The sequence below is a fragment of the Gardnerella vaginalis genome (genome assembly GCF_001546485.1).
Classification (GTDB): domain Bacteria; phylum Actinomycetota; class Actinomycetes; order Actinomycetales; family Bifidobacteriaceae; genus Bifidobacterium; species Bifidobacterium vaginale_D.
Map to the genome: position 1 here is coordinate 51,764 of NZ_KQ956850.1, position 57,609 is coordinate 109,372.

The window sequence follows — 57,609 nt, forward strand, 5'->3', positions numbered from 1 at the left end:
GCCACCTGCCTGGAGGATTACCCTCATGAGTGTAGTAGCCAGAAGCGCCACCACTTTTTTGCAGTCGCATCGTGTCATTGACTGCATCCTCGAGATATTGAGCAAATCCTGCATGAATAAATTTCATTGTCATGCTCATAATGGGTAACCCCTTACTTACCTTACAAAGTTAATGAGAATATTCACGCGCGCAACAAGGTTTAGCAGTCCCAAGGTGAATTTGCACTACTGGTTGCTCGGATGAGCTTGTCAGGGATTTGTTTTATTTCCCAGACGCTTATATAAGGGTTAAACACACTTTGTCGCTGCTCCCATTGAAGACCCATATCACGCCGCGTGATATCGCGTAAAATTTGGGAATGGTACATGTTAATAAACTCTTTAGCAGCGAGCACGGATTGCTGATTTAATACGACCACTATCCCATTAGTGTGGAAAGATAGAGGACTGATGACAGCGTGTGTATGGTAGTTGGCTTCGCCATTACGGTTGGTGTAATGATCGTAGGCTGCTATGGCAAAACCAGTAAGCTTCACATTAGCTATACCATTAAAACCCATTAGACCGTAGCATCCATTTTCTTCAAACTGGTGTATTGCTTCTTCTAATGCTTTATTCCAGAGAACATCGAGATCGTTGCGCATAGATTCATCAGCAAGAAGCCACAGTAGACTAAAACTTTTAGGCGCAACAAACATGGCGTCCATACCTAGAAAATTCATACTAGTGTAGGGTATGAGCCTTTGACCTGTGACGGGATTTTCCATTTTCTCGATGAGAGAGTAGAGCTCATTCTTGCCAACGATATCTCCACTCGTGTGGTTCACGAGTTGTAGTCCGCTACCAAGCCACCTGCCTGGAGGATTACCCTCATGAGTGGAGCAGCCAGATACTCTGCTATATGCTTGTGCACGCATGCTGTCATTCACCATGTGTTCAAGATATTGAGCATATCCTGCGTGGATAAATTTCACTGTCATACTCATAATGGGTAACCCTCCTGCGTCGGTGAGATGTGATTTCTAATTGGAATATCCGGGAATGAAATCAGTTTCAGGTTGCGTAGGATTCTCTTTTGCTGGAGACACGCTGGATATAGTCATTGTGGAGCTTTGAGAATCAATTCTCTCGTGCGTGGTAGGAGTGGTTTCTACCTCATCCTGTAGAATCGTAGTATCCTTCATGCTTGTACGAATCTTCTGGGTTAGGTTATAGAGGCTATCAATATTATTCGCTTTAGCTTCCATAGTACTTACCCCTGATGCGATAAGCTCATCGTACGCGTCTTGGTAATCACGCATAGATTTTTCGATTCGAGTAGCAATCTGGGTAAGCTTCTTTTTGTGCGTGTTAAATGCTGAGCGTTGAGCTTCCAGAGTTTTAATCTTGCTTTCCAACTCCTGCTTATAGCGGGCAATCTCTTCATCAAAATTGAGAACCATAATCTGTTACTCCTTAATCAAAATTTTATTATTGTATTGTCTACCATGGCAAATAATCAGCATCATTATCGAACTGAACAGGCTGTGTATTCTGTTCGTATTCTTGCTGCTCTTGAAGAAGTGTTGCCGTTTCATTCTGAATTTCTAGCGATGGCTTGTCAATAAAAGAGATGGGAACTGGTTTTAATAATTTGTCCCAATCCACATCTGATTCTTTGAGCGTATTCATCCAGTATGATGCCATGGTGCTGTTCTCATTGATAGTCAGGTAGCCTGTAGAAATCATACGTGGCAGTGTGATTTCAAGGAGAGAGATGAACTCTCTATCGGCGAGGGCTTGTGCTTCTAACTGCTCAACATGTTCACGTAAAGCTTTGAAATCTTTTTCTCTTTCATAATCTTTGAGAGTGAGTTGAGCATACGCATAATCGCGCGCCTGATCGCGAAGACGCTGAGTGCGTTCTTTGCATGCCATTACACGGCAGTAGCCACTACAAAACTTCTTATGCTTTGCGCGCTTATCAGTGATAGTGAATGATTTGTTACAGCGTTCACACTGACGAGTAATAGGTTCCATTTTCTCTCCTAAAGTGCTCATTAGTCCTCCTTTCTCTACCTGTACCTACTTAATAATGAGAAAGTAAAAAAGTTTTCTTTGATATAAAGAAAATCTCAAAGGCGTTATATAACGCCTTAAAACTCTTAAAGCCTTGAAATTATTGGCGTGAGCCAATAAAAACACCCGAAGGGTGCATTGGTTCCTTAAAATTAAAAAACTTTTATTTTTATGTTTCTGAAGAAAAATCTGTGGATAGTTTTAAGAAAAAATGGGTTAAAGTGTGGAGTGATTTTATGAAAAATTCTTAGAAGAATTTTTCATAAAAGAGAAGAAAAATTTTTGAAGAACCCTAGAACCTTTTTATGAAAACAGTGCCACGGAAAATCACGCGCACAAGAAACCACAGAGCCAAGCAAAACACGAGCAAAAATTTTATAGGGATAAAAGAAAATTGCCTCGACTTGTTTACTAAGTCGAGGCAAAATAAGATTTTTGTTTTTACAGTTCGTCGAGTTCATTCATGTGCTGTGCCATGTAGTCAGCGAGCCAGTTCATGCCGTAGGCTTCTTCAAAGGATTCGAGCAAGAGTGATAAGTCTGTATGGAATCCGTAACTGTGGAGAGTATCTTGTGCTTGTTTTACTGATGTGAGTTTGAGCCTGCGAATAATTTCAGCGCTATCGTGTTTGTCTCTTTCTCTGCCACTTTCTAGTTTCATACCAAGGATATAATCAAGCGGCGGCATGAGCACGGTAAGATGAGAGAATTGAAAAACAGGAGTGCAAATTTTGCGCGGTGGGATGCGGTTCATGTTCGCAACAGAATTATTAAGCCATAATTCATCTGGCTCGTTCGCGTTATATTTCTCACCGACCTGTTGAATTATGTTTCTGATTTTTTCATTTTCTGTATAGAAGGCATCAACGTCTTGCGTGCCTCGAAGATTGTAATACTCAAGAACGAAACCACCAGCACAAATAATTTCGAGTGTGATATTTTCGTTCGCAAGATTGTCATTGAGTTCAGCGAACAGTGGTGTCTTGTCCATAACGTCCTTCTTTGAAAAGTTGCAGAATATTTTTTGGTTGTGCTTTACGATTCGCTTGGAGCACGTGCTCTCTTGTGTGTGTGCCGTCAGTGAGTGCGTCTTGCAATGTTATTTTTTGGAAGGGAGTCAGCACGGTGCTGTTGAGTAACCGTGTGACATCATCACTGGTGAGTTTCGTGCCATTGTCTTGAATAACTTTGTACAGGTAGCGGAACCATAAATCCCCATCTCGTTCGCTATTCTTACTTGCTTGAATCATATACTCGTACCACGTGTGCATGTGTCGTCTCCTTCTGTGTATTACCTGATTCTTATTCTAATCGGACAACACACAAACTTTTAGTATGCTAGGCATAGGCATAAGCCGCTTGCCTTATCGAAGGTGAATGCTCTGCCACCGTCTTCAACTTCGGAACAATTCTGGGCAAGAAGTTCAATATCGATACTGTGATAGAGAAGCGAATAAGGAAGCTCACTATGCTGGGCAAGTTTGGGAGTTATCCACGTCTCGCTAAAGTCTTCAAACCATTCTTCGACATCGCACACGGTAAAGCAGTCAATTTCGTCAATGGTGTGGTGCGCGTCGAACCAATCTTTGAATTGTGGATATTCTTCGAGTACGTTTTCGATGTCGCTCCCGTCATACCATGTGCACATTTCATCTCTCCTTTTCCTCGGGGTGTCTGTGACATTTTTTTGTTCAAGTTCCTTGAACACTGAAGACATATCGCCGTGAAGTGACGTAGCGCATAAGCTGCGCGTGGACCTTTAGGGACATCGCGGGCGTTGCGTGGAGGAACGTGGCGATAGGATCGTAAGTGTCAAGGAAATTGACAAACCTTAAAGAAAATTTTTTGTACACCGCAGGTGTTCCATACGAAAAAGAATGGTTGTACACGCTTTAGCGTGTGCAACACAATATTCCTGTCTATTGAGTCGTCAAGTACATACGAAATAGGGGTGAAGAATATGAATCCTTCACCCCATGTGCTTTTATAGGTTTTAGTCTGTGGTGGTGTAATAGTAGTCAAGCTGGTCGCTTGTGAAGTTATCTTCGCACCATGCTGCCAGGGTCGTATACAGGTCGTTGTATACACGTGCTTTATCCTCGTTGTAGAAATGGTATTGCCAGATTTTATTGTTCAACACCATGACAAGCTCGGTCATCATTTTGTAATTGCTGTGCCACTCATTAAAAGCGCGCTGGTAAGTATCTTCGATAGCGTCGAGACCAAATGCTTCTGCTATGGTGAAGTCTTCCCAGAAAGTAGTGATTGGCGTGTACCCGTAGTCTTTGAGTGGATTGTAGATTTGTGGCATAGTGATTGTGGTGCTCATTGTGTTTTCCTTTCAAAAAGTGGGGAGAAGAGGCTTTTCTCTTCCCCGTTGTGTTTGTTTTGATGATTGCGTTTCACGTCCTGCCGGTGGATGCGTTTCACACCCTCGGGGTGCTTGACCCAGCTCGCGCGGCCGAAACAATTTATTGTTGAGAGACGCTCGGATGGGTTGACATGCGTCCGCTGGTAGGGCGAGCATTCATCGGTAAAACAAACACGGGTAGAGAAAACACGTGCTCCAGCTATGAAAAGGAAAAGAGTGAGCAGTCGCTCTTACTGAATGCGCATAATCTCCTCACTCTTATAAGTACACGGGCAGAGTAGCTGATGGTTTTGCGAAGGATAATAGTGCAGAGGATTGTGTGGTAGAAAAAGATTGTGTTCCATGCGTGCAGGGGTGGGTGCGGCTCATACACGTGTGATGGAGAGTGAATGTGTAGAAACTATTCTTCTGGCACCACTCTTACCAGTAGCGCGTAGACGTGTATGCGTGTGCTCAACCTATCGGTTGTGGGGTGTGCTTGTATATCCATCTGTATGAGCGTATTAATAGTGCATGGTTCCAGGTCTTTGGCTTATCGTCATGGGCATTCTTGTGAGAAGAAAACCGACACGAAAGCGTAGGCTGGCTTATACAAGAGAAATGAAAAGGTGGTGGAGCACCCACCTTTTTCGTGAGTGTTCCACCACGAGGGCTTTAGTGACCCATGTTGATAGACCAGTAGCGTTTCTCGTCTTCACGAGCATGCGTGCCTTGAGGGTCGTCAGGATTGAAGTACGCGTTGCTGAAGGTATTGATGCGCACACCGTACCGGCCTGGAATGTTCGTGTAATAGCCTGGCTGGGTGCGCTTACCCTTGAGCAGCGTATGGTGGCGCAAGTCGAAGAGAGTGACTGTTTTAGAGGTGACGTGAATGACTTCGTAATAATCCCAGTTGGTTTGGTCATACCCCCATGTTGCGACGAGGATGTCACCTTCCATAGCGCCGTGCACGTTAATGGAGTTGCGGGTTACTGGTGCTTCGAGTGTGGTAGTCATAATAATCCTTTCCGTTAAAAGTGAAACAGTGGTTGTTTCGCTTGGGTTTTCTTTTGTTGATGATTGCGGTTCACGCTACGACTGGCGGCATATGTCACACCCCTTGTGGGTGCGTGACCTGGCACGCGTGGCTGCAACGTAAGTGAAAGACACGACGGACAGGTTGACATATGTCGCTAGGCGCAGCGAGCATTCATCGGTAAACAAAAGAAGGCCTAAGCGGTAAACAGCCACTCACATTTTTTAAGGAAGGAAGTATTGTCTTACCACACGAGGCGCCTCGTATGCGTAATCCTTAGCTAAGTGCATAGATGCAAGGAAAAGGCCATGTCAGCGTGTGGGGTGTGAGAGAAACTATCAAGATGAGAAAGTAAGAAGGGCTACCCTAATGGGTAACCCTTCTAGTGGTATAGCGGTGCGTTTAGATGTGGTAGTCGCCGGTTACTGTAGTCATGATGTACAGGTCACGATAGTGAGGGTCGAGATAGTCAAGGCTACTTTCAAGTACTGTCCATGCGCGAATAATTGTCTGGTGTTGGCAATTGCGTACTCGACTGCTGTCTTTCCATAATCTATTTGTTTCTGTGTATGCTGTAGCAAGGAGGATCCAGCATGAGATGATACTTGCGAGTATGATTGCCCACTGTGGCATGCCGTGGCCTATTTGTGAGCATAAGGCAGGGGCAGCGGGTGCTAAGACGAGCCATAGAAGGTCACGCTGCCCGTTGTCTAGTGTAAACTCCATGATAATTCTCCTTTTAAGATTCTCTTGTTTTGATGAAGCTTAATTGTGGTGTCCACCCGTTACTGTCATTCATATCGATGGTGTGGGTGATACGGATGACGAGACGGACTTTACGTTCTTGTTCACTCATTCTTGTTCTTTCTTTTCGTTGCTCGTTTTGATTTTTTGATACATGCCACCTGAAAAGTTGCCGATAAGAAATGCAAAGGCTGCGAGAGTAATCGTTCGTATAGTCTGGTTGTCTGATAGTGTTTCTACGAGTACGCAGACGGTCACACTGGTAAAAATTAGTGCGAGTGTGAGTTTTTGCCATCGTGTTTTTGGCGTATGTGTCTTGTTCGCGCTCTCTTGCATGAGATGTGCCATGTAGGTTACAAGACCGCTGTATGCAATAAGTGCATTTATTAGGATGAATGCTGCGAGTATACGAATGAGCATAAAAGACCTTTCTTTGTTGTAGTTTTGGTTATTCTTGGAATAAGGCGGGCTCTAGTTGGGAGACATAGTCTTTATCGAGTGTCCAGTTGTGGATGAAGCGTAGGTCGCACGAGTTTTCGTATGTGTTTTCAAGCTCGCTTATGGGGTGGATGGTGTATCCGGTTTTTTGCGCGTCTTGCTCATCTTGTGTGTTTTCGCAGATGTAGATTTTGTGGCATCCGTCGTATGCGAAGCTTGTGCCGGTGACTGGCTTGCTGTTAATTTTCATTCTTGTTTTCCTTTCTACTTGTATATGATTTTTCTTATGGTTTGGTTTTATATAAAAACCCTGGTGTGATTATTTTTCGTTCGTGTTGTTGAACACTGGAAGGGACAAAAACGGAATGCGCTGGAGCCAACCCCTTGCGGGCCCTAGCTTCGCGCGTGTCCGTAACGCGAGTGGAGGACGCGGGGAAGTTGGCGGAAGTGACCCGTTTTTTAGAGTGGGAAGTGTCAAGAACACGTCATAAAAAGCAAAAAATGAGAGTACACCGCAGGTGTTCCATGCGATGATAATGGGTCTGCCGCCATGATAGTGGTGGCAGATTCTTTGTTCTGCTGGTGGCGGCTGGTTCACACATCTTTGTGTGAACTTATGGAAGCATAGTAGCCACCCTTCTCGCGTGGTAATAGCGCGGCTTGCTCCTGGGGGTAATGCCCTAAAATTTATGGAATTTTGTTCAGGGCATGCCCTAGGGGTAAGACGCGCCCCGCGCGGGAGGGTGGCTGCGATAAGCCACCAGGGGCTGGCAGAAAAAGTTGCGCTTCTTTTTCTGCCAGCAAACCCTCTGCTTACTTCTGGCACCAGTGGGGTGTGATGTGGTGAAGGAGCGCTGTAGTAGTGATGCGTGCAAGCCCGTACTTCTCGTCTATCGTGAGTGCTTTCTGGGCTGTGATACGAGCGTTTGTCGTGTCATTTTTCAGCCAATACAAGTATGACAGTGTGCCATAGACTGTGACAGTTTCCCTCTGACTTAATCCTTTAAGTTCCAGCATGGTGGTCAGCAGTGCTATTGCACGATGGATGCGCCGTGTGTCGAGGGTGAAATTGTCATCTCTAAAAACCAGGTCGAGGCTTGAACGCACATAGTGGACAGTTTTCTCAGCGAATGGGTGCTCAACGTTATCGAGGAAGTCTTGCATGGTGCAGCCATGGAAACTATCAATAAGGAACATGTCACGCACGATGAGGAGACTGCTTAATGCTTGGATACCGTAGCGTAGTGTGTTCTCGTCCAATCCTTTCGTGGTAAAGCCTGCTAGGTAGTTGTGGAATGCTACGAGAGCTTCTACCTCTCCTATTAGGAGTGTGACCGTGTGGTCGCTGTTGATGGTAACCATTTTTTTTATCCTTTCCTTGTGTGTTGGTAGTTCCAGGGCAGGCACACCCGTAAACCCACAAGAACACTCCCAGTCCTTGTGCGACGCTCCAGGCTCGACTCCGGTCAGCCCGTGGAACATGTTGTGGAATGGGCTGGCAGGGGTGAGCTTGTTGGGTGGCGTGACAAGGCTGGCGTGTGGTCTTTGGACTGGGTGTGCTAGCCTCTGGGCTACCAACACGAGAAAGTGGGGGCGGCGACCGGTGGCAGCATTCTTGCTGCGCCACAACAGTACAGTCTCCACGAGTGAAACTCGTGGAGACAATAGCCGCCCAGACTTTTTAGTGGATCCGGGTATGGTGCTGATATTTCTTTTAATTCTCATGATGTTAGTCAAAAGAATTTACAGACGGGACATCAGTTATAAATATCCTAGATATAGATGTTGGTGCTATTTGCTCACGGCACAAATGAACACTCTATGACAGATAAAGTATGGTTCACTCGGTTAACTTAGATGTCTGAATTGAAAGCGTTCTAATTTAAAAATAAGCTGCGCTGTGAAACTTCTGTAGTGAACTTTCACAGCGCAGCTTGTAGTTGTGCTCGTATTTACAATATTTATTGCATCTTATTCTGCTTTAATTGAACGCAATCGCTTATCGAATATGCAGATAAGCACCAGTATAAAGTGGATAAGAGCAGCTATGACAATTATTCCTGACTCTGCATGTAGAGATGGAATGGTCATGTGGGAATAAGCGTAATCCCATAGCGGATAGCTTACTGCTCCTATAGCGGCAACAACTGAGATGAATACAGACATTACCTGTCCAACGAGATTATCATCTACTGCATGAATAAATACTGTTTGGAATGGTGGATTTACTACTCCTTGGAAGAAAGCAAAAAGGAAACCAAACACGACTGCTGCTATAGCGTTAGGCGCTAATGCCAGTCCTATTATAGAAAGAGTCACTAGTATATGTGAAAGAGTGAGTAGCATAGAGAAGGACATTTTGCTGGACACTTTTGGCGCGATGAGATAGCTGAGGGCATACCCAAGTGACATTGCGCTTAAATACCAGCCATATCCTTCTGCACTATGTAGAACCATTGAGAATAAGAGGACTCCAGCAAAGCTTATGCCAGTAGATGCGATAGCTTCGAGTATTGCAAATGGAGCTAAAGTCCTGTACGTTTGGTTTTTTACAAATGTTGCCATTCCCCTAGCCCAAGTTGCCAAAAAGCCTTGAGAATATTCTGGATTTTCATCTGCGACGTCTGAAGTATAAATTCCGGTTCTAACTGCATGCTTGTAAATAAAATAAATAAAAATTATTATTCCTGCTAATGCGATAGTTTCTGTAAATAGAATTGGAATGTATAAATATTTACTACTCGCAAAACCTGCAACTGCTGGTCCTACTAATGTACCCATGAGGCTTGTAAAGCGAAGAAGTGAAAGAACATTAATAAGATCATCATTTTTTGTTACACGATTAACAAAGGAAGTAATAGCAGGAAAATAGAAAGTATCACATGCTGTCGTAACCATTACAAGTATACAAACACACCAAAATAGGAGCAACTTGTTAGCAGATGGGGTTGAGAAGGATACCGATACAATTGCGATAATACATAATCCCGCAATCATTCTTGCTAAGCATGCAGCAACTGTTGTCCTGAAAATTCCTACATGCTCAGCTAGTGCTCCTGAGAAAAGGCCTGCTACTAATTCACTTATTGCAGTGAGGGTGAGGTAAAGCGATAAATAATGGCTTGACTGCTGAAAACCGATAAAAAGTGAGTTCAATAGCCATAATTGAATAGTAGTTGAGGCTAGTGTAGTTGCATAGTTAGAAAGAAAATCACTAGCTGCTAAACGCAGATATCCGCGGTAAGGTTTAAATAGATTCGTCAAGGTTTGCTCGTTTCGCGAAATTACATTGCCAAATTATTGCTTGAGAGATGCTATCGGCACTAGTAGTGAAGTATGTTGTAAAGTCGTCGTTATCCCAAATCTGTTGCTGTAGGTTCTTGTCATCACGCACTGTGCTAAAGAGTTGAATAATCTGCTCGACGCAAGATAATGTTTTCTTTATATAGAAGTATTGTTGTGCGAAATCGACTTCTACTTGCTCTCCAGGGATAGTCGTATGTATTTCTTGGAATGTCCGTAGCAAATCAATTGTTTTAATAAGCGATATTTTACATGTCTCGAAATATTCTTGTATTGAATGGATGGTGGATGTTTTCGCTGTGTTTGTACTGACGATAGTGGCTTCAAGTGCAGCATTTGCTTTGAAAAAATATTCTGTTGCTTCAAATAGAGAAGCGCAATATGCTGCACTTGATTTCACATACTCATCAAACATTTCTTCGTACGAAGTCATGTTCATTATTAACCTTTGGTGTGAATATGTGCGGATAAATTATGCCTAAATCATATGAGGATATGGTCGAGGTCGTGGGTTGATTCCGCCGCGCTTGCTATTCTTGTTCATCTTCTCCTTTCATAAGAACAATGCTGTATCTTATTTGCATCTTCATCTATGAAGATACAAATAATCCTAATACAGGATTCGCATTCTTTCCAAGTGTGTCTCTTATTGTGGAATAATTTTATATAAAAATTAGTAGTACATTATTAGACCTTAACTATTTACCAGTCTCAGCTCGTAGTACGTGTTTTCTGATATCCCTACTGTTTGGCAGAGTCCGGCTATTCGTATGTCAGGATTCTTTCTGTGGAATTGGTGGATAAGGTGTAACGCTTGGCTTCAATCAAAACCCTCAACTCTGCTCGCCATCTGGTCGAGGAATATGCTGACTTGCTTGTGTACTTGTTCTGGCATGCCGGACTGTGTGTAGTCGGTGTTTTCCCGCCTGTTGATGCAGCGTTCAATCCTTTTGCGCCCGATGAGGGTGGACGGCATTCCAGTCTGTGCAAAAATAACAGACAGTCTGACACCGTTATCGTATTGCTGGACAGCGTCTTTGTGGAATTGGCTTGTGTAGTAGATTCGTGTGGCTGTCGCGTGTTTGATAGCTGGAAGACTGTTGAGATAAGCACGTTGACTAGGGGTAAAGGCTGTGTCTTTTCTACTCATGAGTATGAACCGTTACGTGTGAAAGATTAATAAGAAATCAATAGAGGAAGAAGAAAATATAGAGTGAGGGGCCACACCATTGCACGGAGATAGTCCCGTGTGCATGTGCGACCCCTCGCCAGTTAATACTAAGCGTGTTTACGGGTTAATGCTTACGAGCATTTTCCTTGTTACGCTTAGTGATCATGATGCTTGCTCCTGCGCCCAGGGCTGCAAGAGCAGCGATAGCGATAGACACGACCGCGCTACCAGTCTGAGCCAATGGTGCAGCAGTAACACCGTTCCAATCATCAGAATCTTCGACTGGAGTGTCATAGCACACACCCGTATTACCACCATTACCATTATCTCCACCGTTTGGGTCGAATGGGTGATCGTTATGGGATGCGCATGGCACGATAGGTGTACCAGTCGTGTGACCACGGTCGGTATGATTCATCGTGTTCATACCAGTCAACGTGCCCTTGACTTCTACGTATTCGCCAGGCTTTAATACCAGGTTAGACCAGTTTGCTGGATACTCCAGATTAGTTACCGTACCGGAGCCTGCGATAGTCTTATCATCTAACGTGATCTTGGTCAGGTTGACTTTACCGGTGTTGATGATACGGAACACAATCTTGGTGCCGTTCTTGGTAGACTTCAAGGCTTCGCTTGGTGTGTTACGGTCTCCCGCTTCAAGACCAGATGCTGCGTCGTACTTGATGAGTTTAATAGCAGGGGTCTGGTCTGGGGTCTTGGTCCACACCATATTGGATTCGCGTTCAACATCATTCATGGTTTCCACGAACGTGTTTTCTACGCGATCGCTTACGCCCAAACGGGTCATTTGCACGTACGCTGTCCAGGACAAGTCACTATCCATAGCAGATGCAATATCAAGGAACTGTTGTGTTGCCTCTACAGTAAACGCACCATTAGCCTCGGTGAAAGTGAAATATCCGGCATCAACACCGCTACCGTCGATACGGCTACCCTTGGAGATCACAGTGCCGTCAGCGAGCTTAATGTCGTTGTTGACATAGACTGCCCACTGGCCGGTTAGCTTGTCAAACTTTTCATCATAATCATCCACGATGCGCCAATTCTTGATCTGCTTGTAGGCACGGTTACCAGCGATCTTGGAGCTATCGAGACGATACAAGAACTGATGATCCTTATAAATACTCTTACCATTCGCACTTTCGCCATTAACCTTAACAGTCACATCCTTCTTCGGGTTAATAACCTTTAACGGGTTAGTTACCGTGTTCGTTACATCCTTGCGATCGTTTGTAATCTGGGTGGCAGTGTTCTTCACTACATACCCGTCCTTGACCTGCTTGACTGTCATAGGAAGCACGATGGTGTAATCCTGACCAAGGAGAGACTGGTCGATTGCAGGGTTATTACTTCATACGAAGGTAATCATCATGATGATGAGGATGAGAGCGGTATGCAGTATGAGTTTTGGTTGTATCCAGATGGGTTCTATGTTATAGATAGCAGTTATTTGGAATATAGCTTTGAAACTATTGCTGATGATCCAAAAGGTTGTATACAAGAAAATTGCATTGAAAATATTGAAGCACAAATATACATTGTTTGTTGTTAAACGTTGTTGTTAACAATCGTATGTTGATAGAATTCTTTACGTGGAAGTAAATAATTGCATATTATTCAGCAATATTTGAATAAAATAAATAAGATGTGTCGTGTTTTCTTAATTTTTTAGTATGCTGGATGTATGCATTGTCCTTTTTGTAAAAATTCTGATACGAAAGTTATTGATACACGTATTAGCGAAGATGGCTATTCTATACGCCGTAGACGTGAGTGCCAGGTGTGTGGAAATCGCTTTACAACAGTAGAAACAACGCAGTTGCTCGTTATGAAACGTTCTGGTTCTATTGAACCTTTTGATCGAGCAAAAGTTGTTGCTGGTGTCGGTAAAGCATGTCAAGGTCGTCCTATCGATATTGAAGCGTTGAAAAATCTTGGTATGCAGGTTGAAGCGGATTTGCGTGCGCGTGGCTTAGCACAAGTAACATCTGAAGAAGTTGGTAAAGCCATTCTTAAACCACTACGCGAACTAGATGAAGTTGCATATCTTCGGTTTGCAAGCGTATATCAAAACTTTACTGGTCTTGAAGATTTTGAACATGCCATTGAGGATTTGAAACAAAGCAAACTAGAAGAATAAAAGAATAGAAAACACGTGTAAATAATACAAATTTTTGCGTTTCTATTCTTTTATTCTTCTATAACGCATACTTATGAACCGCAATGATGATATGAATTATTATTCAAAATTCTTATCATCGTGAGTGCGAATAATGTGTAATTGCTGCGTTGGTCTAGTCATGGCCACATAAAGATTGGCTGCAGCAGTGAGCCTAGAGGCTGCTTCTTGTTCGATTTGTGAAGGTTGAAGTACAATCACTGCGTCATACTCTAGACCTTTTACATCTTCTGCTGTGCAAACGCTGCATTGACAATCGTCGGCGCTTTGCTGACATAATCGATTCCACGTTTTTTCGGGTAATGCAAGTCGTAATGCTTGATTAACAATAAGCTGAGTATGTTGTACTGTGTCGCGAGGCGCAATGATTGCAATACGTCCACTTCCATCATCAGCAATAAATCGTTGGAATAGATTTGTGCAAGACTGCGCAAGAGCTGTATCAAGTTCTTTTTGAGATTCAACTGTTTGAGATACAAGTGAATCAGGAACTGATCGAACTGCGTTGACTGTAGATATATATAATCCAGAATCAGTCGCAGCTTTGCTTGCAAATTCAGAAACTTCGCGAGGATTGCGATAATTAATCGTTAATTCGTAAAGATCCCAATTGGACTCGCCAAACAGCGAATTCATATTTTTCTGCCAATGGTGAGTTCCACCCAAGGCAGAAGTTTGAGCAACATCGCCAACAATAGTAAAGGAGCGTGAAGGGCATCGACGAATGAGCATACGCCAATCCATGGCGGTAAGTTCTTGAGCCTCATCAACGACTACGTGTCCATATGTCCACTCGCGGTCAGATGCAGCTTTGCGGGCAAGTATACTAGCGTCATCGCCTTGCAAATTGTCGAGAAGCATATCGGCGGTTACTATGCCATTGCCAATTCCAGCTTGTGCTAAAGTGTCGGCCGCAAACTGTTGTTCCTCAAGTTTCTTAGCCTGCATCGCTGATTTCTGAGCCTCAATCTTAGGATCCGGGCCGAGTAATTCCATAGCTTCGTCGAGTAGCGGTATATCGGAACGAGTCAGTGGGCTACCTTTTGGTCTAGTAAGAGTGTCAATATCGTCATTGCTTAACCAAGGTGCGTATAGGCGTAGTTGATCCGGTTTAGCAAAAAGCTGATCAATGAGCCATTTGCCAGTCATAGGTAGCCAAGCAAGATTCAACGCAATTCGTAGCTTGTCGTCTAATCGAAGTTGAGAAGTTATGTCGTTCAATTCAGCCTGATCAGGAACATAATCAAGCTGCTCTAAATAGCGGTTTTTTAAGATGCTTAGCACAGTTTTAACAAATGTAGTACGTGCTTGATTATGCGGTTGATGAGTGTGTTGTGCATCTGATTGAGCGAGTTTTATATCTTGCGCGAGAAGAGGAATGCTGAATCCTCCAATACGTATCGTTGGAAGATTTTTAGGCACACGAATGCGAGCCGCAATAGCATTGGCAATAACTGTGCGCATGCGATACATGCCTTTTAGTTTCGCTGCATAAGGAGCATCTTCAGAAGTTGCGCACACTCCTGGAATTAAGTCTGCAATAGTACGACTTACTACGCCAGTTTCACCTAAGGAAGGGAGCACTTGATCAATATAACGCAAAAACGCTGAGCTTGGTCCAACAATAAGTACGCCAGAGCGTTCAAGCTTGCGTCGGTGCGTATATAGTAGGTAAGCTGCACGGTGTAATGCAACTGCTGTTTTGCCGGTACCAGGTCCTCCCTGTACTACAATTGTATGATCAAGTGGTGCACGAATAATGCGATCCTGCTCAGCTTGAATGGTGGCTACAATATCTGTCATCTTCCCGGTGCGACGAGAACCCAAAGAAGCAAGTAATGCGCCTTCTCCGGTAAGAGTTCCTTGCTGTGACGCTTTCCCTACTTCTTCAGAATGGATATCAAGAACTTCATCTTCAATACCGATAACATCACGGAAACGAAGAGTGATATGACGTCGCATAACAATATCTCCGTGATGTGAAGGTGTTGCCTCATAGAAAGGTCGTGCAGCTTCAGCTCGCCAATCAGTAAGAATAGAATCATGATTTTCACTTAACAAACCGATACGACCAATATAGCGACGTGTACCTTCGGTATTGTCAAGCCGACCAAAAACGAGACGATCTTCAACAGCTCGTAACTGCGTAAGACGATCTTCATACATGGTTGCAAAGGAATCGCGTTCTGTACGTTGCGTGGGAGAACCATGTGAACCAGCAGCGCGTACAGCGTCCAAACGTGTACGAATAGTGTTACGCAAGTCATCGAGCCGACTATAAGCACGGTTAACAGCCTGCTGTTCTTCGCTAAGTTGTGAGGAATAAGTAGACATATTCGTCCATTCTTCGTAAAGTATTGCAACCGAATTGTATCTAAAATTAGGCATTTAAGTATATCTCGAGGTTTATACACGTATCTTGATTTCGTGTTGCGTAAGAATTGATATTCCATAAATTGAGGATTCCATAAATTGAGCGAAATTTTAGTTTTATTTCCGAATTGACAAAATATAATCTAAACATATGTTTATAAGGGTTGATTTTGAATTATAAAGGGATAGAATTTTCAGATTGTTAAGCATAAAACGATGAGGTTTACTCCTATAAGTTTGTTGCAACTGGTTAAAAAATAAACAGAATATCTTACTTCATCACTGTTGATGGTAGTGAGTTTATGATATAGAAAGGCTGCTCACATGAAGAAGCTCATTCTTGATTTGGATACTGGTGTCGATGATACCTTGGCAATTTCTTATGCTCTTGGTAGTCCAGAAGTTGAGCTGATTGGTATTACTGGTACTTACGGCAATGTGCTTATGGAACAGGGTGTTCGTAATGCTCTTGCTATAACCGAATTATTCGGACATCCAGAAGTAAAAGTATATCGTGGTCTGTCGCATGCAAGCAAGAAGGATTCATTTGAAGTATTGCCAATTTCTGCATTCATTCATGGTGACAATGGTATTGGCGACGTTGTTATTCCGGATTCCAAGCGTGAAGCTGAATCCGAACCTGCAGTAGATTTCATTATTGATGCAGTAAAAACATATGGAAAAGATCTTATTTATGTTCCAACAGGACCTATGACCAATATTGCTGCAGCTTTGAAGAAAGCTCCGGAGATTAAAGATGAGATTGGTAAGATTGTTCTTATGGGTGGAGCTCTCACAGTTCATGGAAATGTAACGCCTTGGATGGAAGCGAATATCTCCCAAGATCCAGATGCTGCAGATGTCCTATTCCGTTCTGGTGCTCCGGTAACAATGGTTGGATTGGATGTGACTTTGCAAACCTTGCTTACCTATAAGGAAACACAAAAGTGGCGTGAACTTGGTACCAAAGCTGGTACCTTCTTAGCAGATATGACTGATTTCTACATTAAGGCTTACGAAACTACTGCTCCACACCTCGGTGGTTGTGGTTTGCATGATCCGTTAGCTGTTGCTGTTGCTGTGGATCCAACGCTGGTAACAACGTTGCCAATTAACATGCAGGTAGATGTAGAAGGTCCAACGCGTGGGCGCACTATTGGTGATGTCACTCGCTTGAACGATCCAGTTAAGACTATGCAAGTAGCTGTAGGTGTGGATGTGAAGCGTTTCTTGAATGAATTCATGTCTCGTATCTCTGGTTTGGCAAAAATCGCCGGCTGAATGCTGTAAACATTGTCGAATATAAGGAATTAACTGATTGGACTATTATGACTGAAAATGCAACTTCTATTGCGGTAGATCCGTATGAGGATCCAAAAACGCGTAACAAGGTAGCAATTTATTCTCTTATTTTGCTGCTGATTACATTTATTTTAGGAACATTGTGTTTGCAAGGTTTTAATCTTGTATTCAACCAGATTGGTAAAGCTGTTGGAGCTCCAGAACAGGCGTCTCTTATTACCAGCTTACCGATTATTGTTCTAGGTATAGTTTGCTTTATATATGGATCTTTAGGTGACTTTGTGTCACTTCGTAGACTCATAACAATCGGTCTTGTTACCTTGTTTGTTGGGTCTCTGTTTGGTTTTGTTGCAAACTTCTATTTCACTCCAAACTTGTGGACCGTCATTATTGCACGTATTCTACAAACCGCTGGTGAACAGGTTGCAGGATCTTCCTTCCTTGTTATTGCAACTAAGTATTTGCGTAATGATTTGAAGGTTATTTTCTTCGGTCTCTTTACGGCCGCCTACCAACTTTCTGCCTCTATTGGCGTGTTTGCTGCTGGTGCTCTTAGCTCTATTGCTTGGCAGTATTTGTTCTTGATTCCTGCAATTACGATTTTGTTCTTGCCTGTGCTTGTTAAGTGCTTGCCTACAAAGAATGGTATTGGTGGAAAGATTGATAAACTTGGCTTTACAGTATTTGGTATTGCTGTAACACTTCTTACACTGTTCTTCTCTTATAAGGCGTGGGGATTGTTACTCGGTTCTATAGTGCTTTTTGTTTTGTTTGCTTTCTACATTATGAAGGCAAAGAACCCGTTTGTAACTCCCGCATTCTTCAAGAATAAGCGTTGGCTTTCGGGCATTATTTTGATCTTCATCTTCTACTTCACCAACTATTGCATGCCTCCTATTTACAATGTGATTGGTGGCGCTCTGTATCATATGAATACTTCGCAAGTATCTTCCTACCTTGTGTGGGCTTTTGTGTGCGCTGCAGTATTCGGTGTGCTTTCTGGTACGATTATTAGTCATATTGGCCGCAAAGCTGGCATTATCACAGCATCATTATTGATGATTGTTGGTTGGGTTGGTGCTGCTTTGCTTATCAATACCGATTTCATGTCGCTTACTATTTGCGCTTGCATTTACTATGCGGGATGCGGTTTGATGTATTCTCCAATTGTCTCAACAGTTCTTTCTGCTCTTCCAGTTGAAGAATCTGGTCGCGGCTGTGGCATGAATGATTTGATTATGAATGTTACTGCTTCTATCGGTATTTCTATTTTCAGTGGTTTCTTTGGTGGAGATTTATTCAAGGGCTTCTCCCTCAGTGGTCTTCATGGACAGGCTTCTGGTTATTCCAATTTGCTCATGATGGGTGCTGGAGTGGCAGTTATTGGCTTAGTAGTTTACTTGGTTCGCAGCTGCTTTATCTCCGAAAAGAATGAAATTAGTGAAGAATAGTCTCAATAGGCTAATAAGTAAACAAAAATAAGTGTAGGCGGTCGTACAAAATGCGTGTGACTGCCTACACTTTTAGTTAATCATTTTATGCGTCTAGCTTTCGCATACGCTGTATACTAATTGGGTAAGCTGTTCCAAGTTCTTGTGCCCACAGTGACACATAAAACTCTTCGCACATCCAACGCAATCTTTCCGCAATATTTTCTGCTTCATCATGCGATGGTCCGGCAGGTAAAGATTTAGCTTTATCTTGTGCTTTTTCAACAATTTTGTGCGCTTCTTCAGCTTCCCAAGCCCAGCGAACATCGCGATTCTTATCTGATTTAGCTTTAGTGAGTCTAATCGCATCAGCTTGCAAGTATTTTTCAATTCTAGGAAGTGAATTTGCTGGAGCTTTTGCAATAAACCCTTCGTACACGAGGCTTGCAACATGTTCGCGAATAGATTGCAAAACAGATAATAATGGTAAATCAGCCTTACCGGAAACAGCTTTGGTAACCTCTGCCTGTCGTTTTAATATGGCAATTACATCGTGTGCAACTTCATATACAGTATCCTCATACATTTGAGAAACGTTAGCTACAGCTTCTTTTAATAAAATATCGTCCGTGATTTTTTCAGGATTTGGTATGAGTCGCTTAACTGCAGCCATTTGCAAGTCTTCAGCTAATTTTTGAGAACTTGAATAAGGTGCAGCGGTAAGCATAAGAGCTTCTGATCCAAGCCATCGAGAAGTAATGCGCTTATTATCCAACCGTAACATGTGTAGAGCACCTTCCCATACCATTTGAGAACGCGAAAGCATAGTTGCGCCAGATTTATGTAACAGATCAGCTCTTTGTACAATGTTTCCAGCTTGTGCTGCTTTATTTGCTTTACGATCAACTACTGCTCTTGCTGACTTCTGAGCTTCTTTGGCAAAATGTTGCTGTAATGTAATCAAAGACTTATTAGTACCAAGAATTGTAGGTTTTACTCGATAAGCAAAGTTTTTATGATTTGCAGGCTGATTGTGATTTCCTTTAGGTTTTCTTTCTTCAACGCTAAAAGTCACGCGTAAATATGATGAAAGTCTGTTCATCTGTTCATCGTTAAATACTTCAGGATGAATTTGTGCTCCAACAACAGCAATAGCAGCTTGAGTAAAAACTTCACGAAAATCTTGCCACGTAAGTTTGTTACTATCTTCGCTAGTTTCAACAATTCCAGGAAGCATATCATAATGTTCGTCAATCCAACCGCGAATTTTTTGAGCAGTGTCTGGTGCTGGCACGAATTGTACGCGCAAAGCTTTTGGTAAAGACTTAATCATGCCGATAATCAGTTCGTTAAGTAAGCCGGGAACATTCCATGTGAATTCTTCTGGAGTTAAACGAGAAAGTACATGAAGAGGAACATGCACTGTTACACCATCTAAAGGATTGTGAATATCGTACACATAACTTAAACGCAATCTTATAGGTTGACCATCGGTTCCGATTGTATTCCAATGGTCTGGATAATCGGCTAAATCGGTGCTTTGTGTAGTTTGTAAACGCTCAACTTCATCAGGATTAAAATCAAGTTTGTGGGGATTTTCTGCACGATTGTCTTTCCACCATTTTGCTAAAGTAACAATACTGGTAATTTCTTGAGGAAGTTGATTATCATAAAAAGTAAATAAATCTTCGTCGTTTACTGTTTCGCTTATTTGGCGCGTACGATTTGCTTGATTATCGGCGTCGTCAAGAATAGCACGATTTGCCAAAATAAAACCATCATGGGGGAATCGTTGCTGGATATCTCCTTCAACAAGACCCTGACGAATCATCAACATTCTAGCTTCATACGGATTGATGCGTGCCCATTGAACTGTACGATCTTGTACAATAGGTAATCCGTACAAAAGTACTTTTGACTTCGCTACAGCGGAGCCTTTAGAAGCACTCCAATGAGCGTCAGAATACGTTATTCTCGTAAGATTTTTAGCAAGAGGCTCAGCCCAAGCAGGATCAATCTGTGCACAATATCTTGCCCAAAGTCTAGAAGTCTCAACTAATTCAGTGCATATAATCCAGGAAGGTGTAGTTTTAGCTACAGAAGAAGCTGGGAATATTGCAAATCTTGTGCCGCGAGCGCCTTGATAATCGTTTTTAGCCATTTTTTGTGCACGCTTCATGGCTCGAATTTTTGCTGTTCCGCTTAATCCAGCAAAATCAGAAGCTTTCGGTTCACGCACAACTTGCATTCCCATCATCGAAAGTAAGCCTGCAAGCATTGAAGCGTGTATACCTTGTGAATCCCAAGAGCAACATAGACTATGAGCAGCCTGCTGATTATTAGGAAGTTGACGAATTTCCAGAGGAGGTCTTTTAACTGGAGCAGGTTCGCCAATTTTATAATGCAATTCTTGACACAAGTCTTGCAGTTGATGAACTAAATCTTTCCACTGTTTTAAACGCAAAAAATGGAAAAATTCTGCCTTGCAAATCTTACGAAGCGCATTATTACTCATATCTCCATCTGCTTGGAATAACCTATCCCAGATGTTTAAAGCAGTCAAAAAATCGCTTGTTTCATCAGCATAACGACGATGCAACCTATCTGCTTCTTCGCGCTGATCTTCAGGTCGTTCTCGAGGATCTTGCAAACTTAAGAATGCAACAACTACTAGTATCGCGGCAAGAGTATTTGGCGTAGTACGCTTAGCGGCTTCAATAATCATGCGACCTAAGCGAATGTCAATCGGTAACTTAGCAAGCTCGCGACCAATATGAGTTAAAGTAATTACACCAGATTTTCTGCTTATTGCGCCAAGCTCGGTAAGTTCGTTAAAACCGTCGCTTACGGCTTTGATGTCTGGTGGGTCAATAAAACCAAAATTAGTAATATCTTCGCCAGTTTTAGCAACACCAACCGAAAGCATATGCAGAACCACTGCACCAAGAGAAGTACGCAAAATTTCAGGATCTGTAAAACGTGGGCGAGTTTCATAATCTTCGCGCGAGTATAAGCGAATCGCAATGCCGTCTGCAATACGACCGCAGCGTCCGGAACGCTGATCAGCACTAGCTTGAGAAATTGGTTCTATAGGAAGTCTTTGCACTTTCGCAGATTTAGAATATCTGGAAATTCTCGCAAAACCAGGATCTACAACGTATCGAATACCAGGAACAGTAAGTGAAGTTTCTGCAACATTCGTAGCAATAACAATGCGCTGATGAGAGTGTGATTCAAAAACTCTATGCTGATCTTTTGCAGAAAGACGTGCAAAAAGAGGCACAATTTCAATCGCATCAGTTCGTTTCATATCGTTTGCGCGTGTGCCAAAATATGAACGTAAACCATCTTCAAACTCTCGAATATCGCGCTCGCCTGAAGCAAAAACCATAATGTCACGAGCACCATGTTCGTGACTTGAATGAATAACCAACTGTGCGCATGCTCGAGTTACAGCAGAAGTCATATCTTCGTCAGCAATATCTTCACGTTCTTGTTGGTTAGATTGGCTTTCTGCAACGGTATTTTCATCCATGGTTATGTCTGCAAAACCTGGTACATGTCTCATAAGAGAAGGTGCAGAGCCAAGTGGTTCGTAAAGTACTCGCACAGGGTAGGTTCGTCCAGAAACTTCAATAACAGGAACTTTTGTATGTAGCGCGTTTTCAAAATGGTCGCGGAATTTCGCAGAATCAATAGTTGCAGAAGTAATAATTAGCTTCAAATCGCGACGTTTCGGTAGCAAAGTTGTTAAATAGCCGAGAAGAAAATCAATATTAAGGCTGCGTTCGTGCGCCTCATCGATAATAATCGTGTCATATCGAGTAAGAAGTGGATCGCGCTGAATTTGCGCAAGTAAAATGCCATCAGTAACAATACGCAATTTTGTTTGAGATGAACTTTCATCAGTAAATCGCACCTGATATCCGATTTCTTCGCCCAGCTTTACTTCCATTTCGTTAGCAATACGCTCGGCTACAGTGCGAGCAGCCAAACGGCGAGGTTGAGTATGTACGATTTGCTTTCCTCTGCCACCTCTTCCAAGCTCAAGCGCCATTTTTGGGATTTGCGTAGTTTTACCAGAACCAGTTTGACCGGAAACAATCACAACTTGAGAAGACTTAATTGCTTCTATAATTTCGTCATGTGCTGCACAAATAGGAAGATCAGCAGGGTAATCGAATTTCATAGTATATTTATTTCTTTTCGTAGATATTTACTTTTTTAGTACTTCGATAACACGGTACCCTTTGGAACTAGCGTATTTTTCAACGCTAAAACTTTCATCCAGATTCTCCGCAAGCCAAGTAATTAATGAATCTGATCCAAGATTTTTTTGCACAACTAAATATGCTGCTCCTCCTACTTTTAAACGCGGTAGCCAAGTAAGCAACATATCGTGCAATATCTCTTTTCCAACGCGAATTGGAGGATTAGACCATATAATATCAAAATGATTAAATTCTTCAGCATATTTCTGCAAAGCATCTTCAACAAGAGTTGCATGAATATGTTTTAGTCCAGCGTTTTTTGCGTTTTGCGTAGTAAGTTCTAATGCACGCTCATTAACATCGACTGCGAAAATTCTTGCATTTGGAGACTCTAATCCAAGCGCCACACTAATAGGACCCCAGCCGCAACCAATATCAAGGAATTTTCCATTTTCTGGCAATTTTGGAGCATGTTTTAGTAATACTGAAGTGCCTAAATCAAGTCTCGAAGCACTAAAAACCCCGTTAGAAACTTGCATAGATACATCATTATTTCGCAAAGTAACGTGTAATATTCTGCGCTCGTCTTTTGATGATGGTGCTGCGGAAAAGTATTGCTCTCCGCTGATTTTTGTTTTACTAACTGTCTCTGATTGTTTCACTCGATGCTGATTGCTCATAATATTGCTCAAATTGTATTGTCTTGCAACAGCAGTACTGCTAGTGCTGCTATCTTGTTATATTTTGCGCTGCTTTATCGTATCTTTCGTATTACTTGAGTATTGTCTCCTCAAATCTCCATAATAAAACAAACGTTGTAAAACGCTAGCGAGGTTCTAGTCGCAACTCGCTACAATCGAATAGGGGCGGGTATAAGTGGTCGATAGTCGCAGCACTGCTGAAAGAGCTGATATGTTTAAAGAGCATGATTCCAGCTTTCCAGAACATAACTTTGATAAGAAAAATGCAAGTTCTCATAATTCTGGCCTGCTTTCATGGCATTCTGATGTACTTCTTGACACTACTTCAGCAAGTGAACAGCATGATGAAACTTGGCAAGAGCGTGAGTCTCGAAATGCTTTGAAACGTGTTGCCGGACTTGGTGAGTTGCAAGATGTTACAGAAGTTGAGTATAGAAAACTCCGTCTTGAGCGCGTTGTGCTCGTAGGTGTATGGTCTAGTGCAAAGGGAACTCTTGCTCAGGCAGAAGAGTCATTGCGTGAGCTTGCAGCTTTGGCACAAACTGCCGGTGCAGTAGTGTGCGATGGTATGCTTCAACAACGTTATAGGCCAGATGCTGCAACATATGTTGGTTCAGGTAAAGCGCGAGAACTTGCAGCTGTAGTAGCGCAACATGATGCTGATACGATTATCGTCGATGATGATTTGCCGCCAAGTCAGCGTCGTGCTTTAGAAGATGCAACTAAAGTTAAAGTTGTTGACAGAACTGCTGTGATTTTAGATATTTTCGCTCAACATGCTACGAGTCGCGAAGGTAAGGCTCAAGTTGAACTCGCACAGTTGCAGTATATGCTTCCTCGATTGAGAGGATGGGGCGCAGCTCTTTCGAGACAGGCCGGTGGTCGTGCTGCGGGAGATGCTGGTATTGGATCTCGAGGTCCTGGTGAAACTAAAATTGAAATGGATCGACGTGCAATTCGTAATCGTATTGCTAAATTACGTCATGATATTGCACATATGGCACCAGCGCGAGTTGTAAAGCGTGGCTCTCGACGTCGTCAAGATATACCGACAGTCGCAGTAGTAGGTTATACGAATGCGGGGAAATCCTCTATTATTAATCGGCTAACTGGTTCGCAAGAATTAGTAGAAAATGCTTTGTTTGCAACGCTCGATACCGCTGTGCGTCGCGCTCAAACTCAAGATGGTAGAACTTATACGTTAGTAGATACAGTAGGATTTGTACGCAGGCTTCCAACCCAGCTAGTAGAAGCTTTTAAATCTACGTTGGAAGAAGTTAGTCAAGCAGACGTCATCTTGCACGTAGTTGACGGTTCGCACCCAGATCCTATTGCGCAAATTGATGCTGTAAACGAAGTTCTCGCAAATATTGATGGGGTAGAAGATACTCCGCAGATTATGGTGTTAAATAAAGCAGATATGATGAGTGATGCTGCACGAGAGCGTTTTGCTTCGCTGTATCCAGACGCTGTTATTGTTTCTGCAGCAAGCGGCGAGCATCTTCACATATTGCGTAACCGTTTAGAGGCATTACTGCCATCGCCGCGTGTTCGTGTAGAAATTATCTTACCGTATACTGCGGGAGCGTTACTGTCACAAGTCCGTGAAAATGGTGTTGTAGAAAAAGCTGAATATGCTGACAATGGCGTAGAACTTGTGGCTTGGGTAGGTCCGTCATTGGCTGCAAAACTAATGCAAGTGGCTTTGGAATAATAAATTCCGGTGGTGCGATTAGAGTAAAGGTGTTCATACCAATAGGCTCTTAATGTGAGAGCAGTCCCAGATAATCACAATGGGCGTATGATTGTGCGCTCTACGGGACGTAACAGGTTGCCGAAAAGAGGTTTTTGCTCATGGTGAGTTCGCAGGTTAAGCCAACGAAGCTTGCAATTATCGGTGCTGGTGCAGTCGGTTCTACGCTTGCTTTTGCTGCTGCGCAGCGTGGTGTTGCGCGTGAGATTGTGCTTGAAGATATTGCTAAGGAACGTGTTGAAGCTGAAGTTTTGGATATGCAGCACGGTTCTAGTTTCTATCCTGCAGTTTCTATTGCAGGTTCTGACGATGTGGAGATCTGCCGCGACGCTGATATGGTTGTAATTACTGCTGGCGCTCGCCAGAAGCCAGGTCAAACTCGTTTGGAACTTGCTGGTGCCACTATCAATATTATGAAGTCCATCATTCCAAATGTGGTGAAAGTTGCCCCTAACGCCATTTACATGCTGATTACCAACCCTGTAGATGTGGTAACGCATGTTTCTATGAAACTTTCTGGTCTTCCAGCAAATCAAATCTTTGGTTCTGGCACCAACCTTGATTCTGCTCGTCTTCGTTTCCTGATTGCACAACATACTGGCGTTAATGTTAAGAATGTTCACGCTTATATTGCTGGCGAACATGGTGATTCTGAAGTTCCGCTGTGGGCTTCTGCAACCATCGGTGGTGTTCCAATGTGCGATTGGAATGCTCTTCCAGGTCATGAGCCACTTGATGCAGCTAAGCGTGAAGAGATTCATCAGGAAGTTGTGAATGCTGCTTACAAGATTATTAATGGTAAGGGTGCTACTAATTACGCTATTGCAATGTCTGGTGTAGATATTGTAGAAGCCGTTCTTCGTGACACTAACCGCATTTTGCCAGTATCTTCTTTGCTTGATGACTTCCACGGCATTTCTGATGTGTGCATGTCTGTACCAACCTTGCTTAACCGCAATGGTGTGAACTCTCGTCTTAACACTCCAGTTTCTGACCGCGAATTAGCTGCCTTGAAGCGTTCTGCAGAGACTTTGCGTGAAACTGCTGCTAAGTTTGGTTTCTAGTTTATAACATACTAGTTTCTTTTCTAAAAGTTTAAGCCACTTCTTTACTTAGTTGTGAGGGAGTGGCTTTTGCTATGACTCAACAACATGCCACATAATATTTTCTACGAGTTCGATATATCATTATTATTATGGCAGATTTTTCTCATATTCTTGCGACTCGTTCTGATTTTAACGATAGTGATCGCGAATGGCTTCATCATCTCGTAGCTGATTGGCAAGTAATAGCTGATTTAAGTTTTGCAGATTTATTGTTAATTATTCAAAACGGTGAGGGAGATTATGTTGTTGCTGAGCAGTGCAGACCTTCCACGGCTATTACATTGCGTACTGATGATTTGCTAGGGAAGAAATTGGATGATTCGCTTGTGCCAGAGCTTAACGATGCAATTAAGTCTGAAACAAGTTTCCATTCATCGACTTTGCGATCAGTTGGTCGAGCAACAGTGTGTTATGTTTATGCTCCAGTTAGACATCGCGGTAAGACGCTTGGATTGGTTATGCGTGAAACCAATTTAGCAACACGTGAATCGAATGGTCGATATGAGATGGAAAGCATTAATGCGGGAAAAACATTATTTGATATGATTCCTCGTGAACAATTCCCGTATCGTGAATCTGTGTTGAATCAACGACATAATGCGCGTGTTTCTGATGGTTTTATTGTGTTAGAAGCTGATGGAATAGTGCGTTATGCTTCACCTAATGCGATTAGTTGTTTCCGTCGTTTGGGTGGTTTAGATACTATGCAAGGCGAGTATTTGAGTGAATTTGGTACGCGTCTATTGCATACTAATGATACTGTTTCTGAAAGCCTTCCTCTTGTACTTACAGGTAAAGCAGATGTTGATTGTGAGTTAGAAGCAAATCATTCTATAGTTTCTATGCGTTCTTTGCCGTTGTGGGGACCAAATAATCGCGTTGGTGCGGTTGTATTATGTCGTGATGTTACAGAAGTGTTGCGTCGTGAGCAAGAATTACGAACTAAGAATGCTACTATTTCTGAAATCCATCATCGAGTAAAAAACAATTTGCAAGCTGTTTCTGCATTGTTGCGCCTGCAAGCGCGTAAAACAAAATCAGCTGAAGTAAGGAAAGAACTTGAGGAAGCTCAACGTCGTGTGCAGACTATTGCATTAGTTCATGAAGGTTTAAGCCAGACTGCTGATGAAATTGTTGATTTCGATAAAGTTATTTCCAGTCTGTTGAAAATGTCTATCGAATTGGCTTCTCAGAATCAAAATATTGATATTGATTTTGTTGGTAAATTTGGTCGTCTGGCTGCACAAGATGCGACTCCGTTATCATTAGTGTTGACTGAATTAGTAACGAATGCTGTTGAGCATGGCTTTGAAGGTCGTGAAAGCGGTCATATTCGTATTGCTGTTGGTCGTGGCGGCGACAACCTTAATATTGTCGTGGAAGATGATGGAGATGGGATTGATAGTGAATCGTCTCATGGCATGGCGAAACCGTCAGGTTCTGGTCTTGGAACACAAATTATCAACACATTTGTTACTAATGATTTTGGCGGAACTGTGCGGTGGTCACCTCGTCGTGAAGGTGGCACTCGTGTAGTATTGGACATCAAATTGCGTGTCTCTGGCATTGAATGATACGCCATGCAGAAAAGCTAATACTATAAAGTAACAATAAGTAACAATAAGTATCACTATAGGGAAAGTATCACTTATAGAGAATCTCATCACGCATAAATACAAATTGCCGCAGTTTAAGCAAGCATCAAAAATGAGCTGCTTACTTGTGGTGAGTTCTCTTATGGTGAGCTTATATTATTTTACATTGTTGCATCTTGACTTTTGCGCGCGCGAATGACTCGACGCTTTAACGTGCGTCGTTCATCTTCGCTCAAGCCGCCCCATACGCCATAGTCTTGATTCGTTTCTAATGCGCATCGTAAGCATTCGGTTGCAACTTTGCATGAACGACACACTGCTTTTGCTTCTTCAAGTTGCTGCATTGCAATGCCCGCACTACCAAGAGGAAAGAAAAGCTCAGGATCTTTATCTCGGCATGCAGCTGTATTACGCCAATTAAACGAATTGCTCATGAATTACTATCCTCATTTCTTATACCTTACGGAGGTGCACTTAAGAAGTCTACCTGAATGTAAGGAAAGCATGAATATGTGATTTTTTCAAGGTATTTTGCATCTTTATTAAGATTTTTTATTTTCTGCAATCGTTAGGCCATACTACTTGTACTAAATTTGCTGCCCCTGGAGCAATAATGACACAGCGTCCTGGGAGTTGGTAGTCTTGTGCATCAAGAGTTTTTGATAATGCTGTGGGTATGCCAAGCATAGTATCCATTCCAACATCACCAGTGGGGAATATGATGCGAACTGGTGCTTGTTCTGGCAATCGTAAATTGCGTGCAGTATTCGTGCTAAAAACAATAGGAAAGTAACTATTCTGCAATTGTTCTTGAAAAGCAATCGCCTGCTGATCAGCATTAAGCGGATTAAGCAATTCATCTGCATCATCAATGAGCAATGGTGAAACATTATGTTGAACACATGCTACATTTTGAGCTGTTAATGTTGTGCCAGAATATACTGGCACTTGTAGAGCTTGTGAAATTATGCGCAGTATTGTGCTTTTACCTTGTTGACGTCCTCCAATAATAGCTACGTTTCCTAAATGCAGTGGTAAGAATGCTGGAGATAAATGAATGCTGTCATCCTGCAAACCAATAACAACAGCTTGTGCTAATGGATTCGTTATACGTGTTTGTTGATGAGTTGCTACTTTTATTTTATTATCGTCAGTTTTATGATCATATTGCTTAAGTTGTTCTATAGAGAGTAGAGATGGTAATGGAGCGCTAAATAATGTTGGTGAATATTCATGATGACAGAACCTTCCTGCCAATTGTATAGCGCGCACCAATCGTCGAGGGTTTTGACTTTGAGCACATCGTAGTGAAGTTACTCCCTCTCCAATATTGTAGTAGGCACTTCCTGGGGTATGGGGGCTTATGTGAGAAGCTTGCGATGTGCCTAGTAATTCTTGAGATTGCATTCCGTCTCTCACGCGTAAGCAAATATTAATAGCAATATTAGCTTTCATATCTGCGCTCACTTGACCTAACGGATTTTGCGTTCCAGCAATAATATGCATGCCTAGAGATCTACCTACGGAAGCAATGCGTATAAGACGTGGCATGTAGTCAGGAAGTTGATCTTTTAAAGCATGAAATTCGTCTATAACAATAAGCAATGAAGGTTCTGCTGGAATAACTTGTGAAATATTGTGACAGCCTTGTTGCGCAACTAAGCGTTCGCGCCTATCTAATTCTAATTCTAGTCCTCGCAGGGCTCTAGTTGCGTGACGTAAGTTTAGATCGCCAACGTTTCCTACAGTGTGTGGCAGAGTTGACAGGGCATCGAAAGTTGCGCCACCTTTAAAATCCATGAAAACAAAATGTAATTGTTCTGGAGCATACTGGAATGCTAATGCTAAACACCAAGTTGTAAGCAATACGGATTTGCCTGATCCTGTAGTTCCTGCTACTAACGCATGTGGACCATTGTTAATTAAATCCATGTAGCAGTAACCATTGTTACTTACGCCCAGTGGTGCAATAAGGTGCTTTTGTTTAGTACTAGGCAAAGATGCGTGTGAAGTTATATATTGATTTGCTGATTCTAGTGTGTTCTGTGCGCAATTTGTTGTTATATTTTTTAACCAAGTGTATAGTACCGTTTTCCAAGGTGGTTGTGCTGTACAAGCTGCGTTTCTATTCATCAATAATGTTTCTAAACTTACTGGTGTAAGATTATCTGGTAGATTTTCTTCAGATGCTTGTTCATAAGAAAAATTAGCTGCAGAAGAGTAGGGTTCTTGTGTAATTTGCTGGTTTTGTTCTGCGTTTTGTGTGTTCTGCTGTTGTGTTAAGTATTGCAAAATTTGTGGTACTAAACTTGTTACATACATCATAATGCTTGGAACAATCATTGCCAGCATCATCCAATTGTTTTGCATCCAAGCCATTATTGCTAATGCAATATGAGCTAGTATAGGTACAATACTTGCTGCAAGTTGTACGTACATGAGTACTTTGGTGGTAGTTATCGTTGTATGAGATTCTTTGCGCATAATTGTATAATGACAATATTTGCTTACTCATAACAAGAGTTGCATGAACTTGTGGTTAAAAGATAAAGCGGCGGAGTATGCAGCTTAGCTATATTTTATAGACAAGTGCGTGTCAGAACGCAGTATTTTGTAATTCAGCAAGTGTTCCAACAGCACCTGGTTTATGTGTTCCTGCTGCAAGCTGATTGAACAAATCTAGATTTTTAGCATCGTCAAGCAACACAGATGAACCGACTCCTGGCACTTGATAATCAGGGTTTGTCCAATATATTGTGCCAGATACGCCTTGTGAACCTGTTGCTTCTCTAAAAGCTTGAGCCATTTCCCACAGAGTACCAGGATTAGATTTTTCGTCAAGTAAAACTGAGCTTAAGCCTGCTTTGGCAAGTTTTTTTATTTTCCCCAAATTTGTAATCGTATCGCGTGCTAAAGCTTTTTTCATAATTGCTGCAATAACCATGCGTTGACGTGCAGCACGACCAAAATCGGACTGTGGATCTGCATAACGCATGCGTGAAAATGCTAGTGCTGTGGCACCATCAACATGATGACAGCCAGAGGTCCAATGTAATCCGCTAAATCTATCACTTACTGTGCGGTTGTAGCATAAATCGATTCCATCGAGTGCGTTAACAACATTGGTAAGACCATTAAAACGTATTTCTGCAACGTGATCGATTCTGTGACCAGTAATGGATTCAACTACTGAAGTTAGTGCTTTATTTCCGGCAAACTGAGCTACGCTGTTAATTTTCATATGTTCACCATTGAAGGAAATAAGTGAATCGCGAGGAATGGAAATGAGAGAACTGTGACCGTTGCTTGGCTTCGTGAGTACAAGAATAGTATCAGTTCTAAAACCGGTAATTTCTTTAGCTTCTTCACCTTCACGCTGATCAGAACCGAGAATAAGCCAAGCAGTTCCTTGGGTGCTTGGTGTATTCGTAAGCCATGATGTGCGATTCATGCGGGAATCTACCCAATGCCACGAGTATACGCCTAATCCCATGCATGTTATTACGAGTATTGTGAGCAGTGCTAAGAAAACATGGAGGAACCTGTGCGACTTTTTGACTGGCATTTGTGCAGCAGCTTCTGCGACATTGTTCAATGCCATGGAAGCGTGGATATGTGGTGCTGGGTGTATTCGTCGTACCTGTTTTGGTTGCTGCTGATGTGGTGCGTAAGTAACAGGCTGTTGTGTATAAAACTGATTTGATGTTCTTACTTGTTTTCGTTGCGTTTGAGGTGCAAAGGAAGGTGCCTGTGTTGTACTGGGATGATGTTCAGTAGTTTTCGCTTGTTTTGTGTGTGTTGGTATGAAGCTTGGGGGAACGTTGGTAAGAGACGAATCGTTAGTGTGCGAAGGATTGAAGATTGGCGGATTTGTGCTATCTTCAGAAAAGTCCTTGTGCGATTGCGAATTCATGCATCCTCCCAATGCGCTTCATAGTTATTACAACGAAATAATGAGTACTGTAAATCTACAGCACTCATGTTACTTATATTACCTCATTTATTTCGAGGTACAGCGCACAATACATTATTAACATACCGATCTGCAATACCAACATATTGTCCAGTTTGTGGATCGTGAATAGTTCCATTAGTAGGATTTACAATTCCACCAGTGTTTGGATCGATAAGTTGTCCTTGAGCATTTTTAGCTAACCCTGTTTTAGGATTAATTGAACCTACATGCGTAGTCTGCGTATTTATTTTGTTTAATTTATCGTTTTCACTTACGCTGGTATTGTCGTCATCAATATCATCAGTCTGATTAGTATTTTTGGAATTATTGTTAGTACTTTTTTTGTTTTTATTTGTAGCTTGCAAAAAGAGTGGCTTATTCTCGCGCATTCTTTTCCAAATATTGTCTGCTTCATCGGACCATACAACGCGATTTGGATCATACGCATCTGGAACAACAGGAATTGTTTGCGCATAAATATGAGAAGTATTTAATTTGCGCATACTGAGCGCAAGACCAACTAGAGTGCTCGGATCAGCTAATCCTTCGCTGATACTCAAAGCACCTAATGCTGATTTAGCAAGCTGATAAAGTTCTCCAGTTTGGGTAAATAAATTCTTAGATAGTGCTTGATGCAAAAGCTGTTTAATAAGATATTGCTGCCTAGTAGTGCGCATAATATCGGAACCGTCACTTGCGGTATCGTGTCGCATACGTGCGTATTGTGTAGCAAGACGACCATCTAAATGCTGCATGCCTTGTTTAAAATTCACGCCTGTATACGTATCTCGTGTAGCAGTTGGAATACATAAAGATACGCCGCCAATAGCATCAATCATATTGCTTAATCCACTAAAATCAGTGACAATAAAATGATGAATATTTAAGCCAGTAAGTGCATTAACCGCTTTCAAGGAACATGACGCTGCTGAAGCTAAATCTCCGCCTTGTGCGTATCCGCTAGCGAAAATTGAGTTAAACATAACGTGTTGGCGTGCTGGAATGCGACCTTTTGTAGTGTCGCAAGCAGGAGCATTGACCATGGAATCGCGTGGAATAGAAACGATATTCATATATGATCTGTCAGCACTAATTTGCACTACCATGGTGGTGTCAGATTGATGATCGCCTGTTTCGCTATCGTGAGTAAAGCTTCGATTATTGCCATCGCGTGAATCTTGACCTAAAACGAGAAAAGTTACAGGTTTTCCTGCATTAACGTCTAGGGTTTGGCGTGCCTGTTTATCTCGGGAAATTACGCTGATAACACGACTGCTTACAGTTGAAGAAAAATCTAACCACGTAGCAGCCATAATTGTCAAAAAGAAGGTGAGTACTGAAATGATAACTATACACAGTATCTTGCGCGTGCGGTTAATCATACGATAACCGAAGCTATGACGCGGAGTAGCGGAATTCCAATTACCCGATTGGTACCGTACATCTTCAGGATACCGCGAAGTTGCCATCGTGCCTTCTTTCGCAATAGGAGAAAGACTCTGTATGCTGCTGTAATGCTAATTTTATGCGCAAGAAATAAAGCTATATTCCAGTAAGCACATATAACGAGCTATTGTAGTGTAAGGCATTGAGATTTAACGCTTTGCGTGCCTTATGTTGGTAATCATTGTTGAGAACAAAAGATTGTAGATTTTTAATTCATCAAGTTGATAAATTTTGATAAATTTTTCATTTATGAAGTCGCGACAACAATAACGAATTGTAATATTCGTACTAGTTTAGTGTTTGCTTATTAAACATGTGTGAAATTTAAATACATTTTTGAATAAGTTTTTTAAAAAATAGTGGTTTGTGTTGCGGCGGATACCTACCCCTTGCGTACACTGGTAAGTATGGATTCAACTACTGCTTATACTGGTGCATTTGAAAACGAAGTTTTACAGGTGCTTTCTACAGCAAAATCAGCTCGTCCACATGAAATAGATTCTTCTATTATGGCGATGATGTGCGTGGAAAGAGATACTCGTTTCTATACTGAGACATTGAAGGCAGTATTGAATCAGTCGGTTCTTCCTGGAACATTAGTTGTAGTCGACTGTGCAAACAGAGTCCATCAAATCATGCAAACAACGATGCAAGTGCGTCTTAATTCGAACTTGTTTTCGGGAATGCTTGATTCGAGATTATCATCTCTGCCTTCTTTGGACGCTATTCATCATAATGATTTAAATGTTTCAAATGATTACCGTGATAGTAGCGCTCCATATGAGTCACATGCCCAGTTTGATGATAATTTTGAACACAAGCCATTGCGCATAGTTATTGTTCCAGTATCATCAGCGCGTTCGTTTGGTGATGCTATTGAAAAGGCTTTGAAACAGCTTTTACCATGTGCAGGAGTCTCGTCATTATGGCTTCTGCATGATGATTCTAGACCGGCTGACTCGCATTGTTTGGAAGCTTTGCGTGAAACTTGGCGTAATACGCCAACCGCATCGGTACTAGGTGCTAAACAAGTTGATTGGCAAGATACTGTTCTACATAATGTTGGTATGTATGCATGGAAGCATACTGTGCATACACTCACGGTTGACGGCGAGGTTGATCAAGAGCAATATGATGGTCGAGGTGATGTTTTTGCGGTATCTCTTGCTGGCGCATTAGTTACACTATCGGCTTGGCAAACCTTACGTGGAACTCAATCTTGGATGACTACATTTGGTGAATCAAGAGATTTTTGTCGCCGCGTATGCTTATCAGGCGGTCGTGTAGTAGTGGTTCCGTCTGCTCGTATCGCTCATCGACGCGCACGTTTAGAAGGGCTACGTACGCGCAATGGAGAAGCTAGAAGTAACGAAAAAGCTGGTTTTCAACATGGTGTAGCTCCTGCTCTTATTGCAAAACAGCGTTACCGGTATACTGATATACGTATGTTTTTGTGGCCTATTGTTTGGGTTTGCAGTTTGCCAGCGGCTTTAGTGAGCGCTTTGCATTCTTTGTTTGTGAAGCATCCTTATGCTGCTGTAGTGCGGTTGCTACTTCCTTGGCTTGCTATTATGCAATTGCCTCATGCTATGTTTGCGCGTCGTAGAGTAGCGCGTAACACTCGTGTTTCTCTCAAACGACTGACTTCGTTGGTAGCGGATCGCAAACAGATTGCTCGTTGGCGTGATCGCAGTATAGCATTACAATCTCAGCAACATTATGTATTACTAAGTCCTCTAGCAAGAACCCATTTACATGTTCGCGTATTACGACGTTGGAGTGCGGTTGTTCTTGCAGCATTATTGTTATTTGCTGTCATATTGCACTTATATGGTGCGCCGTGGCGTGAAGTTTTAGGCGGTGCATCGCTGTACGCGCAGCAGTGGTTACCAACCGGCGCAGATTTTCATCAATTATGGAATGCTGCTATCGGTGCATGGACTCCTGACAATGGTTTTGGCCCTGCGCTACCTCCTACACCTTGGCTGAGTGTTTGGTTGTTGGCATCAGCTATAACGGGTGCTAAACCAGTATTAGCTGTTACACTTATGTTCTTTTTTGCAGCGCCTGCCATGTGTATGAGCTTTTGGGCGCTCGCAGGTGTATTTACTCGTTCCGATACGGTTCGTGTTTGTGCTGGCATTTGTTGGACTATGATTGCCATAGCCTTTGGTTTGTTTGCTCGTGGTGATTTACCAATGCTTATGACTATGGTATTTCTGCCTGCTGCATTTGCCTTTGCGTTCCATGCAGTTGGAATGTATGTAACAGAAGATCCTGTACGTCCTGTTCCTTCTGTTCAGAGCGCCGCTTGCGCTGCACTATGTTTTATGGTTCCAGTGGCAGCAGAACCGCAACTTTTACTTCCGCTTATCATTATTTTTGTTGCATCTCTTATTATGGTACGTTCGCATCGTCTTATGTTCGTACTTATGCCAATTCCATCAATTGTGGTGTTACTTCCAACTATAGGTAGTGCTATTCGTTATGGAAATTCCGGTATGTGGCGTCAAATATTTTCTAGTATGGCATTGCCTTTGCGTAGTGTTCAAGGTGCACCACGTGTACAAAATTATATTGATGCATTATTGCAAGCGTTTAATATGGCTTCACCTCATGTTGCAAGCGCTATGCCTTTGATGAGTTTGCGAACAATAATCATGGTAGTGTTTGCTGTTCTCGCAGGAGTTATGGCAGTTTCGGCATTAGCTTTGCCTTTTGCTTTGCGTGTTTCACGTATGATGTGGGTTGTAATTATTAGTGGCATGTTGTTGACGCTCATTGCTGTGCGCATTGTAGTAGCAGCTGATATTACTGGCCCTGTAGCAGCGAGTACTTTACCAGGAGTAGCATTGTCAACCTTAGGTGTTTTGTCATGCATGTGTATGGTTGCTGGACAAGCTGTTCGTCGTTTTGAACCTCTTCGTGTTGTGCAAAAATCAGAGTCTGAAACTGTTGAAAATTATCAAACTCGTATCGATAAACGTGCTGCTATGCGGCGTTCCGCAGCTAAATTAATGCAACATGTAATTCGAGTGACACGTGCTGTGCTTGCCAGCGGTATGTTGACTATGGCAGTATTGCTGGGTCTTTTTGCTGTGCTCAGTGGACCAGCCACGTCTATTATGGCAAGTAATGATGGTCTACCGATGGTTGTGTCAGATTATTTACATAAAGCGGATACTCATCGTGTACTTGCTTTACAGGCGCAGAGTGCTCATAAATTAGCAATTGCCGTTATGCGAACATCTCGAGGAGATGCTATCGATGAATCTCCTGCACTTCGTGTAAAGCAAATAATGTTTGGTGAACCTGTAACTGATAAAGTAGTATCTCGTGCAGCAGCTCAACTGTTATCTCATGCAGATAATGGTGCTATAGCTGCACTGAAGCAACTTGGAATTGGTGGCATTTATATTGTTAATGGTTCTACTAAATTGCCAACGAATTCCGTAAATACCATGTCAATACAACAACTGCTTCGTCCTGTAGCGCAACCTGCAAGTATGGTTAATAAAGAAGCTACAGATCGATTAATAGCACATGTAAATGCGTCAGAAGGTACACAGTTAGTGGTTTCTTTACCTCAAGGTACATATTGTCGATTTGATGGCATGCCAGACGCAAAGTCATTAGCATCAACGTCGTCATATTATCGTTCACGTCCATTGTCATGGAGAATCCCATGGGTGTTTTCTTTGGCAATGGTGCTGTTGATATACTGTTTAGTTGCTGTTCCGCGCTTTGGGCGATATGCAGTACTTGAACGTTCTGATAATCAGCGTCAGGAGGAATTTGATGAACTGGCGTAAACATCCTCATGAAGGTTCAAAACATGGTGAATTGCCTTCAGAAGTAGATATTAAGCAGCAACACAAAATTGTGGGAGTCGCAACACTCGCTACTTTAAGTGCTGTATTGTTACTTACTGTTGCTTGCATTGTAACAGTATGCGGCGCTATGCCACACTTTGCTGATAATGCGCACAATCCGTCCAGTAGTGTTGCTCGTAATGTTGGCGCGACTCGTCTGCAATCAGTGTGTCCTATTCGCTTATCGTTACCAGATCTATCGCAGTATGGTGATAGTCAATATAACGAATCAGAAGGGGACTTGCAATCTTTTGCTCGTTATGGAGCTTTTGGTGATGTGTATCGTGCTAGTGTGCACAATGTACAAGATGCTGATGATCAGTCATTGATATTGAATACGCAAGCGTCTGATACAGATTCTTCAGCGCTTATCGCTGATCACGATGTTAATCATGATGCTCAAGTTTTAGAAGGACGTTTATCTAGAGTGGCATCTGGGACTGGTATAGCTGCATCAATGATTTCATGGGCTACGAAAGGAGACGTGCGAGGCTTGGCTGCTACTACTTGTTCCATACCAGTAATGAAACAAACTTTTTTGGTTCCAGAAGCCAGCGAAGGCACTTCTCTCCGTTTGGAAGCATTTAATTCCGCTGCTAAACCAACGGTAGTTCGCGTTCGTGCATGGTCTGCTCAGCACGGTAGTACACCATTAACTTTTTCTACAGGCAGTGCTTTTACGGTACCTGCTCACTCACATGCTTATTTTGATCTTGCTGCTGCAGCGCCAAGATCTGGAGGATTATACGTACAAGTTGAAAGTGAACAAACGCCAGTAGCTGCTTTTGTGAAGGTAATACATATGCGTGGATTGACAGTAAGAGGGGTCGATATTATCCGTGCGTTAAACTCACAATCACATACTAATATTCTTTCTGGTATCAGTGAGGGTGACCAAACAAAAGTGTATGTATGGCCCCATAAAGATGGCAATGTAACACTTTCCTGGATGAATGAATCTGGCGTTCAAACGATTAAAGAATTGTCATTGAAGTCTCGTCATTTACAAGTTATTGATCTTGGGAAAGTGCCTGAACATGTTCATGCTCTGAGTGTAACAGGTAGTACTCCAGTAGCTGCTATGGCATCAATTACGCGTGAAGGTAAAGATGGTCAGGCCGATGTTGCTTTTATTAGTGCATCGCGCTCGCAGGGCAGTAGTGCTATTGTTTCGCCAGTAACTGCTGATGAAACAACGTTGTATCTGGCTTCAGCCAACGATCATGATTCATCTGTGCTATTACAAGGTTTTGATGCATCAGGTGTTTTAGTTGACGCAAAACGTATTACAGTTCCATCTCATGCAGTAGTTTCTATTCCTGCTGTAGACGTATCACGCGGTGCTGTAATGTTTACAGTACAATCGCATAATAACATTACTTTTTCTGCACGCATTAGTAAAAGTGAAGTAGAAAAGTCTGATGTTGCTGGTGTTGCATGGCTTGATTCACAGTCTTTAGAGCCACAACAGATGCAAGTATATGTCAGCAGTAATCATCATATTGTGCATTAAATATTGTAATAAAGAACTTGTTACAAAAATAATCGTATATTATTAGTAAGAGTTTATATGACTAATCGTAAAAAAATTATTATAGATACAGATTGTGGTTCTGATGATGCTATGGCGATTGCTATGGCGTTGCGTGATAGTAATTACGAGATACTTATGTTTTCTACTGTCGCAGGCAATGTAAGCATGAATCAGGCTACTATAAATACGTTGACGACGATTGAATATGCAGATACTTATGCGCCAGCAGTATATTGTGGTAGTCGCAAAATGTTAGTGCGAGATCTTGCGTTTGCTCATGAAACACATGGTCGCGATGGTTTGGGGGATATTGGGCTAGTGCCGCAGAAACTTAAGATTTCAAGCGGTAGTGGTGTGCTCAAGATGCTTGACTTACTTCGTAATAGTGATGATGGTGAAATCGACATTATTACGTTAGGGCCATTAACGAATATTGCGCTTGCTTTGCGTCTTGATGAGGATGCAATGCGTAAAGTTGGTAATCTTATCATTATGGGATCTGCTGGTCTTGGCAGGGGTAATGTTACACCAGTTGCAGAGTTTAATATTTGGCAAGATCCTGAGGCTGCGAAAATAGTGATTGAGTCGGGGTTGCCTCATATTACGTTGGTTGGTTGGGATGCTTGTTTGGGTGATTGTATGTTAAGTCCGCAAGAAATCTCTATGATTCGTAAGAGTGGTTCTTTAGGACAATTTGTTATTGATTGCAATAGAGAACTTATGCAAATGAATATCGGCCGCTTCGGTGACGCATATCTTGACATGGCTGATCCTTCGGCTGTTGCAGTTGCATTATATCCGGCATGTATTGCAGCGTGTGAACCATACTATTGCGAAGTCGATATTACACAAGGACCGAGTTATGGTGCTGTTATTGTTGATGTTGATCATTGTACTGGCAAAAAAGCAAACGTGCGAATATGCAGTAAACTTAATCCGATGCTTTATAAGCAGTACATGTATGCTATGTTAGGCGTGAAAAGTTTGGGAGAATAATGCTTACATTCCCCAATCGGGGTCGATTTCTTCAGGTCTACGTCCGTATAATTCTGCAAGTCTTTGCACAAGCTCGTCGCGGATAGCGTATTGAAGTTCAGTGCGACTACTTACGTGAGTGCATAATGGTAAACGATACAAAACAATACGAGGTGGGATGCCGCGACTTGCTGGAAAGACTTGCGACATAATCCGACGATTGCGCTCCCACAATACTGGTTGTGATGGTGGCACATCTTCTACTGCAAATTGTATATCTTTTGTTAGTGCTCTCCATGCACCATGAAGACGACGAATTTGAGCTGCTACCATAGCATCAAACATTCCGCTTGCTGTTCTATATTGTGGAAGTCGTGTTCCAAATATTGGTGCTCGTAATCCTCTACCGTGACGGTTTCGGTAATGTCGTTGTTCCCAAATTACATCTGTCATATTTCCACTGTAGGTGAAGGCTAGGGCAATCAAATAAACAAGTTTGTGTTTTACGGCGTGTGAAATATAAGCACACTATGTGATACTAGATACGTAGCGTACAAGTCAAGGAGGAGCGGCAATGCTCAAACCAATAATTCATGATTGGAATGAGTGTGCTCTTGACTTACGTATTGCACAATCATCACTTATTGGTTTTGACTTAGATAATACGTTAGCATGTTCTAGGAAACCCATGCTTTTGCCTATGGCTGAATCTTTAAGCAATCTTATGAATGAGTTGCCTGTGGCAATCATTACTGGTGGTTGTTTATCGCTAGTACAAAGTCAAATTTTGGATATGTTACTGCCAGGTACTCAGCTTAATCATCTTCATATTATGCCAACAAACGGCACAAGTTACTATCGTATTGATTCTCATAAGATGTTGCACTGTGTTTATGAGCATCGTATCAATGCAGAACAAACGCGATGTGTAATTGCTGCTATACAACAGTGTGCCAAACACATGGGTGTTTGGAAAGAGTCTGGCGATCCAATGCTGTGGGGTAATCAGATTGAGCATCGCGGTAGTCAAATTACTTTTTCGGCTTTGGGTCAGCTTGCCCCGATTGAATATAAAAAAGCTTGGGATCCTACTGGTGTGCTAAAAGCAAAACTTGCGCAAAGTATTGCCTTAGCGTTGCCAGAGTTTGCTGTGCGAGCAGGTGGCGATACCAGTGTGGACGTATATAGACGTGGCGATGACAAAGCACAAGCGTTGCGTATGCTAGCCCAATATGGTGATTTTGCTATTGAACGTATTACTTTTATTGGTGATCGCATGACGCCTGGTGGTAATGATTATCCAACAGCTTTTACTGGTGCATTAGCTGTACATGTGACTAGTCCGACAGATACGTTAAAGCTTTGTAATAATGTGCTTACGCATTTTCATAAATAAAGTTTTATATTGCACTTGCGTCTTTAATCATAAATATAAATTTTGCATAGCTTTTAACCACAAGAGTGTTTTTTATTTGTGACTGTGTTGTTTTGCTTTTATGCTGTCAGTATGGTTGGGAGACGCAAAGCAGTAACATGCTCTCATAGTAAACAGCAAATAAGCGTGGCGTGTAATGGGGGAGTTACACGCCACGCTGGTGTTCGTAAATTGAAATTTGGGAATGTGTTAGATTGTATAGATAGTTGGCATGCTGCATCTTACGACAGTGTAGTTCGTGCATGGTGGAGTATGTTATTTCCTCGTGGTTGTGCAGGGTGTGATGCTGTTGATGCTGTATTATGCACAAGATGTGTTCGTGCTTTACAGTGTTGGCAGTGTGCTTCGTTTACTGCCGCAGTATGTGGTAATAGGTATGCATGTGGTTTATATGAGCATGCTGTAAGGCGAGCAATATTGCAGTGGAAAGATCATGGCGATATAGCATGTGATAATGCATTTGCTGCACTACTTGCTGATTTGGTTATAAAAGTTATACGTAAAATTATGCAGCAACGTGACACTATAAATAATAGGAATGAGGGAATCGATAATTCTTTCGATACCACATTTTCTCATGATTGCAACAAGTTTATATTAGTTGTTCCGGTACCATCTTCAAAGTCTTCAATACGTTATCGAGGTCGAAATCATATGCAGCCAATAGCGCGCATGGTCGCACAAAATCTGAGTAACAATGGTATTGCCGCTTGTGCAGCCAATATACTGTGTATGAATGCTCGTGTTACAGCAAAGTCAGTGCAAACTGCAGGTTCTCGTGGTAGATCACGTAGAGCGTCACATGCATTTACAGTAAATTATCGAGTTCTACAAAAATTGCGCGCAAAACAAAATGTCTCGCACAGTGTTATTCTCATCGATGATATTGTTACTACAGGGTCTACTATGAGTAGCTGTGCAGTAGCGTTGCAGCATGCTAAGTTAAATGTTTTGGCTGCTTTTTCGTTAGCATGTGTGCGTTCTTGCGAAGACGATACAAAAAATTATGTTTATTAAATTATGCTCATATCTTGTTGTAATTCAAAGGGAGTGTAATTTCAAAGTTTGGTCCACGTTTGTCGTCTACTACTTTTACGGTTCCATCATGAAGTTGTGCAGCCCAGCGTGCGATTGATAATCCTAAGCCTGTACCACCAGATTCTGTGCCCATATGCTGATTGCCTTTAACGAATCTGCGAAAAATATCTGCTCTTGCTTCTTGAGGAATTTGTTCACCAAAATTTATCACATTACTAACTACTGTATTTTGACTGTGATTAATATGAGCACTAATAAGCACGTGAGTTCCATCTTTTGAATGTTTCAGCGCATTAGTGATAACGTTAGTAAAGAGTTGTGAGAGTCTTCCCCGATCTCCAGTTAGCATAATATTGTTGTCAATATGAATGGTAATCTGATGATTATGACCCGCATCAGCTAGTTCGAGTGGTTCAATGATTTCATCAAGAAATTCTGCAAAATTAAATGAGGTGATATTAAGACTTGCTGCTCCTGCTTCTACGCGTGAGAGGTCAAGAAGGAAAGTAATAAGATCAGCAAGTTTATGCGTTTGGTTTAAAATAACCTCCATGTTGGCTGGTGTTGGCTCTGTTGCTCCATCCGCAAGATTTTCGAGCATTGCTTGTAAAGCGGATACTGGTGTGCGTAACTCATGACTAACATTGGCTATGAGTTCGCGTCGCATCTGATCGGCATGTTCAAGCTCTTCTGCCATTTCATTAAAAGCAAGTGTGAGTTTGCCAACCTCATCACGACGATTTTCTATAGCTACTCGTACAGAATAATCACCTTCAGCCATTGTTTCCGCTGCATTTTTCATTTGCCTCAGAGGTGCAGTAAGTCCGCGCGAGAAAAGGTATGTAATACCTAAAGCTACGACAAGTGTTAAAGGCATAGCAATCCAACCATTCAAGCCAGTCTTCAACAAAAACCAGGCCATGACGAATGCGATGGCAGTTGCAAAAACGATAATCGCTGAAAGCTCAATTTTTAGTGATGAAAAAAATCCAACAGGACGATGAGGATAACGATGTTCTGAATGTGTTTTTGTATTTTGTTTTTTAAATTGATGCTCTGAGTATGAGTTAGAAGTTTTATGTAACATGACAGTTGCTATATATACAAGATTTGTGAAACTTTGAAAAATGTTTTATGAGGTAATGTTGTATTGCGTAACAGTATAAGAAATTTTGCAAGCACTATACAACTTGTGAATGCAAAACTTCATCATAATCACTCATTGGTGGTTCAAACGCATATCCAATACCATGTGCTGTGCGAATCCATTCAGAGCCGATTTTATGGCGTAATGACTTAATATGGGAATCGACAGTGCGTGTGCCCGAAGCGTCTGGCCAATCCCACACTTCAGCGAGTAGTGCTTCGCGCTTGAAAACTGTGTGTGGATGACGTGCAAGCATTGCAAGCAAATCAAACTCAGTCGGAGTAAAATGTATCTCCTCATTGTGCAACGTCACTAAGCGTTGGCGAGGTTTAATAACGAGCGCACCAAAATCAAGTGCTTTCTCATTTTCCGTAGTCTTGGCAATCTGTGTTGCTCGTTCTACTCTACGCAAAAGTGCTGCACAACGGGCTATTAATTCGCGAGGAGAAAATGGCTTAGTCATATAGTCATCTGCTCCTGCACTTAAGCCTACAATTTTATCTGCTTCTGCGTCGCGAGCTGTTAGCATAAGAACAGGTACAGGTCGTTTAGCAATAATTCGACGCGTAGCTTCGATTCCATCCATAATGGGAAGCATGATATCCATAATAACAAGATCAGGTTGTAGTTGTTCAGCAGCTTTGACAGCAGATACTCCATCAGCAGCGACGCGCGCAGACCAGCCTTGTGCAGTAATACGCTGTGCGATAGCCGTAGCAAGATCTGGTTCATCTTCAACCACAAGAATGGTTCGACGAACAACGCTAGCTGATGGAGTTTTTAGCATAATTTTCTTTGAATAGACCTTTCAGTGCTGTACTGGTTTCAAGAACACTGCTCCCAATGCTGGCACAGTAATCTTTGCCGAGTATGGACGAGAATGATATTCTTCAGCAGTGGCAGTGAATGTGCCATTATGAATATCAGATCCGCAATACTTTGCATCATCTGTAGTGAGTATTTCTTCCCACTTGCCACCCTTTGGCAATGCAACTTGATAATCTTGCCAAGCCTGACCAGAGAAGTTCACTACTACAACGATTTCCTCACCGTCATCACCAATACGTATGTAGCTTAAGGTGTTGTGATCAGAGTCATCACTAGTAAGCCACTGGAATCCATCAGGAGTAAAGTCTTGACTCCAGAAAGCTCTAGAACTCTTGTATAGAGCATTCAAATCCGCAACAAGCTTTTGCACGCCCTGATGGAACGGCCATTGCAGCTCATTCCAGTTAAGCGAAGTATTGAAGTTCCATTCACTGGACTGTCCGATTTCGCCACCCATGAACAGTAAGTTCTTGCCTGGATGAGACCACTGGTATGCAAGTAATGCACGTAATCCTGCGAACTGTTGCCATTCGTCGCCTGGCATCTTGCCGAGCAGTGAGCCTTTACCATACACAACCTCATCATGGCTTAATGGCAACACATAATGCTCAGAATATGCATAAACCATAGAGAATGTAATCTCATTATGATGCCAACGACGGTTAATTGGTTCTTCCTTAAGGTATTGCAAAGTGTCGTGCATCCAGCCCATGTTCCACTTCAAGCCAAAGCCTAAGCCGCCCATATCAGTTGGTGCAGTCACACCTTGATAAGCGGTGGATTCCTCAGCAATCATCATGATGCCAGGATTGTTCTTGTATGCTGTTGCGTTTGCTTCTTTAATGAAGTCAATTGCTTCAAGATTTTCGCGTCCACCGTAGATGTTTGGTCTCCACTGTCCTGCTTCACGGCTGTAATCCAAGTACAGCATGGAAGATACTGCGTCAACGCGCAATGCATCAACATGATATTCGTCAAGCCAGAAGCAAGCATTAGCAACCAAGAAGTTGCGAACTTCGTGACGACCAAAGTTAAAGATATAAGTACCCCAATCTGGATGTTCACCTCGCATAGGATCAGGATCCTCATATAATGCTGTGCCATCAAAGCGTCCAAGAGCGAAGTCGTCCTTAGGGAAGTGAGCTGGCACCCAGTCCATGATGACACCGATACCTGCTTTGTGGAGCTTATCTACCAAGTACTTAAAATCATCAGGGGAGCCTAGACGAGAATCTACTGCATAGTAGCCTGTAACCTGATAGCCCCATGATCCAGAGAACGGGTATTGCGTAAGTGGCATAAACTCAACGTGAGTAAAGCCTTCCTTCTGCACATAATCAACCAACTTATCTGCAAGTTCGCGATAATTTCCTAAATCACGATTCCAGCTATTAGCTTGCACTTCGTAAATACTAATTGGACCATTATGAGCGTCAGTCTTGGCACGCTTCTCCATCCAGTCAGTATCGTGCCACTTGAACTCAGAATCAACAACAACGGATCCGGTATTTGGCGGAACTTCATGCGAGCGTTCCATTGGATCAGCCTTCATAATCCAATTACCAGACTGAGTAAGAATTTCATATTTGTATACTTCGCCAGCCGTAACGCCCGGAATGAAAAGTTCCCAAATGCCGGAAGAACCAAGTGAGCGCATCGCATGACGACGACCATTCCAATAATTGAAGTTACCAACCACACGAACTGCACGAGCGTTAGGAGCCCACACAGAGAAAGCTGTGCCGGTTACCTTCTTCACCATTTTACCTGTTGTAGGTGAAACAAGTCCCCACGTGTCTGTGATTGTCTTAACATGTGCACCGAGTGCTTCCCAAAGTCGCTCATGACGTCCTTCGCCAAAGAGATACATGTCAAGCTCGCCAACTTGCGGCAAATAGCGGTATGGATCATCATCAGTGGATTCGGAGCCATCAATTTCTACTGTATATACGCGATAACTTGGCACTGACCAAGTCTTAGCTTTAGCATGTTTTACTGCAGGAATAACTGCTGTGAAAATGCCATTATATTCATGAGTTGCTTCATATTCACCATTCTTAGTGAGAATCACAACTTTTTTGGCCATTGGGCGTAAAACGCGGACGGTTACAGTGTTAGCACTTTTACCAGTGCCAAGATGCCCACCGAGAACCTCGTGTGGATTGTAATACTCTGCATTGCTCACCGCAGCCAACACATCCTGGCGGACTGGGACTGCGAGTGCATCTTCATTGATGTTAGTAACTGTACTCATGCTGTCTATCATACATGCTTTGTGCATATAAGTCGCGTGTGTTTCGCAGTATTGTGAAAAAATTATGAAAGTTTTTCCAAGTCGTGCCCTTATGGGAAACTGAAATGAGTTTTTCTGTGTGTTCGGAGGGTTCTGTGGAATATCAAGTCGGCGATATGGTCGTCTATCCTCGTCATGGTGCGGCTCGTGTTGAAGAAATCAGTGAGCGAACCGTCAAAGGCGTCACTCGTCAATATTTACGCTTAGTAGTGTTATCTTCTGATGGTTTGGAAATTAATGTTCCAGTTGATAATGTGAAAAAAGTAGGTGTACGAGACATCGTTGGAGCTCAGGAAGTTGCAAAAGTTTTTGAGATTTTGCGTACACCTATTATTGAAAAAGAAATGAATTGGTCGCGTCGTTACAAGTTGAATGTAGAGAAAATTGCTACAGGCGATGTTAACAATATTGCGGAAGTAGTTCGTGATTTGTCGCAGCGCGATGTGGATGAGCATGGTCTTTCAGCAGGGGAGAAGCGCATGCTTGCTCGTGCTCGCAGTATTTTAATTTCTGAGATCGCGCTATCAGAAAAAATTAACGAATCTGAAGCTGAGCGACTTCTTGATGTGAATCTTGGCTATCAAAAACCACGGTCAGGTGATGAAAAGCACCATACTGTTGTTCCTGAAGAACCAGCAAATCGCACTTTAGCGTTGTTGGCAGAGCGTAATAAGAAATCAAGAAAGAAATAAACGGGATTATTCTAAAACAACAGTTTAGGATATTTGATATTTGTTTTTGCTGTTCTCTGTGTCGTTAATAAAAAATCTCTTGCATTTTGCTGCAAGAGATTTTTTATGTTATTGGTAATCGAATTTATTTACCAGGATCTTGTTGTCCTTCATTAGAGTTTTTTGGATCAGTATTTTTCGCTACATTTGGTTTCTTAGTAATTGGTTTCTTTTGAGATTCCTGCTCGTCAATGTCTTTGCGCATATCTTTTGTTGCTTGTAATGCGTTTTGAAGATCATCGCAAATCTTCATAATCCACTGATCAAGACGATTAGCATATTTTGGCATAAGCTCACTAACTCGCACTGTAGATGTATAGCTACGTCCCGCAATGCCATTAAGTAAATTAAGTATGTCGTTGCCTTGTTGACTATCGCTAATTAATACATCAACTTTACGATCTTCAATAAGTTTTTGGAATTCTTCGATGCTTGAATGTTGTGGTTCATTATTGTTGCTTACTGCATCGGCATATTCTTTTGGGGTACTATCTTTCACATTTAAATCAGACATAAGCCAGAATAAAATAGGGGATGTGGAAGCATATTGGGCATTACCATATTCTTTTGAAAAGTCACTCAGAACAGTGGTTAACTTCTTTTCGCGTTGTTGCCATTGTGCTAATCGTTGATTAAAAACGTTCTTTTTATGAGGTCGTACTTTAGAAAAAGTATCCGCCATTGCAGAAGCCATTGCCTCTCGAGCGTCGTGAGAGAACCAGAAGTATGGGTTATCACCATTTAATGCTCCTACAGTTGCTGCAGCGCTGATAATTTCAGCTTTCTTTGGGTGTGTTTTGGTAGCCCAGTCATCATAGCCTGCGCCATTAGTGATAACTACCTGTGCATTTTGCATATTCTGTAAATCTTTTGCATGGGGTTTGAACGCTGTAATATCACTATTTGCTCCAGTCATAATGGAATCAACTTTGATATCATCTCCGCCAATTTCTTGAGCTAAGCTACCCCAAGTATCTACTGTAGATACTACAGCAATCGGCGCAATCGCTTTAGGTTTTTCTTTAGGTTTTTCTATTGTTTGCTGTCCGCAAGCAGAAAATCCTAGTAGTACTGCAGATGCAATACAACATGTCATGACGGTTCTTCCGAGTCTTTTCATTGCATAGGTAATAGTACGCATTGCTGCAGTCCTCTCGTAATAATGGCGCATCAGCCGCACGCGCCATTGCTAGTTGCTAATCGATATAGATACTTCTATACCTCACGATAGCCTATCCTTACGAATTGTGCGAGTTGGGAGGAATAATTTATGACTATTGTGTTGGATGGTAAAGCTTTAGCATCTAAAATTAAAGAAGACTTGGCAATACGAGTAGCAGCATTGCGTAAGCGTGGTATTGAGCCAGGTTTGGGTACACTATTAGTTGGTAAGGATCCAGGTTCGTTAAAATATGTTGCTGGCAAACATCGTGATTGTGAAGAAGTGGGGATTCGTTCTATTCGATGTGATCTATCTGAGGATGCAACTGAAGATGAAGTTCTTGCAGCAGTAGAGAAATTAAATAATGATCCTCTTTGTACTGGTTTTATTGTGCAACTTCCTTTGCCTAAAGGTATTGATACTCAAAAAGTTATTGCTTCGATTGATCCTGCAAAGGATTGTGATGGTATGCATCCTTATAATTTAGGTGAACTTGTTACGCATATTTCTGGAAATATTACAACACCTTTGCCGTGTACACCGCGTGGAATTTTAGCTTTACTAGATGAATATGGCATTAACCTTTCTGGAAAAGATATTTGTGTGCTTGGTCGCGGAATTACAGTTGGTCGCACCATCGGTCTTCTTTTAACTCGTAGAGGAGTAGATGCAACTGTCACCTTGTGTCATACTCGTACGCGGAATGTGCAAGAGATTATGCGTCGTTCTGATGTGATAATTGCCGCGATGGGCTGTGCCGGCTTTGTTAAGCCAGAAGATGTTAAGCCGGGTGCAGTTCTTGTTGACGTTGGTGTATCGCGAGTTTTTGATGAAGAAGTTGGCAGATACCGTGTAAAAGGTGATGTTGATCCAACTTGTCGCGAAATTGCTGGAGCATATTCTCCAAACCCGGGTGGGGTAGGACCTATGACTCGTGCGATGCTGTTAGCGAATGTCGTTGATATGGCTGAGCGAACACTTGATAAGCAATGAGTGCAACACGCCCGAAGTAAAACAGTAATTTTGGCTATGCCTGTATATAACATTGACAGAGCATGTGCATCATACGCATGTGAACATAAGAGCATAATTTAATATCGAGTAATATCCACCCCAAGAAGAAACCACTAATAAATAATGGCAGAGAATAATAACGAAGTCGCTAAGGTTGCGATTAATGATATTGGCACCGAAGAAGACTTCATCAAGGCAGTCGATTCAACCATCAAGAATTTTGATGATGGCGATTTAGTTGAAGGTACCGTCGTAAAGATTGATCACGACGAAGTATTGTTGGACATCGGCTACAAGACTGAAGGTGTAATTCCTTCCCGTGAACTTTCCATCAAGAAAGACGTTGATCCAGATGATGTTGTCGAAGTTGGCGACACCATTGAAGCCCTTGTTGTTACTAAGGAAGACAAGGAAGGACGTCTTATTCTCTCCAAGAAGCGTGCACAGTATGAGCGTGCTTGGGGTGACATCGAGAAGATTAAGGATGCAGACGGCATCGTTGAAGGTACCGTTATTGAAGCTGTTAAGGGCGGCTTGATTGTTGATATCGGTCTTCGTGGCTTCTTGCCAGCTTCCCTCGTTGAAATGCGTCGCGTTCGCGATCTTTCCCCATACATTGGCCAGAAGATTAAGGCTAAGATTCTTGAGCTCGATAAGAACCGCAACAACGTTGTGCTTTCTCGTCGTCAGTTCCTTGAGGAAACCCAGTCTGAAGTTCGCGAGACCTTCCTCTCGCAGCTTAAGAAGGGTCAGATTCGCGAAGGCGTTGTGTCTTCTATCGTAAACTTCGGCGCATTTGTTGACCTCGGCGGCGTTGACGGCCTCATTCACGTGTCTGAGCTTTCCTGGAAGCACATCGATCACCCATCTGAGGTTGTTAAGGTTGGCGATAAGGTTACCGTTGAAGTTCTCGACGTTGATCTCGATCGCGAACGTATTTCCCTTTCCCTTAAGGCAACTCAGGAAGATCCATGGCAGCGCTTCGCTCGCACCCATGTTCCTGGACAGGTTGTTAAGGGCAAGGTCACCAAGATCGTTCAGTTCGGTGTGTTCATCTCCGTTGAAGATGGTATTGAGGGCTTGGTTCACATTTCTGAGCTTGCAAACCGTCACGTAGAGAACCCAGAAACTGTCGTTAAGGCTAACGAAGAAGTATTCGTGAAGGTTATCGACGTTGATCTTGATCGTCGTCGTATCTCCCTCTCCTTGAAGCAAGCTACTGAAGCTGTCGATCCAAATTCTGAAGATTTCGATCCAGCTCTCTACGGCATGCCAGCTGAATATGATGCTGAAGGTAACTACAAGTACCCAGAAGGCTTCGATCCAAACACTAATGAGTGGATGGCTGGCTACGAGCAGCAGCGCGAAGAGTGGGAAGCTCAGTATGCTGCAGCTCACGAGCTTTGGGAAGAACACAAGGCATTCGCTGCTAAGGAACTCGCAGCTGCAGCTGAATCTGCTGCCGCTGACGGCCAGAGCGAAGAAGCTGAAAAGAAGCCAGCTAAGGAAGAGAAGAAGGAAGAAGTTGCTTCCAACTATTCTTCTGAGGCTTCTAACGAAGGTGCTTTAGCTGATTCCGATCAGCTCGCAGCTTTGCGCGAACAGCTTTTGAGTGAAAAGAAGTAGTTTCTACTAAAAGCGTATGAACAAGATGCCCCGGTGAGTGATCATCGGGGCATCTTGCGTAATAAAAGGGTTTTTATGAAGAATATTGAAATTAAAAAATTAGATTATTTAGAAGCCAAAGATAATATGAATATAATTTTAGATTTATATCTAAAAGCATTCCCTAAAGAACTAGATCGTATAGATAATGTTCGTGAACGCATATTAGATAGTTTGAAATATAACAATAGTGCGCTTTTACTTGTTGCTACGATGAATAATCGTATTATTGGTGTTTTATGTGGCATAGAATTATTACAAGATAATTGGTATGCGCATCAAATTAAACCATTTTTATCAGAAAATTATGATTGGTTCAATCAAAGCTTAGAGCTAAATGAGTTGTTTGTAGACACCGAATTTCAACATTTAGGTGTGGGTAGTGCGCTTATGAAGAAAGTCGAAAATCTTGAATTATATAAAACGATAATTTTATCTACAAAAAAAGATAACAATGCTGTTGCTTTAGATTTTTATAACAAGCTTGGATACAGTTTATTAACCGATAATTGGAAATCCTATTACGGGCCTATTTACTGCGTACTATATAAGAAGTTTTAGTAGGGTCAATGAAAATTTACGCTATTGTGAGAAATATATCGTTTATAATCAAAATATGACAATGATGCGTATTGCTGTAGCGGGCGGAATTGCAGCCGGAAAATCTACAGTAGTAAACCATTTGCATTCGCTTGGCGTGTTTGTTATAGATTACGATGTTTTAGCGCGTAAATGAAGCATCTAACGAAGGTGCTTTAGCTGATTCCGATCAGCTCGCAGCTTTGCGCGAACAGCTTTTGAGTGAAAAGAAGTAGTTTCTACTAAAAGCGTATGAACAAGATGCCCCGGTGAGTGATCATCGGGGCATCTTGCGTATTTCGATTATTGCAATGTTCTCTAAATACTCTGATTTTATAATTTATATTCTGTAATTAAATGTGAGTACAACAAATTTTCTTTTAAGAAGCACGATTATATGATTTTGTTAAAACATTAATGAAGTTATTAAAAGGATTGGTGAAAATTATGAGTACATTTGATAGCAATCAGCACAATACCCAATTCCCTCCATATGGTGGGAATAACAATCAGAATACTCATGCAACTTTGGTGAGTCCTCGTCAGAAAATCGTTGCTGGCTTGCTAGCTATTTTCTTGGGTACATTAGGCATTCATAATTTCTATCTTGGTTTTAAGGGTAAGGCCATTGCTCAGCTCCTTATTTCCGTTCTTTCTTTTGGTTTGCTTGCAGGTATTTCGATTATATGGTCATGTGTTGAAGGAATTTGCATTCTTTGCTCAAAGCCTGGGACTCAGTGGCATAAAGATGCCAATGGTGCAGAATTACAAGACTAATCATTTTATTTTCTTTAAGAAGTAATGCTCTGGTACTTATTTACTGGGGCATTACTTATAATTTATATATGACAATAATGCGGATTGCAGTAACGGGCGGAATTGCGGCTGGAAAATCTACAGTGGTAAACCATCTGCGTTCGCTTGGCGCTTTTGTTATAGATTACGATATTTTAGCGCGTAAAGTAGTGGAACCAGGAAGCACAGTATTGCAACAAATCGTAGGAATTTTTGGGGAAGATTCTGTTCTGGAAGATGGTTCTTTAAATCGAGCGTTTATTGCGGAGCGTATTTTTGGCGACGACGATGAGCATAAGCAAGCATTAAATAAGATTGAATCTATAATTCACCCGGCTATCTACAATCGTGCGAAGCTTTTAGAAAGCGAATATAAAAGCGAGTATGTTAGTAAAATTTCTAAAGCAAATTGCGATGAAATGAGCAGCATGAGCTCGATTATTGTGCACGATATTCCGCTTCTTGCGCAAGTAATCGACAGCATTCCATTTAGTTTTGACCATATTATTACTGTTGAAGCGCCTCAAGAAGTTCGCGTTAAGCGAATGATAAGCGATCGAAATATGACGAAGAGTCAGGCTTTAGCGCGCATAAAGAGTCAGCTTCCTTGTAAAGTTCGAAAAAATATGGCAGATTTTGTAGTCGATTCAACGAAACCAATGGGATCGATGCTTAACAGTGTTGATGATACGTTGAAATCATGGTTGTGTGAAGTAAGTAATAAAAGCGCTGAAATAGCAAACTTAGGGAAGTAAAAGATTATGACGAATAAAATTCAGCGTACAAACAAGCCTTTTGTAGTAAAAGCGCCATACAAGCCTTCAGGAGACCAGCCGCAAGCAATCGAAGAGTTGGCAAATCGCATTGAAAACGGCGAAAATGACGTTGTTTTAATGGGTGCTACGGGAACTGGTAAAACTGCTACAACTGCTTGGCTGATTGAGCGTTTGCAACGGCCGACACTTATTATTGAGCCGAATAAAACTTTGGCAGCTCAGCTTTGTGCAGAGTTTCGTGAGCTTATGCCAGATAATGCTGTGAGCTATTTTGTGTCTTACTACGATTACTATCAGCCGGAAGCGTATATTCCGCAAACAGACACGTATATTGAAAAAGACTCAAATATTAACGACGATGTTGAGCGTCTTCGCCACGCAGCTACAGCGAATTTGCTTACTAGACGGGATTGTGTTGTTGTAGCTACTGTTTCGTGCATTTATGGACTTGGTACTCCAGAGGAGTATGCCGAGCGAATGCTTATGTTAAGCGTTGGTCAGCAGCTTGAGCGAGATACACTTCTTCGCCAGTTTGTGAGTATGCAATACAAACGCAACGATATTGCGTTTACGCGCGGAACTTTTAGAGTGCGCGGTGACACAGTTGAGATTATTCCAGTGTACGAAGAATTAGCTGTGCGAATTGAATTCTTTGGTGACGAAATTGACAGAATTACGATGTTACATCCGCTTACAGGGGAAGTAATTCGCCAGGAGAGTAGCGTTCATATCTTCCCAGCATCTCACTATATTGCAGGACCTGAGCGCATGGAGCGTGCATTAGAGGCAATTGAGAAAGAACGTGACGAGAGAGTAGCACAGCTTAAAAAACAGAATAAATTGTTGGAAGCTCAGCGTTTGGAAATGCGAACTACGTATGATTTAGAAATGCTGCGACAAGTTGGAGTGTGCCCGGGAGTGGAAAATTATTCTAGGCATTTTGACGGACGTGATGCAGGTACACCTCCGCATACTCTGCTTGATTTTTTCCCAGATGACTTTTTGCTGGTTTTAGATGAGTCACATGTAACAGTGCCGCAAATTGGAGCCATGTATGAAGGTGACGCTTCGCGCAAAAGAACGCTTGTAGAACATGGCTTTAGGCTTCCTTCTGCAATGGATAATCGCCCGTTAAAGTGGAAAGAATTTTTGGAGCACGTTGGTCAAACTGTGTATCTTTCTGCAACTCCTGGAGATTACGAGTTGGGGCTTTCGGATGGTGTAGTTGAGCAGATTATTCGCCCTACTGGTTTGCTGGATCCTAAGATTGAGGTTCGCCCTGTGGAGGGACAGGTTGACGATTTGCTTGCGGAAATCAAGGCGCGAGTGGCAAAAGATGAGCGCGTGCTTGTTACTACGCTTACAAAAAAGATGGCTGAAGACTTAACTGATTATTTTTTGGAGCTTGGTATTAAAGTTGAGTATTTACATTCAGATGTTGATACTTTGCGCAGGGTGGAGCTTTTGCGCGAGCTTCGCGAAGGCAAAATTGATGTGATTGTTGGCATCAATTTGCTTCGTGAGGGTTTGGATTTGCCGGAAGTTTCGCTTGTGGCGATTTTGGATGCAGATAAGGAAGGCTTCTTAAGATCCTATCGTTCGCTTATTCAAACGATTGGTCGCGCTGCTCGTAACGTTTCCGGAACTGTGTTTATGTATGCGGATAGCGTTACGGATGCTATGAGCAAGGCTATTAGTGAGACGGAGAGGCGTCGCGAAAAGCAAATCGCGTATAACAAGGCTCACGGAATTGATCCTAAGCCTTTGCTAAAGAAGATTAGCGATGTGAACGATATGCTTGCTAAAGAAGATGTTGATACTCAAACTTTGCTAGCAGGCGGTTACAGGAATGCTAATAAGGCTGGGAACTCGCATTATGGCGTGCCAAAAGAGCCGAATCTGGGGCAGCAAAGCAAAGAAAAGCGTATGGCGAATATTTCGGCCTTGCCGCAAAGCGATATTATGTCGTTAATTAAAAATTTAAGCGAGCAAATGCATGTTGCTGCAGAACAGTTGCAATTCGAGCTTGCAGCGCGATTGCGCGATGAAATACGCGATTTAAAGAAAGAGTTGCGACAGATAAAGGATGCTCAAAGTTAGTAAACATCTATTATTTAAGTATTAGCCAAGTATTTTTTGTGATTTTCTGTGAACGTTCACAAAACGCCGAATAAATGTGGTAAGCGGTCACAATCCGTTGATACACTAGAAAGCGGAATTGGGCGTTTTATGGTTTTTATCGTTAAAACGTTCATAAAAAATAAACAGAAATAGAAATAGGTAGGCATTATGCGTAAAGCCAAAATCGTTGATACTATTGGTCCAGCTACCGAATCGTTGGAAGGTATTACCAAGCTTGTTGAAGCTGGTATGGATGTTGCTCGTTTGAACCGTTCTCATGGCACTCCTGAAGATCATTTGCGCGTGTACAACAACGTTCGTGCAGCTTCCAAGTCCACTGGCCGCAATGTTGCTGCTCTTGTTGATTTGCAGGGTCCAAAGATTCGCTGCGGTTGGTTCAAGAAGAACGCTGATGGTGAAGATAAAGTTTATTTGGAAGAAGGCCAGGAGTTCATCATCACTACGGATGATGTTGAAGGTGACGAGCACCGCACTTCCACAACCTTCAAGGGCTTGCCAGGAGATTGCCATGCAGGCGACCCAATTCTTATTGATGATGGTAAGGTTCGTCTTGAGGTAACTAAGGTAGAAGGTAACGACGTTCACACTAAGGTTATTGTTGCTGGTCCAGTTTCCAGCCACAAGGGCATTAACCTTCCAGGCGTCGCTGTTTCGCTTCCAGCTTTGACTGAAAAGGATGAGGCTGATCTTCGTTGGGCTATTCGCACTGGCGCTGACATTATTGCTATGTCCTTCGTGCGTTTCGCTACTGATATTGATCGCGCTCATGAAATCATGGACGAAGAAGGTCGCCGTATTCCAATCGTGGCAAAGATTGAAAAGCCACAGGCTGTTGAGAACTTGGAAGAGATTGTAAAGACCTTCGATGGTATCATGGTTGCTCGCGGTGATATGGCTGTGGAAATGCCTCTCGAAGAGGTTCCACTGGTTACCAAGCGTTGCATTGAGCTTTCTCGCCGCTATGCAAAGCCAGTTATCGTTGCTACTGAAGTTCTTGGTACCATGGTTAACTCTCCAGTTCCAACTCGTGCAGAAGCTTCTGACTGCGCTAACGCAGTTCTCGACGGTGCTGACGCAACGATGACTTCTAACGAAACTGCCGTTGGCAAGTATCCAGATGTTACCGTGAAGACCATGTCCCGTATTTCTCAGTATGCTACTGAGCATGGCTATGATCGTATTCCAGCTGTTGAGCTTGACATGTCTAGCACCGGCGCTGTTTCTTCTGCAGCTGTTGACTTGGCAGATAAGCTTAATGCTAAAGCTATTGTTGCCTATACTCAGACTGGTCGCACAGTACATCGTATTTCTCGTGAACGTCCAACTGCGCCAATCTTTGGTTTAACTAACAATGAGCATACGTATCGTTGGTTGGCTTTGAGCTGGGGTACTGAGGGCTTCTTGATTGATGAAGATTATCATGATATGAACCGTCACGATTTGATGATTTTCACCGACAAGGTTCTTCGCGAAGCAGGTAAGGTTTCCGATGGTGATCAGATTGTTATTTTGAGCACTGCTCAAGGTGAGCGTCAAGCTGGTCGCACGGATTCTATCTATGTTCACACTGTTGGTGCTTGCGATTAATTTTGCTAGCTTTGATGCGAAATATTACGTTACTGTTGTGAATGTGTGAATTTTACTCATTCTGCAATATTGTGGCAGTTGCGTAGTCAATGTAATGCGCGCTTCTCATTTTATGGGTTGCGCGCATTATTGGTATTGGCTTGTAAATAAGTAGCATTGCGACACGCCAACACGCGCGAGGTGTTTGCATGTGACTTAAAGTGTGCTATAGTCAACAAGTCGCGCAAAAACGCAGAAAATTGAAAATGCCCCTGTATCCCAATTGGTAGAGGAAACAGCCTCAAAATCTGTGCAGTGTGAGTTCGAGTCTCACCGGGGGCACGTGCACAACGTCGCTTAGCTTGCTAGGCGGCGTTTTTTATTTTTATTTTTTTGTTATTCGGCTCTATAGCTAAGAAAGCGTATAATACTAGCAGTGTATTTGCATGAAAAAGTGCCGATTTGATGCGAAAGGAGCAATGATGATCCGTAATATAGCATTGCGCATGAATAAGAAAGAAAATAATCGTTTGAATGAAATAAGTAGTAATAACGAACGCAATGTAGGCATAGCTATAAAGTCAGTTGTTCCGATTGCTTTTGTGCTAGTTTTTGCAATGTGTTTCTTAATAATTCTTCATGTTAATTCAGCATTTGCTTCTACCAAATCTCATAATGGTCTTCCGTCAAAAGGTGTTATTGTTACTGCTTTTCAACAAAACTGGAAGAGTATTGCTAAAGAATGTAAGCAAACGTATGGTCCTGAAGGTGTGAAGTATGTGCAAGTGTCGCCTCCGGAAGACCATATTAAAGGTACAGCTTGGTGGACTTCTTACCAGCCAGTGAGTTATAACTTAAATTCTAAACTTGGTACTGAAGCTGAGTT

General features: G+C 42.3%; 45 protein-coding genes, 1 tRNA gene and 2 pseudogenes. 24 read left to right on the forward strand and 24 right to left on the reverse strand.

The genetic code is table 11. The annotated features are described in order from the left end of the window. Positions 1-200 precede the first annotated feature (200 nt). The 9 genes from mobF to HMPREF3208_RS06860 all read right to left on the reverse strand — a co-directional run bounded on the left by mobF (position 201) and on the right by HMPREF3208_RS06860 (position 7,987). On the reverse strand, positions 201-986 hold the full coding sequence (gene mobF, locus HMPREF3208_RS02365) for a MobF family relaxase (protein WP_016638057.1): 786 nt from the start codon (positions 984-986) through the stop codon (positions 201-203). 36 nt (positions 987-1,022) lie between these two features. Next, positions 1,023-1,442, reverse strand: a complete 420-nt coding sequence (locus HMPREF3208_RS02370) for a hypothetical protein (protein ID WP_016637683.1) — start codon at positions 1,440-1,442, stop codon at positions 1,023-1,025. 40 nt (positions 1,443-1,482) lie between these two features. Continuing rightward, positions 1,483-2,040 carry a hypothetical protein gene (locus tag HMPREF3208_RS02375; protein ID WP_016637682.1) on the reverse strand — a complete coding sequence of 186 codons (558 nt, stop codon included), beginning with the start codon at positions 2,038-2,040 and terminating at the stop codon, positions 1,483-1,485. Positions 2,041-2,499: 459 nt separating this feature from the next. Then, complete coding sequence (locus HMPREF3208_RS02380) at positions 2,500-3,048, reverse strand: DUF6036 family nucleotidyltransferase (protein WP_016637681.1); 549 nt, start codon at positions 3,046-3,048, stop codon at positions 2,500-2,502. Continuing rightward, positions 3,023-3,328 (reverse strand): hypothetical protein, encoded by a 306-nt coding sequence (locus HMPREF3208_RS02385; protein WP_009994584.1) that lies wholly within the window; start codon positions 3,326-3,328, stop codon positions 3,023-3,025. Before HMPREF3208_RS02385 ends, HMPREF3208_RS02380 begins: the two co-directional genes overlap by 26 nt. A gap of 59 nt (positions 3,329-3,387) precedes the next feature. Continuing rightward, positions 3,388-3,705 (reverse strand): hypothetical protein, encoded by a 318-nt coding sequence (locus tag HMPREF3208_RS02390; protein ID WP_009994582.1) that lies wholly within the window; start codon positions 3,703-3,705, stop codon positions 3,388-3,390. A 345-nt stretch (positions 3,706-4,050) separates the two neighbouring features. Further along, positions 4,051-4,386, reverse strand: coding sequence for a hypothetical protein (locus HMPREF3208_RS02395; protein ID WP_009994580.1), 336 nt, complete (start codon positions 4,384-4,386; stop codon positions 4,051-4,053). A gap of 696 nt (positions 4,387-5,082) precedes the next feature. Beyond that, a complete protein-coding gene (locus tag HMPREF3208_RS06760; RefSeq protein WP_162037913.1) occupies positions 5,083-5,424 on the reverse strand; it encodes a hypothetical protein in 342 nt (113 codons plus the stop codon). Positions 5,425-7,438: 2,014 nt separating this feature from the next. Then, positions 7,439-7,987, reverse strand: a complete 549-nt coding sequence (locus HMPREF3208_RS06860) for a hypothetical protein (protein ID WP_230454556.1) — start codon at positions 7,985-7,987, stop codon at positions 7,439-7,441. A gap of 78 nt (positions 7,988-8,065) precedes the next feature. Here HMPREF3208_RS06860 and HMPREF3208_RS06950 point away from each other — a divergent pair, with 78 nt between their 5' ends. Beyond that, a complete protein-coding gene (locus HMPREF3208_RS06950; protein WP_255358933.1) occupies positions 8,066-8,188 on the forward strand; it encodes a hypothetical protein in 123 nt (40 codons plus the stop codon). Positions 8,189-8,596: 408 nt separating this feature from the next. Here the strand turns inward: HMPREF3208_RS06950 and HMPREF3208_RS02425 are convergent, their stop codons facing one another. Together HMPREF3208_RS02425 and HMPREF3208_RS02430 are read right to left on the reverse strand one after the other, a co-directional pair. Beyond that, positions 8,597-9,889, reverse strand: a complete 1,293-nt coding sequence (locus tag HMPREF3208_RS02425) for an MFS transporter (RefSeq protein WP_009993952.1) — start codon at positions 9,887-9,889, stop codon at positions 8,597-8,599. Beyond that, complete coding sequence (locus HMPREF3208_RS02430; RefSeq protein WP_226988337.1) at positions 9,873-10,361, reverse strand: hypothetical protein; 489 nt, start codon at positions 10,359-10,361, stop codon at positions 9,873-9,875. The genes HMPREF3208_RS02425 and HMPREF3208_RS02430 overlap by 17 nt, the downstream gene beginning before the upstream one ends. A gap of 381 nt (positions 10,362-10,742) precedes the next feature. Here HMPREF3208_RS02430 and HMPREF3208_RS06770 point away from each other — a divergent pair, with 381 nt between their 5' ends. Further along, complete coding sequence (locus HMPREF3208_RS06770) at positions 10,743-11,108, forward strand: hypothetical protein (protein ID WP_196488951.1); 366 nt, start codon at positions 10,743-10,745, stop codon at positions 11,106-11,108. A gap of 115 nt (positions 11,109-11,223) precedes the next feature. Here the strand turns inward: HMPREF3208_RS06770 and HMPREF3208_RS02440 are convergent, their stop codons facing one another. After that, positions 11,224-12,456, reverse strand: coding sequence for an LPXTG cell wall anchor domain-containing protein (locus HMPREF3208_RS02440; protein WP_268886636.1), 1,233 nt, complete (start codon positions 12,454-12,456; stop codon positions 11,224-11,226). A 348-nt stretch (positions 12,457-12,804) separates the two neighbouring features. On the opposite strand from HMPREF3208_RS02440, the gene nrdR reads away from it, so the two are divergent. After that, positions 12,805-13,260 carry a transcriptional regulator NrdR gene (nrdR, locus tag HMPREF3208_RS02445; RefSeq protein ID WP_032814599.1) on the forward strand — a complete coding sequence of 152 codons (456 nt, stop codon included), beginning with the start codon at positions 12,805-12,807 and terminating at the stop codon, positions 13,258-13,260. Between the two features lie 99 nt (positions 13,261-13,359). On the opposite strand, the gene HMPREF3208_RS02450 is transcribed toward nrdR, so the two are convergent. Next, positions 13,360-15,633, reverse strand: coding sequence for a HelD family protein (locus HMPREF3208_RS02450; RefSeq protein ID WP_064347057.1), 2,274 nt, complete (start codon positions 15,631-15,633; stop codon positions 13,360-13,362). A gap of 363 nt (positions 15,634-15,996) precedes the next feature. Here HMPREF3208_RS02450 and HMPREF3208_RS02455 point away from each other — a divergent pair, with 363 nt between their 5' ends. Both HMPREF3208_RS02455 and HMPREF3208_RS02460 read left to right on the forward strand, forming a co-directional pair. Then, positions 15,997-16,953 carry a nucleoside hydrolase gene (locus tag HMPREF3208_RS02455; protein WP_016636560.1) on the forward strand — a complete coding sequence of 319 codons (957 nt, stop codon included), beginning with the start codon at positions 15,997-15,999 and terminating at the stop codon, positions 16,951-16,953. Positions 16,954-17,000: 47 nt separating this feature from the next. After that, a complete protein-coding gene (locus HMPREF3208_RS02460) occupies positions 17,001-18,425 on the forward strand; it encodes an MFS transporter (protein ID WP_064347059.1) in 1,425 nt (474 codons plus the stop codon). Between the two features lie 85 nt (positions 18,426-18,510). On the opposite strand, the gene hrpA is transcribed toward HMPREF3208_RS02460, so the two are convergent. Both hrpA and HMPREF3208_RS02470 read right to left on the reverse strand, forming a co-directional pair. Beyond that, complete coding sequence (gene hrpA, locus HMPREF3208_RS02465; protein ID WP_269146676.1) at positions 18,511-22,620, reverse strand: ATP-dependent RNA helicase HrpA; 4,110 nt, start codon at positions 22,618-22,620, stop codon at positions 18,511-18,513. After that, the gene (locus HMPREF3208_RS02470; protein ID WP_016636557.1) at positions 22,621-23,295 is read right to left on the reverse strand and encodes a class I SAM-dependent methyltransferase; all 675 of its coding nucleotides are present in this window, start codon (positions 23,293-23,295) and stop codon (positions 22,621-22,623) included. Positions 23,296-23,527: 232 nt separating this feature from the next. Between HMPREF3208_RS02470 and hflX the strand changes: the two genes are divergently transcribed. The 3 genes from hflX (at position 23,528) to HMPREF3208_RS02485 (ending at position 27,749) form a co-directional block, all read left to right on the forward strand. Next, positions 23,528-25,030 carry a GTPase HflX gene (gene hflX / locus HMPREF3208_RS02475; RefSeq protein ID WP_196488952.1) on the forward strand — a complete coding sequence of 501 codons (1,503 nt, stop codon included), beginning with the start codon at positions 23,528-23,530 and terminating at the stop codon, positions 25,028-25,030. A 140-nt stretch (positions 25,031-25,170) separates the two neighbouring features. Continuing rightward, on the forward strand, positions 25,171-26,133 hold the full coding sequence (locus HMPREF3208_RS02480) for an L-lactate dehydrogenase (protein ID WP_016636555.1): 963 nt from the start codon (positions 25,171-25,173) through the stop codon (positions 26,131-26,133). A gap of 131 nt (positions 26,134-26,264) precedes the next feature. Then, positions 26,265-27,749: a sensor histidine kinase gene (locus tag HMPREF3208_RS02485; protein WP_016636554.1), complete on the forward strand. Its 1,485-nt coding sequence runs from the start codon at positions 26,265-26,267 to the stop codon at positions 27,747-27,749. A 182-nt stretch (positions 27,750-27,931) separates the two neighbouring features. Here HMPREF3208_RS02485 and HMPREF3208_RS02490 read toward each other — a convergent pair whose 3' ends face one another. From HMPREF3208_RS02490 to HMPREF3208_RS02505, 4 genes are all read right to left on the reverse strand, one after another. Next, positions 27,932-28,204 (reverse strand): WhiB family transcriptional regulator, encoded by a 273-nt coding sequence (locus tag HMPREF3208_RS02490; RefSeq protein ID WP_016636553.1) that lies wholly within the window; start codon positions 28,202-28,204, stop codon positions 27,932-27,934. 118 nt (positions 28,205-28,322) lie between these two features. Then, positions 28,323-30,254, reverse strand: coding sequence for an FtsK/SpoIIIE domain-containing protein (locus tag HMPREF3208_RS02495; protein WP_064347064.1), 1,932 nt, complete (start codon positions 30,252-30,254; stop codon positions 28,323-28,325). Between the two features lie 112 nt (positions 30,255-30,366). Continuing rightward, positions 30,367-31,683 carry an LCP family protein gene (locus HMPREF3208_RS02500; RefSeq protein WP_064347066.1) on the reverse strand — a complete coding sequence of 439 codons (1,317 nt, stop codon included), beginning with the start codon at positions 31,681-31,683 and terminating at the stop codon, positions 30,367-30,369. 83 nt (positions 31,684-31,766) lie between these two features. Beyond that, on the reverse strand, positions 31,767-33,194 hold the full coding sequence (locus tag HMPREF3208_RS02505; protein WP_032814590.1) for an LCP family protein: 1,428 nt from the start codon (positions 33,192-33,194) through the stop codon (positions 31,767-31,769). A 384-nt stretch (positions 33,195-33,578) separates the two neighbouring features. Here HMPREF3208_RS02505 and HMPREF3208_RS02510 point away from each other — a divergent pair, with 384 nt between their 5' ends. From HMPREF3208_RS02510 to HMPREF3208_RS02520, 3 genes are read left to right on the forward strand one after another with little or no spacing between them, the layout of a single operon-like run. Continuing rightward, positions 33,579-36,983, forward strand: a complete 3,405-nt coding sequence (locus tag HMPREF3208_RS02510; RefSeq protein WP_016636549.1) for a glycosyltransferase family 2 protein — start codon at positions 33,579-33,581, stop codon at positions 36,981-36,983. Next, positions 36,970-38,556 (forward strand): DUF5719 family protein, encoded by a 1,587-nt coding sequence (locus HMPREF3208_RS02515; RefSeq protein WP_064347067.1) that lies wholly within the window; start codon positions 36,970-36,972, stop codon positions 38,554-38,556. The genes HMPREF3208_RS02510 and HMPREF3208_RS02515 overlap by 14 nt, the downstream gene beginning before the upstream one ends. A gap of 57 nt (positions 38,557-38,613) precedes the next feature. Further along, a complete protein-coding gene (locus HMPREF3208_RS02520) occupies positions 38,614-39,573 on the forward strand; it encodes a nucleoside hydrolase (RefSeq protein WP_064347069.1) in 960 nt (319 codons plus the stop codon). 3 nt (positions 39,574-39,576) lie between these two features. On the opposite strand, the gene HMPREF3208_RS02525 is transcribed toward HMPREF3208_RS02520, so the two are convergent. Next, positions 39,577-40,005 (reverse strand): metallopeptidase family protein, encoded by a 429-nt coding sequence (locus tag HMPREF3208_RS02525; RefSeq protein WP_081091160.1) that lies wholly within the window; start codon positions 40,003-40,005, stop codon positions 39,577-39,579. A gap of 121 nt (positions 40,006-40,126) precedes the next feature. Between HMPREF3208_RS02525 and HMPREF3208_RS02530 the strand changes: the two genes are divergently transcribed. After that, positions 40,127-40,948, forward strand: a complete 822-nt coding sequence (locus HMPREF3208_RS02530) for an HAD hydrolase family protein (protein WP_016636545.1) — start codon at positions 40,127-40,129, stop codon at positions 40,946-40,948. A 111-nt stretch (positions 40,949-41,059) separates the two neighbouring features. Further along, positions 41,060-42,004 (forward strand): ComF family protein, encoded by a 945-nt coding sequence (locus tag HMPREF3208_RS02535; RefSeq protein ID WP_016636544.1) that lies wholly within the window; start codon positions 41,060-41,062, stop codon positions 42,002-42,004. 7 nt (positions 42,005-42,011) lie between these two features. Here HMPREF3208_RS02535 and HMPREF3208_RS02540 read toward each other — a convergent pair whose 3' ends face one another. From HMPREF3208_RS02540 to glgB, 3 genes are all read right to left on the reverse strand, one after another. Continuing rightward, complete coding sequence (locus HMPREF3208_RS02540) at positions 42,012-43,112, reverse strand: sensor histidine kinase (RefSeq protein ID WP_064347071.1); 1,101 nt, start codon at positions 43,110-43,112, stop codon at positions 42,012-42,014. Positions 43,113-43,206: 94 nt separating this feature from the next. Beyond that, the gene (locus tag HMPREF3208_RS02545) at positions 43,207-43,959 is read right to left on the reverse strand and encodes a response regulator transcription factor (RefSeq protein WP_016636542.1); all 753 of its coding nucleotides are present in this window, start codon (positions 43,957-43,959) and stop codon (positions 43,207-43,209) included. Between the two features lie 21 nt (positions 43,960-43,980). Next, complete coding sequence (glgB, locus tag HMPREF3208_RS02550) at positions 43,981-46,254, reverse strand: 1,4-alpha-glucan branching protein GlgB (RefSeq protein WP_032814587.1); 2,274 nt, start codon at positions 46,252-46,254, stop codon at positions 43,981-43,983. Between the two features lie 134 nt (positions 46,255-46,388). Here glgB and HMPREF3208_RS02555 point away from each other — a divergent pair, with 134 nt between their 5' ends. Continuing rightward, positions 46,389-46,985, forward strand: a complete 597-nt coding sequence (locus HMPREF3208_RS02555; RefSeq protein WP_196488954.1) for a CarD family transcriptional regulator — start codon at positions 46,389-46,391, stop codon at positions 46,983-46,985. Between the two features lie 124 nt (positions 46,986-47,109). Here the strand turns inward: HMPREF3208_RS02555 and HMPREF3208_RS02560 are convergent, their stop codons facing one another. Next, on the reverse strand, positions 47,110-48,165 hold the full coding sequence (locus HMPREF3208_RS02560; protein WP_064347115.1) for a metal ABC transporter solute-binding protein, Zn/Mn family: 1,056 nt from the start codon (positions 48,163-48,165) through the stop codon (positions 47,110-47,112). A 129-nt stretch (positions 48,166-48,294) separates the two neighbouring features. On the opposite strand from HMPREF3208_RS02560, the gene HMPREF3208_RS02565 reads away from it, so the two are divergent. The 10 genes and pseudogenes from HMPREF3208_RS02565 to HMPREF3208_RS06865 form a co-directional block, all read left to right on the forward strand. Then, positions 48,295-49,179, forward strand: a complete 885-nt coding sequence (locus HMPREF3208_RS02565) for a bifunctional methylenetetrahydrofolate dehydrogenase/methenyltetrahydrofolate cyclohydrolase (protein WP_064347076.1) — start codon at positions 48,295-48,297, stop codon at positions 49,177-49,179. A gap of 144 nt (positions 49,180-49,323) precedes the next feature. Then, on the forward strand, positions 49,324-50,826 hold the full coding sequence (gene rpsA, locus HMPREF3208_RS02570) for a 30S ribosomal protein S1 (RefSeq protein ID WP_004135961.1): 1,503 nt from the start codon (positions 49,324-49,326) through the stop codon (positions 50,824-50,826). A gap of 75 nt (positions 50,827-50,901) precedes the next feature. After that, on the forward strand, positions 50,902-51,426 hold the full coding sequence (locus tag HMPREF3208_RS02575; protein ID WP_064347078.1) for a GNAT family N-acetyltransferase: 525 nt from the start codon (positions 50,902-50,904) through the stop codon (positions 51,424-51,426). A gap of 55 nt (positions 51,427-51,481) precedes the next feature. Beyond that, positions 51,482-51,598 (forward strand): annotated as a pseudogene (locus HMPREF3208_RS02580) (dephospho-CoA kinase); the annotation flags it as partial. Positions 51,599-51,891: 293 nt separating this feature from the next. Further along, positions 51,892-52,221, forward strand: a complete 330-nt coding sequence (locus tag HMPREF3208_RS02585) for a TM2 domain-containing protein (protein ID WP_064347116.1) — start codon at positions 51,892-51,894, stop codon at positions 52,219-52,221. Between the two features lie 68 nt (positions 52,222-52,289). Beyond that, complete coding sequence (gene coaE / locus HMPREF3208_RS02590) at positions 52,290-52,994, forward strand: dephospho-CoA kinase (protein ID WP_064347080.1); 705 nt, start codon at positions 52,290-52,292, stop codon at positions 52,992-52,994. A gap of 6 nt (positions 52,995-53,000) precedes the next feature. Continuing rightward, positions 53,001-55,115: an excinuclease ABC subunit UvrB gene (gene uvrB / locus HMPREF3208_RS02595; protein WP_064347084.1), complete on the forward strand. Its 2,115-nt coding sequence runs from the start codon at positions 53,001-53,003 to the stop codon at positions 55,113-55,115. A 189-nt stretch (positions 55,116-55,304) separates the two neighbouring features. Then, positions 55,305-56,744, forward strand: coding sequence for a pyruvate kinase (gene pyk, locus HMPREF3208_RS02600; protein ID WP_016636532.1), 1,440 nt, complete (start codon positions 55,305-55,307; stop codon positions 56,742-56,744). Positions 56,745-56,991: 247 nt separating this feature from the next. Further along, positions 56,992-57,065: transfer RNA gene (locus HMPREF3208_RS02605), tRNA-Leu, on the forward strand. Between the two features lie 137 nt (positions 57,066-57,202). Then, positions 57,203-57,609 (forward strand): annotated as a pseudogene (locus tag HMPREF3208_RS06865) (glycosidase); the annotation flags it as partial.

Excerpts from the sequence above, each read along its gene's own strand:
- mobF (WP_016638057.1), bottom strand. The coding sequence starts at position 986 with ATGAGTATGACAGTGAAATTTATCCACGCAGGATATGCTCAATATCTT.
- HMPREF3208_RS02370 (WP_016637683.1), bottom strand. The coding sequence starts at position 1,442 with ATGGTTCTCAATTTTGATGAAGAGATTGCCCGCTATAAGCAGGAGTTG.
- HMPREF3208_RS02375 (WP_016637682.1), bottom strand. The coding sequence starts at position 2,040 with ATGAGCACTTTAGGAGAGAAAATGGAACCTATTACTCGTCAGTGTGAA.
- HMPREF3208_RS02380 (WP_016637681.1), bottom strand. The coding sequence starts at position 3,048 with ATGGACAAGACACCACTGTTCGCTGAACTCAATGACAATCTTGCGAAC.
- HMPREF3208_RS02385 (WP_009994584.1), bottom strand. The coding sequence starts at position 3,328 with ATGCACACGTGGTACGAGTATATGATTCAAGCAAGTAAGAATAGCGAA.
- HMPREF3208_RS02390 (WP_009994582.1), bottom strand. The coding sequence starts at position 3,705 with ATGTGCACATGGTATGACGGGAGCGACATCGAAAACGTACTCGAAGAA.
- HMPREF3208_RS02395 (WP_009994580.1), bottom strand. The coding sequence starts at position 4,386 with ATGAGCACCACAATCACTATGCCACAAATCTACAATCCACTCAAAGAC.
- HMPREF3208_RS06760 (WP_162037913.1), bottom strand. The coding sequence starts at position 5,424 with ATGACTACCACACTCGAAGCACCAGTAACCCGCAACTCCATTAACGTG.
- HMPREF3208_RS06860 (WP_230454556.1), bottom strand. The coding sequence starts at position 7,987 with ATGGTTACCATCAACAGCGACCACACGGTCACACTCCTAATAGGAGAG.
- HMPREF3208_RS02430 (WP_226988337.1), bottom strand. The coding sequence starts at position 10,361 with ATGACTTCGTACGAAGAAATGTTTGATGAGTATGTGAAATCAAGTGCA.
- nrdR (WP_032814599.1), top strand. The coding sequence starts at position 12,805 with ATGCATTGTCCTTTTTGTAAAAATTCTGATACGAAAGTTATTGATACA.
- HMPREF3208_RS02450 (WP_064347057.1), bottom strand. The coding sequence starts at position 15,633 with ATGTCTACTTATTCCTCACAACTTAGCGAAGAACAGCAGGCTGTTAAC.
- HMPREF3208_RS02455 (WP_016636560.1), top strand. The coding sequence starts at position 15,997 with ATGAAGAAGCTCATTCTTGATTTGGATACTGGTGTCGATGATACCTTG.
- HMPREF3208_RS02460 (WP_064347059.1), top strand. The coding sequence starts at position 17,001 with ATGACTGAAAATGCAACTTCTATTGCGGTAGATCCGTATGAGGATCCA.
- HMPREF3208_RS02470 (WP_016636557.1), bottom strand. The coding sequence starts at position 23,295 with ATGAGCAATCAGCATCGAGTGAAACAATCAGAGACAGTTAGTAAAACA.
- hflX (WP_196488952.1), top strand. The coding sequence starts at position 23,528 with ATGTTTAAAGAGCATGATTCCAGCTTTCCAGAACATAACTTTGATAAG.
- HMPREF3208_RS02480 (WP_016636555.1), top strand. The coding sequence starts at position 25,171 with ATGGTGAGTTCGCAGGTTAAGCCAACGAAGCTTGCAATTATCGGTGCT.
- HMPREF3208_RS02485 (WP_016636554.1), top strand. The coding sequence starts at position 26,265 with ATGGCAGATTTTTCTCATATTCTTGCGACTCGTTCTGATTTTAACGAT.
- HMPREF3208_RS02490 (WP_016636553.1), bottom strand. The coding sequence starts at position 28,204 with ATGAGCAATTCGTTTAATTGGCGTAATACAGCTGCATGCCGAGATAAA.
- HMPREF3208_RS02495 (WP_064347064.1), bottom strand. The coding sequence starts at position 30,254 with ATGCGCAAAGAATCTCATACAACGATAACTACCACCAAAGTACTCATG.
- HMPREF3208_RS02500 (WP_064347066.1), bottom strand. The coding sequence starts at position 31,683 with ATGAATTCGCAATCGCACAAGGACTTTTCTGAAGATAGCACAAATCCG.
- HMPREF3208_RS02505 (WP_032814590.1), bottom strand. The coding sequence starts at position 33,194 with ATGGCAACTTCGCGGTATCCTGAAGATGTACGGTACCAATCGGGTAAT.
- HMPREF3208_RS02510 (WP_016636549.1), top strand. The coding sequence starts at position 33,579 with ATGGATTCAACTACTGCTTATACTGGTGCATTTGAAAACGAAGTTTTA.
- HMPREF3208_RS02515 (WP_064347067.1), top strand. The coding sequence starts at position 36,970 with ATGAACTGGCGTAAACATCCTCATGAAGGTTCAAAACATGGTGAATTG.
- HMPREF3208_RS02520 (WP_064347069.1), top strand. The coding sequence starts at position 38,614 with ATGACTAATCGTAAAAAAATTATTATAGATACAGATTGTGGTTCTGAT.
- HMPREF3208_RS02525 (WP_081091160.1), bottom strand. The coding sequence starts at position 40,005 with ATGACAGATGTAATTTGGGAACAACGACATTACCGAAACCGTCACGGT.
- HMPREF3208_RS02530 (WP_016636545.1), top strand. The coding sequence starts at position 40,127 with ATGCTCAAACCAATAATTCATGATTGGAATGAGTGTGCTCTTGACTTA.
- HMPREF3208_RS02535 (WP_016636544.1), top strand. The coding sequence starts at position 41,060 with ATGGTTGGGAGACGCAAAGCAGTAACATGCTCTCATAGTAAACAGCAA.
- HMPREF3208_RS02540 (WP_064347071.1), bottom strand. The coding sequence starts at position 43,112 with ATGTTACATAAAACTTCTAACTCATACTCAGAGCATCAATTTAAAAAA.
- HMPREF3208_RS02545 (WP_016636542.1), bottom strand. The coding sequence starts at position 43,959 with ATGCTAAAAACTCCATCAGCTAGCGTTGTTCGTCGAACCATTCTTGTG.
- glgB (WP_032814587.1), bottom strand. The coding sequence starts at position 46,254 with ATGAGTACAGTTACTAACATCAATGAAGATGCACTCGCAGTCCCAGTC.
- HMPREF3208_RS02560 (WP_064347115.1), bottom strand. The coding sequence starts at position 48,165 with ATGCGTACTATTACCTATGCAATGAAAAGACTCGGAAGAACCGTCATG.
- HMPREF3208_RS02565 (WP_064347076.1), top strand. The coding sequence starts at position 48,295 with ATGACTATTGTGTTGGATGGTAAAGCTTTAGCATCTAAAATTAAAGAA.
- rpsA (WP_004135961.1), top strand. The coding sequence starts at position 49,324 with ATGGCAGAGAATAATAACGAAGTCGCTAAGGTTGCGATTAATGATATT.
- HMPREF3208_RS02575 (WP_064347078.1), top strand. The coding sequence starts at position 50,902 with ATGAAGAATATTGAAATTAAAAAATTAGATTATTTAGAAGCCAAAGAT.
- HMPREF3208_RS02585 (WP_064347116.1), top strand. The coding sequence starts at position 51,892 with ATGAGTACATTTGATAGCAATCAGCACAATACCCAATTCCCTCCATAT.
- coaE (WP_064347080.1), top strand. The coding sequence starts at position 52,290 with ATGACAATAATGCGGATTGCAGTAACGGGCGGAATTGCGGCTGGAAAA.
- uvrB (WP_064347084.1), top strand. The coding sequence starts at position 53,001 with ATGACGAATAAAATTCAGCGTACAAACAAGCCTTTTGTAGTAAAAGCG.
- pyk (WP_016636532.1), top strand. The coding sequence starts at position 55,305 with ATGCGTAAAGCCAAAATCGTTGATACTATTGGTCCAGCTACCGAATCG.